General features: G+C 55.7%; 53 protein-coding genes and 3 tRNA genes (2 of these 56 only partly in view). 46 read left to right on the plus strand and 10 right to left on the minus strand.

What is annotated here, in order from left to right; genetic code table 11:
* Window positions 1-974, plus strand: the 3' portion of a protein-coding gene (gene leuA, locus Q0Y21_RS08315; RefSeq protein ID WP_297793693.1) for a 2-isopropylmalate synthase. Its footprint begins 724 nt before the window's first position; 974 of the gene's 1,698 nt are visible here — the last part of the coding sequence; the start codon falls outside the window, past its left edge; the stop codon is at window positions 972-974.
* Between the two features lie 98 nt (window positions 975-1,072).
* On the opposite strand, the gene Q0Y21_RS08320 is transcribed toward leuA, so the two are convergent.
* The 3 genes from Q0Y21_RS08320 to xseA form a co-directional block, all read right to left on the minus strand.
* A complete protein-coding gene (locus Q0Y21_RS08320) occupies window positions 1,073-1,282 on the minus strand; it encodes a cold-shock protein (protein ID WP_008169155.1) in 210 nt (69 codons plus the stop codon).
* 316 nt (window positions 1,283-1,598) lie between these two features.
* Window positions 1,599-3,521: an acetate--CoA ligase gene (locus Q0Y21_RS08325; protein WP_297793696.1), complete on the minus strand. Its 1,923-nt coding sequence runs from the start codon at window positions 3,519-3,521 to the stop codon at window positions 1,599-1,601.
* Between the two features lie 49 nt (window positions 3,522-3,570).
* Window positions 3,571-4,929: an exodeoxyribonuclease VII large subunit gene (xseA, locus tag Q0Y21_RS08330; protein WP_297793699.1), complete on the minus strand. Its 1,359-nt coding sequence runs from the start codon at window positions 4,927-4,929 to the stop codon at window positions 3,571-3,573.
* A gap of 214 nt (window positions 4,930-5,143) precedes the next feature.
* Here xseA and guaB point away from each other — a divergent pair, with 214 nt between their 5' ends.
* From guaB to Q0Y21_RS08365, 7 genes are all read left to right on the plus strand, one after another.
* Window positions 5,144-6,607: an IMP dehydrogenase gene (gene guaB / locus Q0Y21_RS08335; protein WP_297793701.1), complete on the plus strand. Its 1,464-nt coding sequence runs from the start codon at window positions 5,144-5,146 to the stop codon at window positions 6,605-6,607.
* 64 nt (window positions 6,608-6,671) lie between these two features.
* Window positions 6,672-8,249, plus strand: coding sequence for a glutamine-hydrolyzing GMP synthase (guaA, locus tag Q0Y21_RS08340; RefSeq protein ID WP_297793703.1), 1,578 nt, complete (start codon window positions 6,672-6,674; stop codon window positions 8,247-8,249).
* Window positions 8,250-8,267: 18 nt separating this feature from the next.
* Window positions 8,268-8,792: a tRNA adenosine(34) deaminase TadA gene (gene tadA / locus Q0Y21_RS08345; RefSeq protein ID WP_297793706.1), complete on the plus strand. Its 525-nt coding sequence runs from the start codon at window positions 8,268-8,270 to the stop codon at window positions 8,790-8,792.
* On the plus strand, window positions 8,789-9,784 hold the full coding sequence (gene galE, locus Q0Y21_RS08350) for a UDP-glucose 4-epimerase GalE (protein ID WP_297793708.1): 996 nt from the start codon (window positions 8,789-8,791) through the stop codon (window positions 9,782-9,784). The genes tadA and galE overlap by 4 nt, the downstream gene beginning before the upstream one ends.
* A 42-nt stretch (window positions 9,785-9,826) precedes the next feature.
* Entirely contained in the window at window positions 9,827-11,170 is a 1,344-nt protein-coding gene (locus tag Q0Y21_RS08355) for a UDP-glucose/GDP-mannose dehydrogenase family protein (RefSeq protein WP_297793711.1), read from the plus strand.
* A gap of 1 nt (window position 11,171) precedes the next feature.
* Complete coding sequence (locus Q0Y21_RS08360; RefSeq protein WP_297793714.1) at window positions 11,172-11,597, plus strand: HIT family protein; 426 nt, start codon at window positions 11,172-11,174, stop codon at window positions 11,595-11,597.
* A gap of 349 nt (window positions 11,598-11,946) precedes the next feature.
* The gene (locus Q0Y21_RS08365; protein ID WP_297793716.1) at window positions 11,947-12,309 is read left to right on the plus strand and encodes a hypothetical protein; all 363 of its coding nucleotides are present in this window, start codon (window positions 11,947-11,949) and stop codon (window positions 12,307-12,309) included.
* Between the two features lie 163 nt (window positions 12,310-12,472).
* Here Q0Y21_RS08365 and fabR read toward each other — a convergent pair whose 3' ends face one another.
* On the minus strand, window positions 12,473-13,096 hold the full coding sequence (gene fabR, locus Q0Y21_RS08370; RefSeq protein ID WP_297793719.1) for an HTH-type transcriptional repressor FabR: 624 nt from the start codon (window positions 13,094-13,096) through the stop codon (window positions 12,473-12,475).
* A 186-nt stretch (window positions 13,097-13,282) separates the two neighbouring features.
* On the opposite strand from fabR, the gene aspS reads away from it, so the two are divergent.
* From aspS to nadA, 15 genes are all read left to right on the plus strand, one after another.
* The gene (gene aspS / locus Q0Y21_RS08375; protein WP_297793722.1) at window positions 13,283-15,088 is read left to right on the plus strand and encodes an aspartate--tRNA ligase; all 1,806 of its coding nucleotides are present in this window, start codon (window positions 13,283-13,285) and stop codon (window positions 15,086-15,088) included.
* 64 nt (window positions 15,089-15,152) lie between these two features.
* The gene (locus Q0Y21_RS08380) at window positions 15,153-15,896 is read left to right on the plus strand and encodes a YebC/PmpR family DNA-binding transcriptional regulator (protein ID WP_297793724.1); all 744 of its coding nucleotides are present in this window, start codon (window positions 15,153-15,155) and stop codon (window positions 15,894-15,896) included.
* A 17-nt stretch (window positions 15,897-15,913) separates the two neighbouring features.
* On the plus strand, window positions 15,914-16,438 hold the full coding sequence (gene ruvC / locus Q0Y21_RS08385; protein ID WP_012137720.1) for a crossover junction endodeoxyribonuclease RuvC: 525 nt from the start codon (window positions 15,914-15,916) through the stop codon (window positions 16,436-16,438).
* Between the two features lie 30 nt (window positions 16,439-16,468).
* On the plus strand, window positions 16,469-17,101 hold the full coding sequence (gene ruvA, locus Q0Y21_RS08390) for a Holliday junction branch migration protein RuvA (protein ID WP_297793729.1): 633 nt from the start codon (window positions 16,469-16,471) through the stop codon (window positions 17,099-17,101).
* A gap of 133 nt (window positions 17,102-17,234) precedes the next feature.
* On the plus strand, window positions 17,235-18,263 hold the full coding sequence (gene ruvB / locus Q0Y21_RS08395; protein ID WP_297793733.1) for a Holliday junction branch migration DNA helicase RuvB: 1,029 nt from the start codon (window positions 17,235-17,237) through the stop codon (window positions 18,261-18,263).
* A complete protein-coding gene (ybgC, locus tag Q0Y21_RS08400) occupies window positions 18,256-18,690 on the plus strand; it encodes a tol-pal system-associated acyl-CoA thioesterase (RefSeq protein WP_297793736.1) in 435 nt (144 codons plus the stop codon). Before ruvB ends, ybgC begins: the two co-directional genes overlap by 8 nt.
* 23 nt (window positions 18,691-18,713) lie before the next feature.
* Window positions 18,714-19,406 carry a protein TolQ gene (gene tolQ, locus Q0Y21_RS08405; protein WP_297793739.1) on the plus strand — a complete coding sequence of 231 codons (693 nt, stop codon included), beginning with the start codon at window positions 18,714-18,716 and terminating at the stop codon, window positions 19,404-19,406.
* 28 nt (window positions 19,407-19,434) lie between these two features.
* Window positions 19,435-19,881: a protein TolR gene (gene tolR, locus Q0Y21_RS08410; protein WP_297793742.1), complete on the plus strand. Its 447-nt coding sequence runs from the start codon at window positions 19,435-19,437 to the stop codon at window positions 19,879-19,881.
* Window positions 19,882-19,902: 21 nt separating this feature from the next.
* Window positions 19,903-20,931, plus strand: coding sequence for a cell envelope integrity protein TolA (gene tolA / locus Q0Y21_RS08415; RefSeq protein WP_297793746.1), 1,029 nt, complete (start codon window positions 19,903-19,905; stop codon window positions 20,929-20,931).
* Window positions 20,932-20,949: 18 nt separating this feature from the next.
* Complete coding sequence (gene tolB / locus Q0Y21_RS08420; RefSeq protein WP_297793749.1) at window positions 20,950-22,272, plus strand: Tol-Pal system beta propeller repeat protein TolB; 1,323 nt, start codon at window positions 20,950-20,952, stop codon at window positions 22,270-22,272.
* A gap of 71 nt (window positions 22,273-22,343) precedes the next feature.
* A complete protein-coding gene (gene pal, locus Q0Y21_RS08425) occupies window positions 22,344-22,913 on the plus strand; it encodes a peptidoglycan-associated lipoprotein Pal (protein ID WP_297793752.1) in 570 nt (189 codons plus the stop codon).
* 25 nt (window positions 22,914-22,938) lie between these two features.
* Window positions 22,939-23,724: a tol-pal system protein YbgF gene (gene ybgF, locus Q0Y21_RS08430; RefSeq protein WP_297793754.1), complete on the plus strand. Its 786-nt coding sequence runs from the start codon at window positions 22,939-22,941 to the stop codon at window positions 23,722-23,724.
* A gap of 84 nt (window positions 23,725-23,808) precedes the next feature.
* A tRNA-Lys gene (locus tag Q0Y21_RS08435) sits at window positions 23,809-23,884 on the plus strand.
* A 94-nt stretch (window positions 23,885-23,978) separates the two neighbouring features.
* Window positions 23,979-24,054 (plus strand) — tRNA-Lys (locus tag Q0Y21_RS08440).
* 117 nt (window positions 24,055-24,171) lie between these two features.
* Window positions 24,172-25,233, plus strand: a complete 1,062-nt coding sequence (gene nadA / locus Q0Y21_RS08445) for a quinolinate synthase NadA (protein ID WP_297793757.1) — start codon at window positions 24,172-24,174, stop codon at window positions 25,231-25,233.
* Window positions 25,234-25,254: 21 nt separating this feature from the next.
* Here nadA and Q0Y21_RS08450 read toward each other — a convergent pair whose 3' ends face one another.
* Window positions 25,255-26,661: a M48 family metalloprotease gene (locus Q0Y21_RS08450; RefSeq protein ID WP_297795350.1), complete on the minus strand. Its 1,407-nt coding sequence runs from the start codon at window positions 26,659-26,661 to the stop codon at window positions 25,255-25,257.
* Window positions 26,662-26,882: 221 nt separating this feature from the next.
* On the opposite strand from Q0Y21_RS08450, the gene Q0Y21_RS08455 reads away from it, so the two are divergent.
* Both Q0Y21_RS08455 and Q0Y21_RS08460 read left to right on the plus strand, forming a co-directional pair.
* On the plus strand, window positions 26,883-27,110 hold the full coding sequence (locus tag Q0Y21_RS08455) for a sulfurtransferase TusA family protein (RefSeq protein WP_297793760.1): 228 nt from the start codon (window positions 26,883-26,885) through the stop codon (window positions 27,108-27,110).
* A 45-nt stretch (window positions 27,111-27,155) separates the two neighbouring features.
* Window positions 27,156-28,235: an AI-2E family transporter gene (locus Q0Y21_RS08460; RefSeq protein ID WP_297793763.1), complete on the plus strand. Its 1,080-nt coding sequence runs from the start codon at window positions 27,156-27,158 to the stop codon at window positions 28,233-28,235.
* On the opposite strand, the gene Q0Y21_RS08465 is transcribed toward Q0Y21_RS08460, so the two are convergent.
* A complete protein-coding gene (locus Q0Y21_RS08465) occupies window positions 28,232-28,699 on the minus strand; it encodes a peroxiredoxin (RefSeq protein ID WP_297793764.1) in 468 nt (155 codons plus the stop codon). The genes Q0Y21_RS08460 and Q0Y21_RS08465 overlap by 4 nt on opposite strands.
* A gap of 74 nt (window positions 28,700-28,773) precedes the next feature.
* Here Q0Y21_RS08465 and dapA point away from each other — a divergent pair, with 74 nt between their 5' ends.
* From dapA to Q0Y21_RS08490, 5 genes are read left to right on the plus strand one after another with little or no spacing between them, the layout of a single operon-like run.
* Window positions 28,774-29,652 (plus strand): 4-hydroxy-tetrahydrodipicolinate synthase, encoded by an 879-nt coding sequence (dapA, locus tag Q0Y21_RS08470; RefSeq protein ID WP_297793767.1) that lies wholly within the window; start codon window positions 28,774-28,776, stop codon window positions 29,650-29,652.
* 36 nt (window positions 29,653-29,688) lie between these two features.
* The gene (gene bamC, locus Q0Y21_RS08475; protein WP_297793769.1) at window positions 29,689-30,786 is read left to right on the plus strand and encodes an outer membrane protein assembly factor BamC; all 1,098 of its coding nucleotides are present in this window, start codon (window positions 29,689-29,691) and stop codon (window positions 30,784-30,786) included.
* Between the two features lie 43 nt (window positions 30,787-30,829).
* Window positions 30,830-31,543, plus strand: coding sequence for a phosphoribosylaminoimidazolesuccinocarboxamide synthase (gene purC, locus Q0Y21_RS08480; protein ID WP_297793772.1), 714 nt, complete (start codon window positions 30,830-30,832; stop codon window positions 31,541-31,543).
* A 35-nt stretch (window positions 31,544-31,578) separates the two neighbouring features.
* Entirely contained in the window at window positions 31,579-32,319 is a 741-nt protein-coding gene (locus Q0Y21_RS08485; RefSeq protein ID WP_297793775.1) for a TIGR04219 family outer membrane beta-barrel protein, read from the plus strand.
* 14 nt (window positions 32,320-32,333) lie between these two features.
* Window positions 32,334-33,341 carry an NAD-dependent epimerase gene (locus tag Q0Y21_RS08490; protein ID WP_297793778.1) on the plus strand — a complete coding sequence of 336 codons (1,008 nt, stop codon included), beginning with the start codon at window positions 32,334-32,336 and terminating at the stop codon, window positions 33,339-33,341.
* 45 nt (window positions 33,342-33,386) lie between these two features.
* Here the strand turns inward: Q0Y21_RS08490 and Q0Y21_RS08495 are convergent, their stop codons facing one another.
* A complete protein-coding gene (locus Q0Y21_RS08495; RefSeq protein WP_297793780.1) occupies window positions 33,387-34,211 on the minus strand; it encodes an RluA family pseudouridine synthase in 825 nt (274 codons plus the stop codon).
* 608 nt (window positions 34,212-34,819) lie between these two features.
* Here Q0Y21_RS08495 and Q0Y21_RS08500 point away from each other — a divergent pair.
* Window positions 34,820-36,799, plus strand: coding sequence for an acyltransferase family protein (locus tag Q0Y21_RS08500; RefSeq protein ID WP_297793783.1), 1,980 nt, complete (start codon window positions 34,820-34,822; stop codon window positions 36,797-36,799).
* A 388-nt stretch (window positions 36,800-37,187) separates the two neighbouring features.
* On the opposite strand, the gene Q0Y21_RS08505 is transcribed toward Q0Y21_RS08500, so the two are convergent.
* Both Q0Y21_RS08505 and Q0Y21_RS08510 read right to left on the minus strand, forming a co-directional pair.
* Window positions 37,188-37,264 (minus strand) — tRNA-Val (locus tag Q0Y21_RS08505).
* 54 nt (window positions 37,265-37,318) lie between these two features.
* Window positions 37,319-38,269, minus strand: coding sequence for a DMT family transporter (locus tag Q0Y21_RS08510; protein ID WP_297795353.1), 951 nt, complete (start codon window positions 38,267-38,269; stop codon window positions 37,319-37,321).
* Between the two features lie 210 nt (window positions 38,270-38,479).
* On the opposite strand from Q0Y21_RS08510, the gene Q0Y21_RS08515 reads away from it, so the two are divergent.
* A complete protein-coding gene (locus Q0Y21_RS08515) occupies window positions 38,480-38,896 on the plus strand; it encodes a helix-turn-helix transcriptional regulator (RefSeq protein ID WP_297793785.1) in 417 nt (138 codons plus the stop codon).
* A gap of 14 nt (window positions 38,897-38,910) precedes the next feature.
* Here Q0Y21_RS08515 and galU read toward each other — a convergent pair whose 3' ends face one another.
* Window positions 38,911-39,747 carry a UTP--glucose-1-phosphate uridylyltransferase GalU gene (gene galU, locus Q0Y21_RS08520; protein WP_297793787.1) on the minus strand — a complete coding sequence of 279 codons (837 nt, stop codon included), beginning with the start codon at window positions 39,745-39,747 and terminating at the stop codon, window positions 38,911-38,913.
* Between the two features lie 421 nt (window positions 39,748-40,168).
* Here galU and Q0Y21_RS08525 point away from each other — a divergent pair, with 421 nt between their 5' ends.
* The 14 genes from Q0Y21_RS08525 to Q0Y21_RS08590 form a co-directional block, all read left to right on the plus strand.
* Window positions 40,169-41,179 carry a ShlB/FhaC/HecB family hemolysin secretion/activation protein gene (locus Q0Y21_RS08525; RefSeq protein WP_297793790.1) on the plus strand — a complete coding sequence of 337 codons (1,011 nt, stop codon included), beginning with the start codon at window positions 40,169-40,171 and terminating at the stop codon, window positions 41,177-41,179.
* Between the two features lie 114 nt (window positions 41,180-41,293).
* Complete coding sequence (locus tag Q0Y21_RS08530) at window positions 41,294-41,974, plus strand: GntR family transcriptional regulator (protein ID WP_297793793.1); 681 nt, start codon at window positions 41,294-41,296, stop codon at window positions 41,972-41,974.
* Between the two features lie 81 nt (window positions 41,975-42,055).
* Window positions 42,056-42,943 carry a methylisocitrate lyase gene (gene prpB / locus Q0Y21_RS08535; RefSeq protein WP_297793796.1) on the plus strand — a complete coding sequence of 296 codons (888 nt, stop codon included), beginning with the start codon at window positions 42,056-42,058 and terminating at the stop codon, window positions 42,941-42,943.
* Window positions 42,944-43,051: 108 nt separating this feature from the next.
* Window positions 43,052-44,182 (plus strand): 2-methylcitrate synthase, encoded by a 1,131-nt coding sequence (gene prpC / locus Q0Y21_RS08540; protein ID WP_297793798.1) that lies wholly within the window; start codon window positions 43,052-43,054, stop codon window positions 44,180-44,182.
* A gap of 74 nt (window positions 44,183-44,256) precedes the next feature.
* Window positions 44,257-46,854: a Fe/S-dependent 2-methylisocitrate dehydratase AcnD gene (gene acnD / locus Q0Y21_RS08545; protein WP_297793800.1), complete on the plus strand. Its 2,598-nt coding sequence runs from the start codon at window positions 44,257-44,259 to the stop codon at window positions 46,852-46,854.
* Window positions 46,855-46,856: 2 nt separating this feature from the next.
* Complete coding sequence (prpF, locus tag Q0Y21_RS08550; protein ID WP_297793802.1) at window positions 46,857-48,035, plus strand: 2-methylaconitate cis-trans isomerase PrpF; 1,179 nt, start codon at window positions 46,857-46,859, stop codon at window positions 48,033-48,035.
* Window positions 48,036-48,114: 79 nt separating this feature from the next.
* A complete protein-coding gene (prpD, locus tag Q0Y21_RS08555; protein WP_297793805.1) occupies window positions 48,115-49,599 on the plus strand; it encodes a 2-methylcitrate dehydratase in 1,485 nt (494 codons plus the stop codon).
* A gap of 169 nt (window positions 49,600-49,768) precedes the next feature.
* Window positions 49,769-51,181, plus strand: a complete 1,413-nt coding sequence (locus Q0Y21_RS08560) for a TIGR03013 family XrtA/PEP-CTERM system glycosyltransferase (protein WP_297793808.1) — start codon at window positions 49,769-49,771, stop codon at window positions 51,179-51,181.
* Between the two features lie 61 nt (window positions 51,182-51,242).
* The gene (locus Q0Y21_RS08565) at window positions 51,243-51,887 is read left to right on the plus strand and encodes an XrtA/PEP-CTERM system exopolysaccharide export protein (protein ID WP_297793812.1); all 645 of its coding nucleotides are present in this window, start codon (window positions 51,243-51,245) and stop codon (window positions 51,885-51,887) included.
* A 38-nt stretch (window positions 51,888-51,925) separates the two neighbouring features.
* Window positions 51,926-53,452, plus strand: coding sequence for an XrtA system polysaccharide chain length determinant (locus Q0Y21_RS08570; protein ID WP_297793814.1), 1,527 nt, complete (start codon window positions 51,926-51,928; stop codon window positions 53,450-53,452).
* Complete coding sequence (locus tag Q0Y21_RS08575) at window positions 53,449-54,354, plus strand: polysaccharide biosynthesis protein (protein ID WP_297793817.1); 906 nt, start codon at window positions 53,449-53,451, stop codon at window positions 54,352-54,354. Before Q0Y21_RS08570 ends, Q0Y21_RS08575 begins: the two co-directional genes overlap by 4 nt.
* Window positions 54,355-54,499: 145 nt before the next feature.
* On the plus strand, window positions 54,500-55,633 hold the full coding sequence (locus Q0Y21_RS08580) for an outer membrane beta-barrel protein (protein ID WP_297793819.1): 1,134 nt from the start codon (window positions 54,500-54,502) through the stop codon (window positions 55,631-55,633).
* Between the two features lie 40 nt (window positions 55,634-55,673).
* Window positions 55,674-56,543, plus strand: coding sequence for an XrtA system polysaccharide deacetylase (locus tag Q0Y21_RS08585; protein WP_297793822.1), 870 nt, complete (start codon window positions 55,674-55,676; stop codon window positions 56,541-56,543).
* Window positions 56,441-57,671, plus strand: partial view of a FemAB family XrtA/PEP-CTERM system-associated protein gene (locus Q0Y21_RS08590; protein ID WP_297793825.1) — the 5' portion only. The gene runs 209 nt beyond the window's last position; 1,231 of the gene's 1,440 nt are visible here — the first part of the coding sequence; its start codon is at window positions 56,441-56,443; its stop codon lies off the right edge, out of view. The genes Q0Y21_RS08585 and Q0Y21_RS08590 overlap by 103 nt, the downstream gene beginning before the upstream one ends.

Below are 57,671 nucleotides of genomic sequence, written 5' to 3' on the forward strand. Positions count from 1 at the left end.
TTCACACCCACAATGACCGTGGCTGCGGGGTAGCGGCGGCCGAACTGGCGGTCATGGCCGGTGCTGACCGTGTGGAGGGCACCCTGATGGGGAACGGTGAGCGCACCGGGAATATGGATCTGGTCACCATGGCGATGAACCTGTACTCCCAGGGAATCGATCCGACACTGGATCTGTCCGGCATGGCGGAGATTACCGAGGTTGTAGAGGCCTGTACGGAGATATCGACCCACCCACGCCACCCCTATGCGGGTGAGTTGGTCTTTACGGCTTTCTCCGGCAGCCATCAGGATGCCATTCGCAAGTGTCTTTCCAGGCGCAATGATGGCGATGTCTGGAACGTGGCCTACCTGCCCATCGATCCCCGTGACCTCGGCCGCCGGTATGAAGAGGTGGTTCGTATCAACAGCCAGTCCGGTAAGGGTGGTGTGGCTTATGTATTGGAGCGTGACTACAAGATCACCCTGCCACGCTGGTTGCAGATTGAGTTCAGTAAAGTGGTACAGGGTGAAGCCGAGGTCAACGGTGGTGAGATTGACTCCATGACCATTCACCGCCTGTTTGAAGAGCGATACCTGAAGGTGCACGCAGCATGGGCGTTGACCTCCTACGATCTACACCGTGATGAAGACGGTGTGATGGCTGTCGTCAGCATGGGGCAAGAGCGCCCGGTTCGTCTGGAAGGGCGTGGCCTTGGTGCAGTGGAAGCGGTTTCCGCGGCACTGGAGGAACGGTACGGGGTGAAAATCGCCGTTGAGGCATACGATGAGTTTGCTTTGGGTGAGGGCACTAACGCCAATGCGCTGGCGTGTATCCGTCTGATTGCCAATAACGCTCACTGCAGTGCTGCGGCGCTGGCAGAAGACACTACTTCCGCCACCCTTCAGGCATTGCTTTCAGCGGTTGCGCAAGTAGTCGATGTGCCGGTGAATGCTGCATCCATTGCAGAACCCGCGGAGTCTGCCGGGGTCTGAATCGGTTCCAGATGCCAATAAAAAGCCGGCATGTGCCGGCTTTTTATACTGCCTGGTTATTGCCATTGCCCGTGAGGGGCAAAGGCGGTCGCGTAACCTCAGACCGGGGTTACGTTCTCCGCCTGGGGACCTTTCGGGCCCTGTGTTACGGTGAACTGTACCTGCTGACCTTCGGTCAGGGTACGGAAACCGCTGGCATTGATTGCACTATAGTGAACGAACACGTCACTGCCACCGTCCTGAGCGATGAAGCCAAAGCCCTTGGACTCGTTAAACCACTTAACGTGGCCGGTTTTTGTATCAGACATTGATCTTTCCTGTATTCCTGAAATTTTGCCCTCACGGGACCTTCGGTTTTTTGAAGTTAAACCGATGCTGAGAAATCCGAGCGTACTGAGGAAGGGGCAACGAAGAGCACTGCGGCAGGACGTTGGAACACTTTCACCAAATACCGCTGTATTTTCACAGCAATTTCAGTATAGACCGACTTTCGGGGTCGTCAACGCTTTTTGATGACTTTTCTTGAGGTTTTTAAAGTAGCAAAAACAACGGGTTGTCATAGAATCGTCACCAAATATCCCGGCCCTTGCCGAGCTGGGATATTTGGTTGTTACTGGCGCGGGGTCAGTTTCGGAAGTGCTGGTTGATTTCTTCCAGAATGGCCGGGTCGTCAATGGTGCTGGGCACTACGTAATCTTCTCCGTCCGCTATCTGGCGGATAACCCTTCGGAGTATTTTTCCAGAACGGGTTTTGGGCAGTCGCTCGACAACCATAGCCCGGCGAAAACAGGCAATGGCGCCGATCTTTTCCCTTACCATCTCTACTAATTCTTCCTCCAGCTCATCGTGATCAATGGTTGCACCATCCTTAATGAGCACGAGGCCGACGGGAACCTGCCCCTTCATTTCGTCCTGGGCGCCAACCACGCAGCACTCGGCGATCGCTGGATGAGAGGCAACCACTTCCTCCATTTCCCCGGTCGACAGGCGGTGGCCCGCGACGTTAATGACGTCATCGGTCCGTCCCATGACAAACACATAGCCGTCATCATCAATAAAACCGCCGTCCCCTGAGCTGTAAAAGCCTTCAATGGGTTCAAGGTAGGTCTTTCGGAAGCGCGCATCGTCGCCCCATACCGTCATCATGCAGCCCGGAGGCAAGGGAAGCTTGACCGCGATCTGTCCCTGTTCTTCGGTAGCCATCTGGTTGCCTTCCATGTCCACCACCTGGACATTGAACCCGGGGGAGGGAACCGTGGCGGAGCCGGGCTTGGTAGCCATCATTTCAATGCCGACGGGGTTGCAGCAAATGGCCCAGCCGGTTTCGGTCTGCCACCAGTGGTCCAGCACAGGCAGGCCGGTCTGTTCCCGCAGCCACTCGTACGTCGCGGGATCCAGGCGCTCGCCGGCCAGAAACAGCCGCTTCAGTGAACTGATATCGTATTGCGAGAGCTGGTCTGCTTCCGGGTCTTCCTTGCGCACTGCCCGAAAGGCGGTTGGCGCGGTGAAGAGCATATTAACCTTGTGATCCCGTACCACGCGCCAGAAGGCCCCGGCATCCGGTGTCTTGACCGGTTTGCCCTCATAAAGAATGGTTGTGCAGCCTGCAAACAGGGGGGCATATACGATGTAGCTGTGGCCGACGACCCAGCCCACGTCTGAGGCGGCCCAGTAAACATCGCCGGGTTTAGCATCGTAAACCAGTTTCATGCTGTAACGGAGTGCGACAGCGTGGCCGCCGTTGTCTCTCACCACGCCCTTGGGCTTGCCAGTGGTGCCTGAGGTATAAAGGATGTAAAGCGGATCGGTGGATTTGACCGGGACCGGGTCTACCGGACCGGCGTTGGCTGCCAGCTCTGACCAGTCATAATCCCGTCCCTCCTGCAGCTGTGCTGTGGCCTGAGGGCGCTGATACAGAATGCAGAATTCGGGTTTATGGCTGGCCTGGTTGATGGCTTTGTCCACCAGCGGTTTGTATTCAATGATTTTCGTTACTTCGATTCCGCAGGAAGCGGTAATGATGGCCTTTGGGCGGGCATCGTCGATTCGCACGGCCAGTTCATGGGCAGCAAACCCACCAAATACGACGGAATGTATGGCCCCGATCCGGGCGCAACCGAGCATCGCCACAACCGCTTCGGGTATCATCGGCATGTAGATGATTACGCGATCGCCCTTGGCGATTCCCCGGTCTTTCAACGCACCGGCGAACCTGGCGACATCAGCGGTCAGTTCGTTATAGGTGTAGGATTTCTGGGTATTGGTTACCGGGGAGTCGTAGATAAGGGCAGTCTGATCTCCGCGACCTGCTCGGATATTGGCGTCGAGCGCGACGTCGCAGGAATTGAGCTCGCCGTCGGGGAACCACACGCCGTGACCATTGTCGGTTGCCTGCCAGATGGTCTCAGGGGATTTGAACCAGTCAATGTTCGCAGCCTGCTCGCGCCAGAACTCGTCAGGCCTGTCTATGGAACGCCTGAATTCAGAGTTGTAGTCCATACCATCTACCTCATGAGCCCGTTGTTGTTCTACTGTTGTTAATGACAACTGTAGGCACTTTGAGGGGAAGGACTACTAGACCATAGGCTTAGTCGGGCTATTCCCTGGAAGAATGGACCTCTGTGACGGTGGCGGTGAGATCGCCTTTGGCAAGGCGTGTGTTGATGACGTCGCCGGTAGCAACGTCGTTGGCATCCCTGATAATGGCGCCGTCGCTTTCGCGTCGGGTAATGGCGTAGCCCCGTCCGAGTGTGGCCAGCGGGCTGACCACGTGCAGTGTCTGACTGGTATGGCTCAGCCTTTCCTGGTGGCGATCCAGGCGGTGCCGGATGGCTTTGTCCAGCTTGTCCTGCTGGCGCAGCAAATTGTCCCGGGCCTGGTCGAGCCGGCGCCCGGGGGATTGCATCAGCAGGCGCTGCTTCAAGTGCTCCGCACGCAGCGCGCGCTGCTCCAGGGCGGTGTTCATGGCTTTTCCCAGGCGCATGTCGAGCTCATCCATACGCTGGGCTTTGTCCATCAATTCCCGTCGGGGGTCCCTGAGCCGGGCTGCCAGATGCATCAACTGTGTTTCCTGGCGCTGCAGGGTGCGCCGCACGGCATTGGCAAGGCGGATTGCTTGCTCATCCACTTGCCTGATCCATTCCCGCTGGTCCGGGGAGATTTTCTCGGCTGCGGCGGACGGAGTCGGGGCCCTGAGATCGGCAACAAAATCAGCGATGGTCACGTCCACCTCGTGGCCCACTGCGCTAACCGTGGGGATACGGCAGTTTGCGATCGCCCTCGCGACGGCTTCTTCGTTGAAACACCAGAGATCCTCGAGGGAGCCACCACCGCGACCGATCACAAGCACGTCGGCCACGCCATGGGATTGAGCCTGGTCAATGGCACGGACTATGTCAGCGGTTGCCGCCTTGCCCTGCACAGCCGTGGGATAGAGGGTGACCGGTATGGCAGGGCATCGGCGAGCCAGAACAGTCAGGATGTCGTGAATGGCGGCGCCGGTTGGTGAGGTGACCACGCCAATGTGGTGCGGCACAGTGGGCAGTGTTTTCTTGCGGGCAACGTCGAACAACCCCTCGAGTTGCAGCTTTCTCTTCAGCTCCTCGTACGCCTGTTGAAGCGCGCCCAGACCAGCAGGCTCAAGGTGTTCGACGATAATCTGGAAGTCACCCCGGTTCTCGTACAATGTAACCTTGCCGCGAATTCTTATCTGGTCGCCTTCTTTGGGCAACTCACGGATGCGCTGATTGAAGCCCCTGAACATTGCGCACCGGACCTGGCACTTCCGGTCCTTCAGGGAAAAATACCAATGCCCGGAGGATGGGCGTGAGAAACCTGACAGTTCGCCTTCCACCCAAACCTGCATGAAGCTGGTTTCCAGCAGATGTTTGGCCTGATGATTCAGTTCGCTGACACTCAATGCCCGGGGACGGGAATCCTGAAAGGGGGTGTTCAATGTATGACTCCCTGCTTCTATATACGCAATAGCCGAAAAATGAAGGGCAAAAATAGCGGAATTTCAAAAAGATGCAATGGAAGGTTCAAACAGCGCTGGTTTACTGTCTATCCACGCCCATTTATAATAGTCCGATTAAGGTTTTCGCTTTGCTGCGCCATGCGGGGCGCAGCACGTGAATTCCCAACTTAGCATGTTCAAAAGGCGGATCCCAATGCTGCGAATTGCCGAAGAAGCCCTCACATTTGACGATGTTCTGCTGATCCCCGGATTTTCGGAAGTTCTTCCCCACGAGGTCAGCCTGAAGACCCAACTGACCAAAGGCATCACCCTTAACGTTCCACTGGTGTCGTCAGCAATGGATACGGTGACTGAGGCCGAGCTGGCCATCGCCATGGCGCAGGAAGGCGGTATCGGCATCATGCACAAAAACATGACCGTCGAGCAACAGGCGGCTGCCGTTCGCAAGGTCAAGAAGTTTGAAAGTGGTGTGGTGAAAGACCCCATCACCGTGACCCCGGCAACCACTGTTCGTGAGCTGGTGGACATCACCATGGCCAACAACATCTCCGGTTTGCCGGTGGTGGATGGCCGTGACCTGGTGGGTATTGTCACTGGCCGTGATATCCGTTTTGAGAGCCGCATGGATACGCCGGTGTCAGACATCATGACGCCGAAGGAGAAGCTGGTTACTGTCAAGGAAGGTGCCAGCCTTGATGACGTCAAGGAACTGCTGCACCGCAATCGCATTGAGAAAGTGCTTGTGGTGAATGATGACTTCGAACTCAAGGGTCTGATTACCGTCAAGGATATCCAGAAAGCGAAGGATTACCCGTTGGCCTGTAAGGACGAACAGGGGCGTTTACGGGTTGGTGCCGCTGTAAGTACTGGCGGTGATACCGAGGCGCGCATCACGGCGCTGGCGGAAGCCGGCGTGGATGTAATTGTTGTTGATACGGCCCACGGTCACTCCAAGGGTGTGATTGACCGAGTACGCTGGGTTAAGGATAACTTCCCGGAGGTCCAGGTGGTGGGTGGTAATATTGCCACTGCGGATGCCGCCATTGCGCTCGCTGACGCTGGCGCGGATGCGGTAAAAGTGGGTATTGGTCCTGGTTCCATCTGTACTACCCGCATTGTTGCAGGTATTGGCGTTCCACAGATTTCCGCTGTTTCCAACGTTGCAGCCGCATTGAAAGATCGCGGCGTGCCACTGATCGCCGATGGTGGTGTCCGTTTCTCCGGCGACATTGCCAAGGCCATTGCCGCCGGTGCGCACAGTGTTATGATCGGCAGCCTTCTCGCAGGTACCGATGAAGCTCCGGGTGAGGTTGAACTGTTCCAGGGGCGTAGCTACAAGGCCTATCGTGGCATGGGCTCCCTTGGCGCCATGGGGCAGGGCTCCAGTGACCGTTATTTCCAGGATGCCAGCAAAGGTATTGAGAAGCTGGTGCCGGAGGGCATCGAAGGCCGGGTTGCCTGCAAGGGCCCAATGCGCAACATTGTGCATCAGCTGATGGGTGGTTTGCGGGCCTCCATGGGTTACACCGGCAGTGCCACCATGGAAGACATGCGCACCAGACCGCAATTTGTTCGCATCACCAACGCGGGTATGCGTGAGAGTCACGTTCATGATGTGACCATCACCAAGGAAGCACCCAACTACCGTGTCGGCTAATCATGCCGTTTCGGGCGCGGCTCAGGGGCTGAGCCGCGCTTATTATTTCTGATCCGAGGACTCCATGGCCCAGAACATCCACGACCACCGCATTCTGATTCTCGATTTTGGTTCCCAGTACACCCAGCTGATCGCACGCCGCGTGCGGGAAATCGGGGTTTACTGTGAGATCAAGGCCTTTGATATCACCGACGAAGAACTCGAGTCGTTTAATCCCAAAGGCATCATTCTTGCCGGCGGTCCTGAATCTGTCACACAGCTTGGTGGTCCTCGTGCTCCGGATGGTCTGTTTGATCGTGGCATTCCTATTCTGGGCATTTGCTATGGTATGCAGACCATGGCGGAGCAGCTCGGAGGCCGTGTGGCCAGCTCCGAAAAGCGGGAGTTCGGCTATTCACAGGTCAAGGTAAGGGCAGCCGGGCCACTGTTGCAGGATATCACCGATCACCTGACGGCAACCGGTGAGTCCCTGCTGGATGTGTGGATGAGTCACGGTGACAAGGTGGTGGCCTTGCCTGATGGGTTTGAACTGCTGGCCTCTACCGAAAGTGCCCCGATTTCCGCCATGCAGGATGTCAGCCGTAATCTGTACGGCGTGCAGTTTCATCCGGAGGTGACCCATACCCTTCAGGGCAAGCGTATCCTTGAACATTTCGTGCTGAATATCTCCGGCTGCGAGGCGTTGTGGACGCCCGCCAAGATCGTTGACGATGCGGTACAGCAGATCCGTGATCAGGTGGGTACTGACAAGGTGTTGCTTGGTCTCTCGGGAGGCGTGGATTCGTCCGTGACAGCGGCGCTGCTGCATAAGGCCATCGGTGACCAGCTGACCTGTGTGTTTGTGGATAATGGCCTGTTGCGTTTGCACGAGGGCGATCAGGTCATGGACATGTTCGCCAGCAACATGGGCGTGAAAGTAATCCGTGTGGATGCAGAGGAGTTGTTCCTGTCCAAGCTCAAGGGCGAAGCGGACCCGGAGAAAAAGCGCAAGATTATCGGCAACACCTTCATTGATGTGTTTGATGAAGAAGCTGCCAGCATCCGCGACGTGAACTGGCTGGCTCAGGGCACTATCTACCCGGACGTGATTGAATCCGCAGCGTCCAAGACCGGTAAGGCGCACGTGATCAAGTCCCACCACAATGTGGGTGGCCTGCCGGAAACCATGAAAATGAAGCTGGTGGAGCCGCTGCGAGAGCTGTTCAAGGATGAAGTTCGCCGCATCGGGCTGGAGCTGGGGCTGCCATACGATATGGTGTATCGCCACCCGTTCCCTGGTCCGGGGTTAGGTGTTCGCATCCTGGGTGAAGTGAAGAAAGAATACGCGGATATTCTTCGCCGTGCCGATGCCATCTTCCTGGAGGAGCTGCATCGTGCCGACTTCTATCACAAAACCAGTCAGGCATTTGCCGTATTCCTGCCCGTGAAGTCCGTGGGTGTGGTCGGCGATGCCCGCCGCTATGAATACGTTATCGCTCTGCGTGCCGTAGAAACCATCGATTTCATGACCGCTCGCTGGGCTCACTTGCCCTATGAGCTTCTGGAAACGGTGTCCAACCGGATTATCAATGAGATTACCGGTGTGTCCCGCGTAACCTATGACGTGTCGTCCAAACCACCGGCAACCATTGAGTGGGAATAAACAGGTATCAAGTCGGGCATGAGCGTTGGCGCCGCTACGGATAAGCGTTGGATGGCGCGCGCCCTGGCGCTGGCTGAACAGGCCGCTGCACGGGGTGAGGTGCCGGTTGGTGCTGTCGTTGTTCTTGATGGGCGGGAGATCGGTGCCGGGTTCAACGCACCGATCAGTGATTGTGACCCCACGGCCCATGCCGAGATCCGAGCGCTGAGAGACGCAGCGAGACGGGTTGGCAACTACCGTTTATCCGGCGCTACGCTGTATGTCACGCTTGAGCCTTGTACCATGTGTGTGGGTGCCATTGTTCACAGTCGTATCAGCAGGCTCGTGTACGGTGCCACCGAACCCAAGGCGGGCGCGATTGAATCGGCACGTCACACGTTGGAGGAAGAGCACTTCAACTGGCGGGTTGAAGCTTCTGGTGGCGTGCTCGCCGAGCGTTGTGGCGAAGTGATCAGTCAGTTTTTCAGTCGTCGGCGCGCGGAGATGCGTCGCCAACGGCAGCAAAGAACACACGATTCAGGGAAGGGGCAGGGCAAACCATGAAAGTACTGGTGACCGGCGGAGCCGGCTATATTGGCAGTCATGTTGTAAGGCAGCTCGGTGAAGCCGGGCACGATGTTGTGGTGTTCGATAACCTCTCAACCGGTTACCGATGGGCAGTCACCTGTGGTGAGCTGGTGGTGGGAGACCTGGCGGATGAATCGGCTATCGCCGATCTATTCTCTCGGCATCGCTTCGATGCAGTTCTGCATTTCGCCGCCAATATCGTGGTGCCTGAATCTGTTGAAAACCCCCTCAAGTATTACAGCAATAACACCCGTAATACGCTGAACCTGTTGCGGGCTGTCGAGCAAAACCGTGTGCCCTACATGGTGTTTTCCTCCACCGCTGCCGTTTATGGCATGCCGGATCAAACCGTGTTGACCGAAGATTTGCCGTTGGTGCCGATCAATCCCTATGGTGCCTCCAAGATGATGAGTGAGCGTATGATCATGGATCTTGCGGCGGCCTCTTCACTGAACTATGTCATCCTGCGATATTTCAATGTGGCCGGCGCGAATCCGGATGGTTTGCTGGGGCAGGCGACCCCGGAAGCCACCCATCTGATCAAGGTCGCCAGTGAGTGCGTGACCGGAAAACGTGACGGCATGAGCGTATTTGGTACAGACTACGACACCCGTGACGGCACCTGTATCCGCGACTACATTCATGTGGAAGATTTGGCCAAGGCCCATGTGATGGCCCTGGGTTATATGGCAGATGGCGGTGAATCGCGGGTTCTGAATTGTGGGTATGGGCGTGGTTTCACCGTGCGAGAGGTGATTGACGTGGTCAAGCGGCAGTCCGGTGTGGAGTTTCCGGTGCAGGAAACGGGGCGCCGGGCAGGGGATCCGGCTGCACTGATGGCAGACAACGGGCGCATCAAACAGATACTGGGCTGGCAGCCGGATTACGATGACCTGGAAACCATCGTCGGTACCGCGTTGGCCTGGGAGAAAATCTGGCAGGATCGCCAGGCAGTTGAAAACGCCTGACCCGGCTTATTCTACAACTTTAAATCTATCGGGATTGATTGGATGAAGATTACCATTTTTGGCACCGGTTACGTTGGACTGGTGACAGGCGCCTGTCTGGCTGACGTAGGGCACGAAGTGCTGTGTATGGACGTTGATCGCGGCAAAATCGAAAAGTTGGAGAACGGCCAGATTCCCATCTATGAGCCGGGCCTGGAAAGTATCGTCAGGCACACCGTGGAAGCCGGACGTCTGTCTTTTACCACCGATACCGCAAAAGCCGTCAGCCACGGTGTTTTGCAGTTCATTGCCGTTGGGACGCCGCCGGATGAAGATGGTTCCGCTGATCTTCAGTACGTAACGGCCGTTGCCCGCTCGATCGGTGAGCATATGGACGACTATAAGGTGGTGGTTGATAAATCCACCGTACCTGTTGGCACTGGAGACAAGGTTAAGGCGGCCGTGCGGGCCGAGCTGGATCGTCGCGGCCTGGAGTTGGAGTTTGACGTGGTGTCCAACCCGGAATTTCTCAAGGAAGGGGCCGCGATCAATGACTTCATGAAGCCCGATCGTATTGTCGTTGGTACTGACAGTGACAAGGCGGCGGACATGCTGAGGGAAGTCTATTATCCGTTCAATCGTAGTCACGACCGGATGATCTTCATGGATATCCGCTCAGCTGAGCTGACGAAATACGCGGCTAACTCCATGCTGGCGACCAAAATCAGTTTCATGAACGAGATTGCTAACCTGGCTGAACGTCTTGGGGCGGATATTGAAGCGGTGCGTCGTGGGATTGGCTCTGATCCCCGCATTGGTTACCACTTTATATACCCCGGCTGCGGCTACGGTGGGTCCTGCTTCCCGAAGGATGTTCAGGCCCTGGCCCGGACAGCAAGGGATTGCGACTACGAAGCACGTCTGCTGAACGCCGTGGAATCGGTGAATTACGCCCAGAAGCACGTTCTGTTTGACAAGATCAGTCATTACTTTAATGGTGATCTCAAGGGCAGGGTGGTGGCCCTGTGGGGGCTGGCATTCAAGCCCAACACGGATGACATGCGCGAGGCATCGGCACGAACGCTGATGGAGGATCTCTGGAAAGCGGGCGCCAGCGTGCAAGCCTTCGATCCCGAAGCCATGGAGGAGACTCAGCGGCTTTATGGCGATCAATCCGGTCTTACGCTGTGTGGCACCAAGGAGCAGGCGCTGAAGGGTGCTGACGTTCTGGCCATCTGCACTGAATGGAAGGAATTCCGTTCCCCCGATTTCTCCGTCGTCGCTGCCGCCCTGAAGGAACCAGCGGTGTTCGATGGTCGCAACCTTTACGAGCCTGAGATGTTGAGCCGCAATGGTCTCATCTACTACGCTATTGGCCGTGGTCGTAACCAGTTCCAGTTTGATTGATATGCCTGCAGTCACTGATTTTCAGCTTCACGAGCGCCTTGCCGCTGACACCGTCAGCCTTGGCCGGACCCGATTGTGCGAAGCGCGGTTGATGAATGACTGTACCTGGCCCTGGGTGATCCTGGTGCCGGCAGTGCCCGGGATCCGCGAAATCTATGAGCTTGAAGTGACGGATCAACAGCGCTTGCTGGCAGAGTCGTCTGCTTTGAGTGAAGAGATGATGGCCCGGTTCGGTGGCGACAAAATGAACGTCGCAGCGCTGGGAAACATGGTGCCGCAGTTGCATTTACATCATATTGTCCGCTTTGAGGGTGACCCGGCCTGGCCGGGTCCCGTTTGGGGGAAGCAGTCTCCAGTGCCCTACGACGAGCCCGGATTGACGTCTGCACTTGATAAATTAAGCCTCATTATTGCGTCTTTAGCCTGAACGTCAGTGGCGAGCACTTCCTGGTGGTCGCCACCGGCGTTGTTATGGCCCTCTCTGACACATTTTCCCTTCTTCTTGGGCCAAACGGACCCCTTTCTGCCGGTCTGCCACAGACTTTCGTGAACCGGCGATGCTATTTGGGCGTGTAACATTTGGAAATGTGACGTAGATCCCAAAAAACCAAGTAAAAAAAGAGAGTGGAACTATGGAAAATACCTCCAGTGCTCAGGTGAGTTTGCCGCAGGCGTCCCACGATACTGATGTCGTTAATTATCGATATCTTGCACTTGGACTATTGTCCGCTAGGGTTTACACGGAAGGATCTTTAGAGCTCATAGAAGAGTGTGCTGTGTTGGATTTCGATCGGGATGGTGTAGCGCTGATCCTGTCCGGCGATCAGGTCATGCCAGACCAGAATGTGTGTATCTCTCTGGTGCGTAAGCGTGAGGTGAGGAATCCCCGGGAAGAGCCTGCCATCAGCTTCGTACCCGGTAATGTTCGCTACGTTAACAATATTGGAGGCGGTGTCCGGGCGGGCATTCGGCTGGAGTATTCCCGTAGCAGGGAGTTGGATAGGGCCTTTCGTCATCGTGCCATTGAGGTTGAGAGCTATCTGGAGCGGCACCACGCAGATGCAGCACGCATGGCGTCAACTGTCTATAAGGTGCCGGAAGGATATGAAATTGGGGGGCGGATGAAGTACGCCTTTTAAGGGCTGGAAATAAAAAAGCCCGCCAAGTGGCGGGCTCAAGTCGCCTCTTGGAGGCAACGACTCAACAATAGGATAGGCTCTATCCCAGTAAGCAGACGAGCGTTGAGTCACTAAGGTTCCACTAAATTCAGATAAATCAGAAAAAAATATCTGAAACTCGGGTTCAGGGCTTTCTTGAGTGATTGGCAAGACTTTGAGAGCCCAGAAGAATCATCCGCAATTCCGTTTTCAGTTTAACTTTCAGGTTTTCCTTTTCCTTCGACGTCGCATCCAGAGCTTCCGCCCCCTGATTGAATACCAGCGTGACCATGGCTTCCGCCACCAGCCGTGCATCGGACAACGGTTTGTTCTGTTCATCCGCAAAGCGTTTCAGGTCATCCGCCAGTTCCGTGACGAAGTGATCGATTTCAGCCCTGATGGCAGTTCGGAACGGTTTGGAAACCCCCGTGCGTTCCCGCAACATCAGCCTGAACAGGTTGGCGTTGTTGCCGAGATATTCCATGAAGGTTTCAACCGAGGTGCTGATGGCACTTCCGTCTCTGGCAATTCGCTTGCGTGCGTGGCGCATTAATTGACGTAGCGCGACGCCGCCTTCATCTACCAGTGCCAGGCCCAGTTCGTCCAGTTCAGCAAAATGGCGATAGAACGATGTCGGGGCAATGCCGGCTTCCCGGGCAACTTCCCGGAGACTCAGGCTGCCAAAGCCGCGATCCGCGCTGAGCTGGGCGAGAGCTGCGTCCATCAGGGCGCGACGTGTTTTGAGTTTTTGTTCGGCTCGGGACGACAATACAACGGCTCCGATTGCTGAATAGGGTGCTACATTCTATCGGTCTGTACAGGAGCCGTCACCCACCGTGATTGGAGCCTGATTTTCGCGCTCATTGTGTTTATAATGGGCGGCTTTTCCAGTAGTGTCCGCCGAATCCATATTTCGCACACATTTATGCACACATTTGAAACAACGGGAACCGGTATGCGCAGTCATTATTGCGGTGGTATCAACGAATCTCACATTGATCAGGAAGTAACACTCTGCGGTTGGGTTCACCGTCGCCGTGACCACGGTGGGGTGATTTTCCTCGACCTGCGGGACCGGGACGGTATATCCCAGGTCGTGGTTGATCCGGATACCCCCGAGAGCTTTGCCCTGGCGGAAAAGGTACGCAGTGAGTTTGTTATCAAGGTCACCGGGCGCGTTCGTCGTCGTCCGGCCGGCACCGAGAACAACAACATGCCGACCGGTCAGGTTGAGTTGCTGGGCAAGGAGGTAAGCATCCTGAACGCCGCCGCCACGCCGCCATTCCCGTTGGATGAGCACGTTGACGTTGGTGAGGATGTTCGCCTCAAGTACCGTTTTGTGGACCTGCGTCGTCCGGAAATGCTGAACAGACTGCGCTTTCGCTCCCGCGTGACCAGTTATATCCGCAACTACCTCGATGGCAACGGGTTCATGGATGTGGAAACCCCGATCCTGACCCGTGCAACGCCGGAAGGTGCGCGGGATTATCTGGTGCCAAGCCGGACACATGACGGTTCATTCTTTGCCTTGCCGCAGTCCCCACAGCTGTTCAAGCAGTTGCTCATGGTCTCCGGCGTTGACCGGTATTACCAGATTGCAAAATGTTTCCGTGATGAAGACCTGCGGGCCGACCGTCAGCCAGAGTTTACCCAGGTGGACGTAGAGGCCTCCTTTGTCGATGAAGAAAGCCTGATGTCCCTCAACGAGGATATGATTCGCTCCCTGTTCAAGGATGTCCTCAGTGTCGAACTGCCGGAATTCCCGCGTATGCCATACGCAGAGGCGATGCAGCGCTATGGCAGTGACAAGCCGGATCTGCGGATTCCGCTGGAGTTGCTGGACGTGGGTGATCTGGTCGAAGGTGTGGACTTCAAGGTCTTCGCCGGTCCTGCGAAGGATCCGAAAGGTCGTGTTGCCGCGCTGCGCGTACCCAAGGGTGGTGAGCTGACCCGTAAACAGATTGACGACTACACCAAGTTTGTGGGTATTTACGGAGCCAAGGGCCTTGCCTACATCAAGGTGAACGAGTTGGCCAAGGGTGTTGAAGGCCTGCAATCACCGATCATCAAGTTCCTTGGCGATGATGTGGCGATGGCAATCATCGAGCGTGTTGGCGCGGAAGATGGTGACATCGTTTTCTTTGGTGCGGATAAGGCGACCGTAGTGAATGAAGCCCTGGGCGCCCTGCGCATCAAGGTGGGCCATGACCTCGATATGCTGACCTCCGAGTGGGCACCGCTGTGGGTAGTGGATTTCCCGATGTTTGAGGAAACTCCCGACGGCAGCCTGACGGCTATTCACCACCCGTTCACAGCACCTTCCTGTTCTGCTGAGGAGCTGGCGGCGAACCCGGCAACGGCGCTGTCACGGGCCTATGACATGGTTCTTAACGGCACCGAGTTGGGTGGTGGTTCCATCCGTATTCACAACGAGGATATGCAGGAAGCGGTGTTCCGTATCCTGGGGATTGGCGAGCAGGAAGCCCGCGCCAAGTTTGGCTTCCTGTTGGACGCCCTGAAGTTCGGTTGTCCTCCCCACGGTGGTCTGGCCTTTGGTCTGGACCGGCTGGTGATGCTGATGACCGGCGCCTCGTCCATCCGTGACGTGATCGCCTTCCCGAAAACCCAGAGCGCTACCTGTCTGATGACCCAGGCGCCCGGTGTGGTGGATGAGAAGCAGTTGCGTGAACTTCACATCCGTCTGCGCAAGCCTGCCGCCAAGACCACCGAAGGCAACCCGGCGGAAAGTAATAACGAGTAAGCAATACCCTGGCTGGGCTCCCCGGTTGCGGACCGGGGAGCCCGGAAGATTGATGGAGTAGAGTATGGCTGGTCATAGTAAGTGGGCCAACATCAAGCACCGCAAAGCGGCTCAGGATGCCAAGCGGGGCAAGATCTTCACCAAAATCATCCGTGAGTTGACCGTCGCCGCCCGTCAGGGTGGCGGCAACCCGGACGATAACCCCCGCTTGCGGGCGGTGATCGACAAGGCACTCACTGCCAACATGAAGAAAGACACCATCGAGCGCGCGGTGGAACGTGGCGCCGGGGGTGGCGACGACAACAATTATGAAGAGCTGACCTACGAGGGCTACGGACCTGGTGGCGTTGCCATCTTCATCGAGGCGATGACCGACAACCGAAACCGCACGGTGGCTGAAATTCGCCATGCTTTCAATAAAATGGGCGGCAACCTCGGCACCGATGGTTCTGTGGCATACCTGTTCAGCAAACAGGGGATCATCAGTTACAGTCCCGAAGTGGAAGAGGACAAACTGATGGAGGCGGCTCTGGCAGCGGGTGCGGACGACCTCGCAGAGCAGGATGACGGTTCCTACGAAATCGTGACCACGCCGGAACAGTTTCTGGATGTAAAACAGTCCCTGGTAGAGGCCGGGCTCAAGCCGGACAATGCTGAAGTGACCATGGTGCCTTCAACCCGCGTTGAGCTCGATCGCGATGGTGCCGAAACCATCTTCAAGCTGATCGATATGCTGGAAGATCTGGACGATGTCCAGAACGTCTATTCCAACGCTGACGTGTCGGGCGAGGTGATGGATTCCCTGTAGCAACCAAGGAATTTGATGTGGCCATTATTCTGGGCGTAGATCCGGGGTCCCGCATTACCGGATACGGTATTATCCGGGCGCAGGGGCGCCACATTGAATATATTGACAGTGGTTGTATCCGCGTGGGCGAGAAGCCTATGGCGGAACGCTTGCAGACAATCTTCCACAGTCTTGCCACATTAATTGGGGAATACCGCCCGGAAGAATTTGCCATTGAGCAGGTGTTCATGGCCCGAAATCCGGATTCCGCACTTAAATTGGGGCAGGCTCGTGGTGCCGCCATCGTCAGTGCTGCGAACAGTGGACTCCCGGTTCATGAATACTCGGCCCGCCAGGTCAAGCAGGCCGTGGTAGGCAAGGGCGGTGCTGACAAGTCCCAGGTCCAGCACATGGTCCAGGTGCTTTTATCCCTTTCCCGTACCCCCCAGGCGGATGCCGCCGATGCCCTTGCGATTGCTCTGTGCCACGCCCATATGAACCAGAGCGTTACGCGGTTGGCGGCCGGTGGCAAGGTTCGGAGCGGACGGGTAAGACAACAATAAGCGGCGCGTTTGCGCCTGAGGAGACTCTCGTTGATAGGCCGAATTCGAGGCACGCTGATAGAAAAGTCTCCCGGCCAGGCACTGGTTGAGTGTTCTGGTCTGGGATATGAAGTCGATATTCCCTACACCACCTTCTTTCATCTCCCCGATGCGGGAACGGAAGTGACCCTCCATACCCATTTTGCTGTCCGTGAAGACGCCCAGAGCCTGTTCGGTTTTGCCTCCCGCTTGGATCGCGATCTGTTCCGGTTGCTGATCAAGGTCAATGGCGTGGGGCCCCGGCTGGCGGTGGGGATCCTGTCGGGACTGGATGCACAGCAGTTTATCCGTTGCGTGGAGGCGCGTGATGCAAACGCGTTGGTTAAACTGCCGGGTGTCGGTAAGAAAACTGCCGAGCGGCTGCTTATTGAAATGACGGATCGGATAGGGCAACTTGAGGGACAGTTCGTACCTATGTCGTCCGAGACGACAGGCAGTGGCGCGGGCGCTGACGAGGCACCCGTGGCTGCTCACGATCCCAGGGATGAAGCCGAAGCCGCGCTGATCGCCCTGGGCTATAAGCCACAGGAAGCGACAAAGGCAATCAACAAGGTAGCGGAGAAGGGCATGGCGAGTGAAGAGCTGATCCGCCTGGCGCTCCGCAATATGATCCCCGCGGGATGAAACTGCCGTAATTCGCGACCTGTCTGGCGCCTAATCTGTATAGAGCGTAACGTGACAGCCACTGAGTCGTTTGTACAATTGGGACACCTTGATGCGCAGGCATGATGTATCGTCCCCCTGTTCTGGTAACGCCATGATTGAATCTGATCGTCTGATTTCTGCCCAGGCCGGGCAGTACGAAGAAGTACAGGACCGGGCAATCCGGCCCACCTTGCTCGCCGAGTATGTTGGACAGCCGGCGGTACGGGAGCAGATGGATATCTTCGTATCGGCTGCTCGTGCCCGAGAGGAAGCGTTGGATCATGTCCTGATCTTCGGGCCGCCGGGGCTGGGCAAGACGACACTGGCGAACATTATTGCCAACGAAATGGGTGTGGCCATCAAAACCACATCGGGTCCGGTGCTGGAGAAGGCCGGTGACCTGGCGGCCATGCTGACAAATCTGGAGGAGGGCGACGTCCTCTTTATTGACGAGATTCATCGGCTCAGTGCGGCAGTGGAAGAGGTGCTTTATCCGGCGATGGAAGATTACCAGCTGGATATCATGATCGGTGAAGGGCCTGCGGCGCGATCGATCAAACTGGATCTGCCACCGTTTACCCTGGTGGGCGCCACCACCCGAGCTGGCCTGCTGACATCGCCACTGCGTGATCGTTTCGGGATTGTTCAGCGCCTGGAGTTTTACAACACCCGGGACCTGACCAGCATAATTTTGCGGTCCGCCCGCCTGTCGTCGGTTTCTATTGATGAAGGCGGTGCCTATGAGATTGCGCGGCGTTCCCGGGGTACCCCGCGGATCGCCAACCGGCTGTTGCGCCGGGTTCGCGACTATGCCGAGGTCAAGGCGGACGGTCGTATCAGCGACACCATTGCAGACCAGGCATTGAACATGCTGAAGGTGGATGATCAGGGCTTTGACCATATGGACCGCCGTCTGTTGTTGGCGATGATCGAAAAGTTTGATGGTGGCCCCGTTGGCGTAGAAAGTCTGGCTGCCGCCATCAGCGAGGAGCGGGGCACCATTGAGGATGTTCTTGAGCCGTTCCTGATCCAGCAGGGGTTCATGGTACGCACGCCCAGAGGGCGCATGGTGACGTCCACTGCCTATCAGCACTTCGGTGTGGCACCGGCACGGTCAGGAAAGGAGGATCTCTTTGACTGAAGTGAGTCAGGTTGTCCGGTTCCGTTTGCCGATCAGGGTCTATATTGAGGATACGGATGCCGGTGGCATCGTATTCCATGCCAAGTACCTGCACTATATGGAGCGTGCCCGCACGGAATGGGTACGAACCTGTGGCGTCGGTCTTCGGGCAGGGCTGTCGGATAACATCAGTTATGTGGTCCAGCGGCTGAACATCCACTATGCGGTGCCGGCGAAGCTTGACGATCAATTGCTGGTAACGGCGGAGCCTATCGGTTTTGGTCGGGTGTGGATGGATTTTAGGCAGCGGGTGTTAAGGGCAGAGGATGACGCCCTGCTCGCCTCCGCCGATGTACGGGTTGCCTGTGTGGCACTGGATAGCGGGCGACCGAGAAGGTTGCCGGACAATATGCGTGAACTGTTGGAAAGTGTTCACGAAAACCAATAACCGGAACAAGCCAGGAGTAGAAGGTGGAGTCAGAAGTTTCTGTTTGGTATCTCATCGCCAACGCGGGGGTGCTGGTTCAACTGGTCATGCTGTTGCTGGCCCTGGCTTCCGTGGTGTCATGGGCGCTTATCTTCCAGCGTTATCAGGTTTTCCGTAAGGCACGGCGGGCCCAGCTTGAGTTCGAGGAGCGTTTCTGGTCAGGCATGGATCTGGGACAGCTGTATCGCGAAGTGAACAGCGATCCCACGCCTTTCTCCGGGATGGAATCCCTGTTCCGTTCTGGCTTCAAGGAATTCTCCAGGCTGCGCCAGCAGAGTCGTGATGCCGATGCTGTTATGGAAGGTACCCAGCGCGCCATGCGTGTTGCGTTCTCCCGCGAACAGGAGAGACTGGAAGCATCCTTGCCGTTTCTTGCGAGCGTAGGTTCGACGAGTCCCTACATCGGCCTCTTCGGTACCGTCTGGGGCATCATGAATTCGTTTCGTGGTCTGGCACAGGTTCAGCAGGCCACCCTGGCCACGGTTGCCCCGGGGATTTCCGAGGCACTGATCGCGACGGCCATGGGCCTGTTTGCCGCGATTCCGGCGGTTATTGCCTACAACCGTTTTTCCTCCATGTCCGATGCCTTGTTGAAAAACTACGAAACGTTTGCGGATGAGTTCTCGAGTATTCTCCACCGTCGCGTGCATAGCAGCGAACGGTCGTCAGCAGCGTGATGTTTAAGCCAGTCAGGAGCATGCAGCCATGAAAGGCATGGGGATGATGCCGGCGCACCGCCGGAAACCAATGTCCGAAATCAATGTGGTCCCGTACATCGACGTTATGTTGGTGCTGTTGGTGATCTTTATGGTGACCGCACCAATGCTGACTCAGGGAGTTAAGGTGGATCTGCCGGAAACATCCTCCGATCCGATTCAGTCTGCCAAGGATGTGGAGTCGATTATTGTGTCGGTGGACTCGAATGGCGCTTATTTCATGGAAATCGGTGACGAGGACAGTGACCCGATGACGCTGGGCGAGGTTCGGACGCAGGTGTCCAAAATACTCTCAGAGCGTAGTGCCCGTGAAATTCTGGTACGCGGGGACGAGCACGTGGAGTACGGCACTGTAGTCCGCCTGATGGCGGAACTGCAGGGCGCCGGCGCCACCAGTGTGGGGCTGATTACCGAAGCACCATCCACTGAAAACTGAGCATAGAGCGGGCGGGTTTTTGTGACAGGTCAGGAACGTGATGTAACCAATGTCGGGGAGCAACCATGGAGGTCCCCCGTTGCCTTGTCACTGCTGCTGCACGGGCTGATTGTGGTGGTGGCATTGGCTGGCTGGTCCTGGACTTCTCCAGAGAGCGAACCGGAGCCCCGAAGCATTGCCGCGCGTCTGGTGACGCAGCAGGAGCCAGAGCCCAGCACGGTTGTCGAAGAAGTAGACGAACCGGACCGGGATGAGGAGCGCAGAAAAGAGCAGGAAGAGCAGAAACAACGCGAAGAGGCAGAGCGTAAGGCAGCGGAGGAAGAAAAGGCTCGGGAAGAAGCCCGACGTATCGCGCAGGAAAAAGAGCGGAAAGAGCAGGAAGCTGCCGCGGCTCGTGAACGCGCCGAGCAGAAGGCCCGGGAGGAAGAGGCTGCCAGACAGAAGGCGGAAGCCGAAGCGAAAGAACGTGAACGGCGCAAGGCGGAAGAGGAAAAGCGCCGCCAGGAAGAGGCCAAACGGCGGGCGGAAGAAGAGCGCCGTAAAGCGGAAGAGGAACGACGCAAGCGTGAGGAGGCCGAGAAGCGTAAGCGCGAAGAGCAGGCCCGACGAGAAGCGGAACAGAAACGAAAGGAAGCGGAGCGCCGCCTGAAGGAGCAGCAGTTGGAAGCGTTGGCTGAGGAAGCCAGCCGGGAGCGTGCGGCAGAGGCAAGGCGTCAGCAGGAAGCCGCGGCGGCGAAGGCCAGAGAGGCTCGCATGATGACGGAGAGCGAAAAATACCAGCAGTTAATTCGTGAGCGTTTGAGTCAGGCCTGGTATCCGCCATCGTCGGCAACGGAAGAAATGACCGCAAGGTTGCAGATCTCCTTGTTACCGACAGGCGAACTCCAGTCAGTGAGGCTGGTCAACAGCAGCGGTAATAAGGCGTTCGACAACTCGGCCCTGAGTGCGGTGAAATCGCTTAATCGCTATCCGATTCCGGAGGACCGGGACACTTTTGAGCGCTATTTTCGCCAGTTCACGATCGAATTCAATCCAACGCGGTTGAAATAAGGATAGATGGAAAAGCTGATGACACATCGGACAAAAAATACCCACACCCATAGGGTGCTTGCCCTGGTTGGTTCACTTCTGATCTGGGCACTTGGTGCAGGTTCCGCCTCGGCCGAGTTGACTATCCGAATCACCGAGGGCGCGGATTCCGCTATTCCTGTGGCCATTGTTCCATTCGCGGAGAATGGCGGAATTCCGGCAGGGGACAAGATCAGCAATATCGTTCAGGACGACCTGGCTATGAGCGGGGAGTTCCGGACGTTGCCACCCGAGAAGATGCTCAGTTTGCCGTCCCAGCGGTCGGAGGTGTATTTCCGGGACTGGCGCCTGCTGGGGCAGCGATACGTGCTGGTTGGCCAGATGACTCGTAATGGGGACCGCGTTGAGGCCCGTTATGAGTTGCTGGACGTCAACCGGGAGGAACGTATTCTCGGTGAGTCCGCGAGTGCCAGCGTCAGTAACATGCGTACTCTGGCCCATCACATCAGCGATAAGGTCTATGAGGCGATAACCGGAGTTCCGGGGGCATTCTCAACCAAGCTTGCCTACGTCACTCTGGATTCTGCCAATGGTGAACCCCGTTATCGGCTTCAGGTAAGTGATGTGGATGGCAAGCGTGCGAGTGTGCGCCTGGAAAGCGGGGAGCCAATTCTGTCACCAGCCTGGTCGCCGGATGGCAGGAAGCTGGCGTATGTTTCCTTCGAAACTGGCAAGCCTGCGGTATATATCCACGAACTGGACTCTGGAAATCGTACAAAAATTGCTGATTTTCGTGGGCTGAATTCAGCGCCTGCCTGGTCCAGGGATGGCCGCTCGCTGTTGATGACCCTCTCCAAGGATGGCAATGCCGAAATCTATCGTATGGATATCCAAAGCCGAAATCTGAAACGTCTGACCAACCACTGGTCCATCGATACTGAAGGCGTCTGGGATCACACCGGTGAGGGTATTTTCTTCACCTCTGACCGCTCGGGCGGGCCACAAATCTATCACAAGTCCAGCGAGGCAGCGGAGCCCCGGCGCATTACTTTCGGTAGCCGGTACAATGCCCGTCCACGACCGGACAGTCGGGGAGATTACGTATACTACGTCCATCAGCGAAATGGTGGATTTCATATCGCACGTACGGACCTGAGTAACGGAGAAGAAACGGTTCTGACCCGAACCGCGTCTGACGAGTCTCCATCTCTTGCTCCCAATGGAAGAATGCTGATTTATGCCACTAAACACAGTGGTACCAGCGTACTGACGGTAATTTCAGCGGATGGCGGGGCTGCCTATAGTCTGCCGGCATCCGAAGGTGACGTCAGGGAGCCGGCCTGGTCGCCGGTTATCCGTTAATCGGGAATCGCCTCAATGGCGGCTCTTAATCAAAACATCAAGTAACAGCCAATCAACAGGAAGGAAAGATTATGAAATTGTCAGTTCACCAGAAAGCATTCGCAATGGTTCTGTCCCTGGGGCTGGTGGCCGGTTGTAGTTCCACTGGCGACACCATGGGTGAAGATCAATACGGCTCCGACGTCTCGGCCGTAGACCAGGATGGTGGCAGCACCGTGTACGGTGGCAGTGAAGACGGCGGTGTGTCTGCTTCCGACCTGACCGACGAGGAGTTGCGCGCGCGTGAAGAGCGGGCCGAGATGGAAGCCATGCGTAACATTACGACCTTCTACTTCGACTTCGACACGGCTGAGATCAAAGCCGAAGCGCGTGAAGTGCTGGTAGCCCACGCCCGTTTCCTTGAAAACAACCCCGGCCAGCAGGTACGACTGGAAGGTCATGCCGATGAGCGTGGCACCAAGGAATACAACCTGGCATTGGGTGAGCGTCGTGCCAATGCTGTTGAGCGGTTTCTGATCGTGAATGGCGCTTCCCGTGGTCAGTTGGAAACCGTAAGCTATGGTGAGGAGAAACCGGCGGTCATGGGTTCCAACGAAAGTGCCTGGGCCCAGAACCGTCGCGTAGAACTCGTTTTTGAGTAACCGTTAGACAGCTATAGGATCTCCCATGAGATATTTGCTCATGGCGACGGCCGCTCTCTCGTTGGCCCTAGGGCCGGCGGGAGGCGCGCTGGCGCAATCTGCGACACCGGTGTTTCAGGACAACGCGTCTGCGGCCCGTACGAAGGCGAGCGGCAGTCAGGCAAACGCTGAGTTGTTTTATATGATTCAGCAGCTTCAGGGTGAGGTGCGTCGGCTTCAGGGCGAAGTTGAGGAGCAGCGACACCTGATTGACCGGCTGACCCGCCAATCCCGGGATCGTTACATCGATCTCGACCAGCGGATTCTTGATTTGTCCGAGAAGGTGTCTTCCAGCGGGGCTGCAGCCAGTGATAGCCAGACTGGTACTGCCGGCGCAGCCGATTCGACGACGGCTGAGCAGCCCGTTGCCAAGGTGTATCGTCAGCCGGAAGCCGACGAGCGCAAGGCTTACGAGCAGATTCAGGACTTGATCCACAAGGAAAAGAAATACGACGAGGCGATAAACCGGATATACGATTTTGTCGACAAATATCCGGAAGGTGATTTGACCGTTAATGCTTATTACTGGCTGGGAGAAGTGTATCTGGTCAAGCCTCAGTTGGAGCAGGCAAAGCAGGCATTCACCATAGTGGCTACCCGGTATGCGGATCACCGAAAGGCACCGGACGCAGTATACAAGCTGGGGGTAACGCTGGATCGTCTGAATGAAAAGTCCGAGGCGAAAAGCCGGATGGAATCGGTGGTGCGTAACTATCCGGGGACCAATGCGGCCAATCTGGCGCAAAAGTACCTGGATTCTTTGGGTAGTTAATAACCAGCTCGGAAAGAATGTTGAGAAACCTGAGAAAAAGGGGTTGATCAGCGGCAAAAAATCATTACTATATGCGCCTCGTTTGGGTCGTTAGCTCAGTTGGTAGAGCAGTTGGCTTTTAACCAATTGGTCGAAGGTTCGAATCCTTCACGACCCACCAAATTCGGAACATGGCAGTTGGCTGAGTGGCTGCGGTGTTCGATCCTGACACAGATGCAAAGTTTTGCAGACGTGAAGAGTGGATCAACAGTCAAGGGTCGTTAGCTCAGTTGGTAGAGCAGTTGGCTTTTAACCAATTGGTCGAAGGTTCGAATCCTTCACGACCCACCAATAAGATGAGAAGCCTCGAGCTTGTTGTCTGAAAAAAAGAGCCTTCGGGCTCTTTTTTTTTGCGTGAACGCTCCCAATGGTATAATCCACACGCCAACGAAACACAGAGACGCAGTAATGACACGATCTGAAGACCGGATTCTGGTTCAGGAGCATCTGGCGCACCAGGCTGAACCCAAACCATTGAGTGAGGACGAAAAAGCCGGGCTGGAGGCGCGTATCCGGCAAGCGTTGAAGGACCAGGATGCGGTACTGGTCGCCCATTATTACACTGACCCCGATATTCAGCGTCTGGCTGAGGAAACCGGCGGTTGTGTCGCCGACTCTCTGGAAATGGCGCGGTTTGGAAATCAGCACCCAGCCTCCACGGTCGTTGTTGCCGGGGTTCGTTTCATGGGTGAAACGGCCAAGATCCTGAATCCCGAAAAGCGCGTGCTGATGCCCACCCTTGAGGCGACATGCTCTCTGGACGTGGGGTGTCCTGCGGACGAGTTTGCGGAGTTCTGTGACCAGCACCCCGACCGTACCGTGGTTGTCTACGCGAACACGTCGGCCGCCGTTAAGGCGAGGGCGGACTGGGTCGTTACGTCCAGCTGTGCCCAATCGATTGTGGAATCCCTGGATGCTCGCGGAGAAAAGATCCTGTGGGCTCCGGATAAACATCTGGGGCATTATGTCCAGAAAACCACTGGCGCAGATATGCTGCTGTGGGACGGCTCCTGCATTGTCCATGAGGAGTTCAAGTTCCGTGGTCTGGAAGATCTGAAAGCCATATATCCGGACGCAGCGGTGTTGGTGCATCCGGAGTCACCGGATGCGGTGGTTGAGATGGCGGATGTTGTCGGCTCGACGTCGCAATTGATCCACGCCGTACAGACATTGCCTAATGAGCAGTTCATTGTGGCAACAGATAACGGCATTTTTTACAAGATGCAGCAACTGGCGCCGAACAAAACCCTGATCGAGGCTCCCACGGCGGGCAATGGTGCGACCTGCCGCAGCTGTGCCCATTGCCCCTGGATGGCGATGAACGGCCTGGAGAATCTGCTCCATGTACTGGAAAACGGAACTCAGGAAGTCGTGGTAGGCGATGACCTGCGCGAACAGGCCCTGAGGCCGCTTCAGCGTATGCTGGATTTTACCGCGGGCATGAACCTGAAGGCGGCTGGTAACGCCTGATGGTGGTTCTGCAGCGGGGCATCAGCTCCGCTGCGCATTCAGTCTCTCAGTGATTTCGGCCAGACGTTCAGTGACTACCTGTCGCATAGGGGAGCCTGCCGGAAGCTTTTCCTGTGCCTGTCGGAGCTGTCTTTGGGCCGCTTCAAGATCCCCCATCAGGGCTTCGTACTCCGCCCTGGCCCGGTGGACGCCAACAATGTTTCGCGCCAGCCCTTCCGCTTCTGCCAGCCGGTTCCAGAGATGTTCCTGGCGAGGCATGCGCCTTGTCAGGTCTCGAAGGTATTCGGCCGCCGCTTCACTGTTGCCGTTCGCTGTCTCCAGCCTGGCGAGAGTGAAGATTATAGGGTAGTTGCCGGGATTGCGGGAAAGGCCCTCCCTGAGTACGCTTCCCGCCCGTTCCAGTCGTTGCTGATCGATCAGTGCTTCGGCAAGGGTGACGATATAGGTGATGCGGCCCGGGTTGCCTTTCAGCAGTTCCTCAAGAACTTCAACGGCGCTTCCCGGATCGCTGTTGCGGAGATGAGCCACCGCCAGGCCGTAACGGATGGCGTCGGTCTTTTCGGTATCGGGGCGGTCCAGGTAATCCTGGAAGGTGTCTACCGCCACCTTGGCGGAGCGGGCGTAGTGGACCTGCAGTCGTGAACGGATCAAGTGGTATTCCTGCGTGTCCTGTATGTCGCGCGCCGGATACTGCTCCGCCCGGTTGCGGGTGTCTGATACCCGGCTCTGGGTCAGGGGGTGTGTCGACAGGTATTCCGGCACGCGGCTACCCTGCAGACGGTTCTGTTTCATCATGGTTTCGAACATTTCCGGCATTCCGCGCGGATCCATGCCGGCGTCTGCGAGAATCTCCATGCCTACACGGTCTGCCTCTTGCTCATGGGCGCGGCTATAGGCGAGCATATTCTGTACAGACAGCGCCTGAGTGCCGGCTATGGCCGCAATGCCGATGTCTGATTGGGTGACAGCGGACAGGACGATGCCGGCGAGCATTCCGGCGATCGTCAGCGGGGCGCTGGTTTCCTGTTGTTCCATGCGACGGGCAAAATGCCGTTGGCTCAAGTGTGCAAGTTCGTGCGCCAGTACCGAGGCAAACTGTTGTTCGCTGCTGGCATTGAGCACCAGCCCACCATTGATTCCGACAATGCTGCCGGGTACCGCAAAGGCGTTGATGTCAGGGCTGTCTATGATCGCGAGGGTCAGGTCCCGGTTCTTCAGCGGGGCGGATGGCACCAGGCGATAGATAATATCGTTCAGATAGCTGTATACCAGTGGGTCGGTAATCTGCGGCGCTGAGCGTCGTATGGACACCATGACCTGGCGCCCGATCTCCGACTCCTGTTGTTCCGAAATCAGGCCGCCCCCCGCGCCGCCAATGGAGGGGAGGGGGCTTTCCTGGGCATGGGCGGCACACGGCAGCAGGATCATAAGTGCTACCAGGTAATGGTTCAGCCGCAAACGTGCACGTTTGGGTGATGGAAAAAGCATGCTCATCAATATGGACTACCGTTGTTAAATCGCTTGATATGACTGCATTTTGCCATTAAAAGTTCTGGTACATTTCATTAATTACGTTTGAGGTGCATTCAACCGGGTGTGTCGGCATAATGCCGCCTCATGATTGTAGTTCTGCAAGGTTAACTGTTCCCATGACTGAGCGAATTCTTGATGCATCCGGGCTGCGCTGCCCAATGCCATTGTTAAAAACCAAGCTCGAACTAAGCAGTATGTCACCGGGTGAAGAGTTGGAGGTGATAGCAACTGATGCCGGCTCGGCGCGTGATATTCCGGCCTTCCTGAAGCTCTCGAAACACCAGCTCGTGAGCTCAACAGAAGCGGATGGCTGTTTTCGGTTTGTGATAAAGTGCGGCGGTTGATGGTTCGGCACTAATGCCCCCTGCCGTGATCCCACGGAGATGTACATGGTCAGAATTTTACGCGGTCTTGCCCATAAATACTTTTCAGATGAAGAAGCTGTCATCCTTTTTCTGATTCTTGTTACGGGCACGGTATTCGTTATTTTGTTTGGCGCGATGCTCGCGCCGGCAATCGCCTCAGTCATTATTGCCTTCATCCTGCAGGGGTTGGTGACAAAACTGACACGGATGGGGGTGCCGGAAATAATTTCCATTCTTGGGGTCTTCATCATCTTTCTCGGCATTCTGGTTGGTTTTATCTTCGGCCTGCTGCCGCTGATCTGGACCCAGGTTACATCTCTCGCTGGGGAAGCGCCCCGGATCATCCGTGAAATGCAGTCCTATCTGGAGTTGCTGCCCCAGGAATATCCCACACTGATTTCCATGGAGGCGGTAAACACGATTTATCGGCAGATAAGTACTGAGGCCGGGCACCTGACTCAATGGCTGGTTTCTTTTTCTTTGTCCAGTATTCCCGATCTGGTGGCATTGCTCATTTATATGGTGCTGGTGCCGATCCTGGTGTTCTTTTTTCTCAAGGACCGCAACCTGTTGCTGACATCGATTTCCCACCTTTTGCCTCCGCAGCGTCCAATGATGCTGCGTATCTGGCGTGAGGTGAATCTGCAATGTGCCAACTACGTCAGGGGTAAGGCGGTTGAGATTCTCATCGTAGGCGGAGTCACCTATGTGTCATTCAAGCTTCTGGGTATGCCCTATGCAGCATTGCTGGCATTGCTGGTGGGGCTGAGCGTGGTCATTCCTTACATTGGTGCGGCGGTAGTCACCATTCCTGTGGCGATGATTGCGCTGTTCGCATTCGGGTGGGGGTCCCAGTTTATCTGGGTCATGGTGGCCTATGGCATTATTCAGGGGCTGGACGGGAACGTGCTGGTACCGGTGTTGTTTTCAGAAGTGAATAACCTGCACCCGGTTGCCATCATCGTGGCGGTGCTGTTCTTCGGCGGGATCTGGGGCTTATGGGGCGTGTTCTTTGCCATCCCACTGGCGACCATGCTCAAGGCCGTGTTTTCCGCTTGGCCGGTCAAGGACAGTCCGCCAGTGGAGGATGTTGAGAGGTCTTAAAGATCTCTGACCGCCTCGAGCACCTCATCGGCGTGGCCTTTGACTTTAACGCCTCGCCATTCCTGACGTAGGGTGCCTTCCCTGTCGATCAGGAAGGTGCTCCGGTCAATGCCCATGTACTCTTTGCCGTAGAGCTTTTTGAGCTTGATCACATCGAAATGCTGGCAAACCTTTTCTTCCTTGTCTGAAATGAGGTGGAACGGGAACTGATGTTTGGCGCGGAAGTTCTCGTGGGCTTTCAGTCCATCTCGGGAAACGCCCAGGATGACGGTATCCATCGCCTCGAAGGCCTCCATGCGATCACGAAAGTCCTGGCCCTCGGTGGTGCAACCCGGTGTATTATCCTTGGGATAGAAGTAGATCACGACGTTTTTGCCCCTGAGATCCGATAATCGGATCGTCTGGTCACCGGTTGCCGGTGCTTCAAAATCGTCAACGGGTTGGTTTAGTGCAACTGCTGGCATGACATCTCCTTTAATTCCCTTGTGTCAGTTCGCACCCAACATTACCATATCGGTTTTATTCGGACGGAGCTTTTATGATTACGGGTAGCCTTGTCGCACTGGTCACGCCCATGCATCCCAACGGTGATATCCATTGGGAGGATTTGGACAAGCTGGTGGACTTTCATATTGAAAACGGCACGGATGGTATCGTCGCCGTGGGTACCACTGGCGAATCCGCAACGCTGGACCCGGACGAGCATTGTCGGGTCATCGGCCACATCATAAAACGGGTCAATGGTCGAATCCCCGTAATCGCCGGGACCGGAGGCAACAGCACGCGTGAAGCCATCGAGCTGACCAGTGAAGCCCACAAGCTCGGTGCGGATGCATGCCTTCTGGTGGTGCCGTACTACAACAAGCCCACCCAGGAAGGTCTCTACCAGCATTTCAAGACCATCGCCGAAGCTGTGCCGGGGATGAATCAGATGCTCTACAACGTTCCCGGGCGTACGGCGTGCGACATGCTGAATGAAACCGTTGAGCGCCTGGCGGATATTCCCAATATTATTGGCATCAAGGACGCTACCGGTAATATCCCCCGGGGATCTGAGCTGATCGAAGCCGTCAAGGGCCGTCTTGCCGTCTACTCCGGAGATGATGCAACGGCCGCTGAGCTGATGCTGGCCGGGGCCAAGGGTAACGTTTCGGTCACTGCTAACGTCGCACCCAGGGGGATGTCCGACTTGTGCGCGGCCGCTATTGCTGGTGACCGCGAAGAGACCGAACGCCTCAACGAACTGTTGATGCCCCTGAATCGCAAGCTTTTTCTGGAAGCCAATCCGATTCCCGTGAAGTGGGCGCTGTGTCGCATGGGTATGATTGGAGAGGGGATCCGCCTGCCATTGACGCCACTTAGCGAGAAATTCCACAGTGAAGTGGAAGATGCCCTGAAGGCCTCGGGCGTACTCTGAGTTTTCCGTACCACCAAAAGAACCTGGAGTAGCCTGATGGCGTTCCTTTTCAGGACAGAAGTAAAACGTGTACTGGGCTTGGTTGCACCTGCAACCGGGCTCGCATTTGTATTGGCTGCCAGTGGCTGCAGCTTTCTGGAAGATCGGTCAGAACGCTACGTCAACGCCAAAGAAGGGGATGAGCTCCGTCTCCCCGAGCGCGCGGACGAAAGTCGTTTTGGTCAGGTCATGCCGGTGCGCGATGTGACCACTGCGGATTCCGGTCGTATGTATCGTTCGTCTATCCCAAAGCCACCGGATATGACGTCCGAAATCCTCGATGAGAACTATGTAGTCGAGGAGCTCGATGGTCAGATGTGGCTGCTGATCAACGATGTGCCTGGGCGCGTCTGGCCGTCTGTTTCCTCCTATATGAATGAGCGCGGTTTGGGTGTGGCCTACGACAGTCCGCAGCTTGGCCTCCTGCAGAGTGAGCTGGTGAACTTCAGCAAGCGTGCCAGAGCCTTGCTGGAACTGCAGAATGACCCGGGTCCCGCTGAAGATATGCTGATCGTTCAGGCTCGTGTGGCACCGGGGGTTCGTCGCAAGACAACCGAAGTACAACTGCGGGTTCATGAAGTCGATGGTAACCCTGATGAGCTGCTGGCCTGGCAGGCCGGTGCCAAGCCTACGGAAGAAGGATTGGCCACCAGCAAGAGGCTGCTTAACGACATGCGGGAGTTCCTCCGTGGGCGCGATGAGAGCAAGTCATACTCGCGAGCTGCTCTGGGTATGACAGCCGCGCCACTGGTACGCCTGATATCCGAGAATGAGAACCCGGTCGCTATTGAAATGGATCTGGACTACGGTCGCGCCTGGTCTGAAGTCAGTCGGGCTCTTGATGACGCCGGGGTTCCGGTTCTGGATCTGAACCGCAGTGAAGGCTGGTTTAATGTGGATTTCCGTAGCGAATCGGAGCGGGAGTCTGGCTGGTTCGGCTGGTTCGGTGATGATGAGAAACCGAAGCATACCTTTGACTTGCGTCTTCAGGAAGAAGAGGGCGCCCTGGTGGTGACTGCCTCCCGCGCATCGGGATACAACGGCGATGACCGCTCTCCCGAGCTGCTTTCGGAACTGTTTGAATACCTTTATTAATCATGAGGTGCCGGCACGTGGTCGGCATTTCCGGAGACCTGAAATGGAAAAGCGCGAAGAACTCTACGCGGGTAAAGCCAAATCCGTCTATCGCACCGATGATCCCGAGCGATTTGTCCTTGTATTCCGTGATGACACCTCAGCCTTCGATGGCGAGAAGAAAGAGCAACTGAATCGCAAGGGTATGGTGAACAATCGCTTCAATGCGTTCGTCATGGAAAAGCTTGAAGCGGCAGGCGTACCCACCCATTTTGAGGGGTTGCTTTCACCCACCGAATCCCTGGTCAAGAAACTGGATATGATCCCGGTGGAGTGTGTCGTGCGTAATGTTTCTGCGGGGAGCCTGTGCCGTCGGCTGGGCGTGGAGGAAGGTCAGAACCTGAATCCGCCGACCTTCGAGTTGTTCCTCAAGGATGACGAGCTGCACGATCCTATGGTGAACGAATCCCTGGCGGTCAGCTTTGGCTGGGCAACTGCGGATGAGCTGGCCAGGATGAAAGACCTTACTTACAAAGTGAACGATGTACTCAAGAGTCTCTTTGATGACGCCGGTATGCTGCTGGTGGACTACAAGCTTGAGTTCGGTCGTTCCGGCGGGCAGATCGTACTGGGTGACGAATTCAGCCCGGACGGCTGCCGTATCTGGGACAAGGAAACTCGCAAGAAGATGGACAAGGACCGTTTCCGCCAGGGACTGGGCGATGTAATAGAAACTTATGAAGAGGTGGGTCGTCGGCTGGGCATCCAGTTCGACTGACTGACAAGAACCATACAACAAACAACAGGTGTTTTATGCGTAAACTGATTCTGGCTATGAGCGGCGCAGCGGTTCTGGCAGCGCCACTGGCTCACGCCGACGTGGTTGGCCTGGGAGCGAACGTAAGTTATTGGGATTCTGACCTGTCCGGTAAGGCTGCCTCGAATGGCGATGTGGTAGACGTGGAGAACGACCTGAATCTGGACAGTGATTCCAATGCCAACCTGAGCGCTTACGTTGAGCACCCAGTTCCACTGCTGCCGAATGTTCGCCTGAATTACACCTCGATTGAACAAAGCGGTCGTGGCGAACTCGGTGCCAACTTTGACAATATCATTGTCTTGAGTGGCGTCACTGAAGTCCAATCTGATCTGGACCTGGATCAGTTGGACCTGACCCTTTATTACGAAGTTCTGGATAACTGGGTCAATGTGGATCTGGGCCTGACCGTTCGTGATCTGGACGGCGAGCTGAGGGTTCAGGAAGTGAATGGCACCGCAGTCAGCGAATCCGAAATTGATGCCGTTGTGCCCATGGGTTACCTGGCGGCTCGGTTCGATCTTCCATTCACAGGTGTGTCCGTCGGTGGTGAAGCCAATCTGATCAGCTTTGACGGTGATTCAGTCTACGACTATAACGCCTATGGCCAGTACGAGATTGCCATGCTGCAGCTGCGGGCTGGTTACCGTGAAATCTCCATCGACTACGAAGACGACGATGACAAGCTGGACGTCGACCTGGGTGGCCCCTTCCTGAGTGCTGGCGTTCGCTTCTGACAAGGAGAAAAAGCTTGAAAATCCTGGTTACGGGAACCGCCGGTTTCATCGGCTCTCATCTCGCTCACCGCTTGCTCGACCGCGGTGACGAGGTGATTGGCGTGGATAACGTCAATGACTATTACGACGTTAGCCTGAAAGAAGCCCGCCTGGCGAGGCTGACAGACAAGCCGGGTTTCACCGAGGTGCGCAAGGACGTTGCTGACCGGGCGGCCATGGAAGCGCTGTTGCGTGACCACAAACCGGAGCGTGTAGTTCATCTGGCGGCGCAGGCCGGCGTTCGCTACTCGCTGGAAAATCCGCACGCCTACGTGGATGCCAATCTCGTTGGCTTCATGAACATTCTGGAGGGGTGCCGTCACAATGACGTGAAGCACCTGGTGTACGCTTCCAGCAGCTCCGTATACGGCGCTAACGAGGCCATGCCGTTTTCAGTCCATGATAACGTGGATCATCCCCTCAGCCTGTATGCGGCCTCCAAGAAGGCCAATGAGCTGATGGCCCACACCTACAGCCATCTCTATAATCTGCCGACCACGGGACTCCGTTTCTTCACGGTCTACGGTCCGTGGGGGCGGCCGGACATGGCGTTGTTTATTTTCACCCGGAAGATCCTCGCGGGTGAGCCGATCGACGTCTTCAACCACGGCCATCATAAGCGGGACTTCACCTACATTGATGACATCGTGGAAGGCGTGATCCGCACCCTGGACCATGTGGCCGAGCCCAACGACGACTGGAGTGGCGAGAGGCCGGATCCCGGCACCAGCAAAGGGCCGTATCGTCTCTACAATATTGGCAGTAACAACCCTGTGGAGTTGTCCCGGTTTATCGAGATCATTGAAGAGCGCGTGGGCAAAAAAGCAGAGAAGAATCTGCTGCCACTTCAGCCGGGCGATGTACCGGCTACCTACGCCAACGTGGACGACCTGATCGATGATGTGGGCTACAAGCCCTCAACCACGGTGGAAGAGGGTATAGCCAACTTTGTGGACTGGTACCGGGATTTCTACAAGGTGTAACGGTAAACGGTGTTATGGAAGGGCCAGCTTATGCTGGCCTTTCTGCTATTGGGTGTTTGGTAAAACGCCATTAAGGGTTGGTGGCAGGCGAAGCAGCCGCTTTTTTCGGGTTAAAGGGCAAGTGAAATCCAGCTCAACCGCTATCAGTTGCAGCGGCAGCGTATCCGCCCTGCCGTATAGCCGGTCACCAACAATAGGATGTCCCAGCCCGGCAAGGTGTTGTCGGATCTGGTGTTTTCGTCCGGTTTCAATGATGACTTCGACAACGGTGCTGATTTCAGATGCGTCATTCGCGATCGTAGTAACGTGACTGATGGCTGGCTTGCCATCCACTGGTGTATCAATGGTCTGAGCCTGGGCCTCCAGCTTGCCGCATACCCGGGCATTATAAACCTTCCGCAAAGCTCGCCCCGCAAAGCATTCTGACAGCGCTGCGGCTGCTTTGCCGTCATGGGCAATGAGCATCAGTCCTGCTGCATCCGCATCCAGCCTGTGCACCAGAAAGCAGGGCTTACCCGTTTCTACTTCCGCAACACGCAGAAGGCTGCAGTGATCGCCCCACTGGGAGCCTTGTGCCAGCAGCCCATGCGGTTTGAACCACACGCTGTAGTGGCCAAAATCAGTGAGCAGTTCTGCCGGTTCCGCTTTGCGGGCCAGCACAATGTCATCGTAGAACAGCTGCAGCCGGGTACCCGCCTTCACTTCCCGCTTTGCCTTGCGCAACCGCACCTGCTTGCCTTTGTATGTCCAGCGGCAGGCGCCTTTGGCCATGGCGTCCTTGATGCGCTGCTTGGACAGGCCGGTTGCATCGCTGAGGGCGTCGACAGCGATCTGGGGCTTTTTGAGGGTAAGATCAACAATAGTGCGCATGAGGCTACGTGTTCCGGGTGAGGTAAGGCAGATTGGCTGGGGAGGATTATAGCACTCAGCGGCCGGGCGCGGGGCTGGGGGTTGGGCACAAAAAAAGCCAGTTCTCACGAAGCACGCAAGTAACTGACTTTCTTCGCAGAGTTGGTAGGACCACCCAGATTCGAACTGGGGACCTCTACCATGTCAAATAAGCTTCCTTTGTTCATTAAGTAGCAGTCAGCATTGAGAAGCTGCTGTCAGAGCGTTTGTACACTTCACACGGATCGCGCACTCTGTGAATCAGTGCTTTATGCCAACTCATACGCGGCGAAATTTTTCAGTGGATCCTCCGGATCTGCTCTAGGGGCCGGCCCCTCCGCGAGTTAGCCTGGTAAGTTTTGGTATAGTTGGTTTCTGCTAATTCGCCCCAACCGGCCGTTAGTAGTTTTTTAAGATGCTGGGGCTGCTCCCCTAGCCAACCAGGTCAGCCTCCTGAAGATAATTGAAAAAAGTAGCGATACATGTCAATGTCGCGCGCTGCGAATTCTATCTGACGTATGCCGGTCACGGATAATCGTTATTTTGGTTCCGCACGTTATAGATTGAATATTTGTACAGAGAGGAAAAACGTGTCTAATGATATCAGCCCTACAGGCGCCCCAAAATCAAAATTGAGATTGGACATTCAGGCGCTGCGCGGCTTTGCCGTCTTGCTGGTCTTGTTCTATCACGCGAAGCTACCTGGGTTGGACTATGCAGGGTTTCTTGGCGTAGACCTCTTCTTCGTTATCTCGGGATTCTTGATAACTGGTATTATTCGAGACGGAGTTGAAGCTGGGAGCTTCAGTTTCTTGAATTTTTACTTCCGGCGTGCGAAACGTTTGCTACCTGCCGCATTTGTAGTTCTCGCGTTCGTCGTGGCCTGCGCACCATTTGTGCTCACAGAAATTGCGCTAGATGACCTTAAAGAGCAGATCATTGGGTCATTGTTATTTGTCGCTAACTTCGTTATATGGGGCCAAACCGGCTACTTCGCCGCAGCAGCGGATACTAAGCCACTCCTTCATTTCTGGTCTCTCGCCGTCGAAGAGCAATATTACTTTGTGATGCCGCTCTTATTGTTCTTTGTACCGCGAAAGTCATGGTTTGTTGTTGTGGCGGCAATTTCGGTTGCCAGCTTCGCATTGAGCGTTTACCTTGCACCACGATATCCAGATGCAGCCTTCTATCTCCCGCTCACTCGTATGTGGGAACTTGGGCTAGGTTCAATGGCTGCGATCGCCCATTTGCAGCTCAGCGGTAGCCGGTGGTTGTCCGTTGCTCGTATTCCCGCGATTGCTTTGCTCATCGTTGTTCCTTTTTTTCCAACCGGCTTGCCTCATCCCGGTCTAGACGCATTGCTCGTCTGCGGAGCGACGCTATTGATTATTCTTGGCCACAACGCGTCAGCATGGGAAAGCAGCCTTCCCGTAAGGGTGATTGCCCGCGTCGGCGACATATCGTATTCGCTGTATCTGGTTCATTGGCCGATACTGGTTTTCACGCGAGCGGCTTATCTGGACGAACCGCCACAGACTGCAATTTGGATCGCGGTAGCTTTGTCGATTGTGCTCAGCATTGTTCTTTTCCGCTTCGTTGAGGAACCGTTCCGAAAGTCAAATCCGTCGAAACGACAAAAGTTCGCTGCAGGGCTGGTGGCGTGCTCAGCGGCCATTGCTGTTTCTCCTTCAGTGATAGCGGCGGCTACAGCCTCGGACATAGATTATCAGCACGTCCGACGGACCAACTACGGTCTTGCGTTTGAGTGCTCGCTAAAGGCCGACGAACTATTCAGCATCAAGGACAGTTGTAAAACTACCGATCACCCACGTGTGCTGGTATGGGGGGACTCATACGCAATGGCGTGGACTTCGGCTCTCATGGGGCCGCTCAGGGAGCATGGCATGCAACAGATCACGATGGGAGGGTGTGACCCGCTTTATCGTGTTTCCCGCTTCGCGAAGGCCACAAACAGTAGCTATAACCTCGACTATGCGAAAGCCTGTATGAGTTTTAACTCGAATGTCCTCGCTTACGCGAAGACAAGCGAAGATATAGAGACCGTTGTTATCGCTGGTCGAATGCAAACTCCTTTGAGCAAATCTAATCGACTTCTGACGCAAACAGCGGAGGGAGAATATGAAGTTCGAGAAGTCTCCACCGATATCGTGACGAATGCGCTTGCATCACTTGCCATGGAATTGCACAAGTCCGGCAAGAAGGTTGTATTTATCGCACCGCCGCCCGCTGATGGCTCGAACATTGGCGCCTGTTTAGAGCGTCGAGCGCGGGGGAAAATTAGCCTCGGCCCGCAATCTGACTGCACGATAACAATAGATGCCAATCGCAGATACAGGGGCGATACTCTCGATATGATGGACGATGCTGCCAAGTTAGCGGAAATCGAGCTGCTAGATGTATTCGGATTCCTTTGCGACGACGGCATTTGCAAAACTCAGTTGGACGGGACAATCCTTTATCGTGACTATAGTCACCTGACATATGATGGCGGTGCTTTGCTCGGTGCGCAATCATCTCTCGCGGATGACGTGCTTGAAAAAGCCCGCTGATAGTGCGCTCAACATTAGCAACGGTGCTGAATAGCGGTTTGAAGCTTTTCAACCCATCTGCTTGTTCCGACGCTGCTCATGCCCCAGCTGATAATGCTCGGTCGGTTTATAATCAGCGTGATCCTGATTTCTGAGCTAACTCGACCAGCGCGCGCCTAAGTGATTAGGCTCAGATATAGACCGAAATGGGTGCTTGGGCTAAGTCTTCAGTCAGCGTGTGAGGATGGAGTGAGAGGTGCTCGGTGGTCATCGATGATTGTGGCTGGAGCAGGGGAAATAAAGCTTACTTTAAGGGCAGATCGCTGTGACAGAATATTGTTAATTTACTGCAGGCACAAAAAAGCCAGTTCTCATGAAGCACGCAAGTAACTGACTTTCTTCGCAGAGTTGGTAGGACCACCCAGATTCGAACTGGGGACCTCTACCATGTCAAGGTAGCGCTCTAACCAACTGAGCTATGGTCCTGTCTCTGCAACGGGGAGGAAATATACTGATTCCGGCGGTGCGGGTCAACCACTTTTATACAGTTTCCCGGTGCCGGAGCCAGCCTTTTAATGCCTTGCTGATAACGCCCCACCGATTGACCAATAAAGCAGCAAAAATCAGCCCGCAGCCGGCCAGTTGTGAGGCACTCATGGTTTCGGAGAACCAGCCGGCGGCAAACAGCGCCACCCAAACGGGTTCGAGTACCAGAATCACCACACCGTGGCTGTTGGCAGACAGGCTTTGGGCATAGGTTTGTAGCAGGAAGCGACCGGCGGTGCCAATCACCGCGCTGGCGAAGATCCACCAGGCGAGTATCGCGGAAAAATCTTCGATTACGGGCTGCCATTGCTCAATCACCAGCGACTCTATGAGGGTGAGAGTGCCGACCGTAAGCAGGGCGATGGCGGTTAATGGTAGAGCCGGTACGCGATGCTTCTGTACGGACTCTCCCTGTCGGTTAATAACGGTCCGCTGGTTCGCGGCGCGGGTGTTCAGGGTGAAATACAGGGCGAAAATGAAGGCCGCCGATACGAAGAATAGCTGCCCCAACTCCGGCCGGAAGCCGTTCTTCAGGGACAGCAGGGCAAGGCCGGCTACGGCAATAGGGATGGCAATCCAGGTACTGGCGGGCTGGGGTTCCTTGAAAACGACGCGAGCGATGACCGGAACGATTACCACGCCAAGGCTGGTCAGGAAAGCGCCTTCGCCCACGTGGGTACCGTGAAACAGGCCCATGATCCAGCAACTCATTGCGGTGCCGAACACGAGCCCGACACCCACGCTGCGCCGAACCTGATCCGCGCTGAGCCGTCTGAGGGAGCGGCTTGCCACCAGTGCTAGCAGGGAGCCGGCAAGCAAAAACCGGATCGCCATGAACAATAGTGGCGGCATCAGCAGCACGGCTTCCTTGGAGAACATCCAGCTGATGGCTGCCAGCAGGGTAACAACAATAAGGAAAAGATCGGATTTGTGGGCGTCGGACATCAGCATTGCACTTCATCAGGGGGTTGGAGAGCGAAACAATGTATAGCTTGCGAACTAGAAAATAAAGTGGGGGTTTCACGGAGCCGATTGTGTGTACCGCTATATGTACGATACATTCCCAGATTGATTTATTGATGCGACTTTATCTCAGGATCGGAGTTCCGGACCAGCCGGGGCGTAAGTGGCCTGTCCAGGCAGAGGGATCAAGCTATGCGGTACCTGCAAACCTTTAATCGTCGCCTGCGACAGATCCGGGAAGCCGGGCATCTATCGCGTGAGGATGTGGCGCGGATGTGCGGTGTTGACGAAGCCCGGGTCTCCAGTTGGGAAGCGTCGGACACCAGACGGCGCAGCTACCCCGGTGTGGCGGAGCTGCTGGACGTATGCATTCACACCGAAACCCCGCTCGAAAGTCTGGTGGATCTGGAGGACAGCGCCGACAACGGGCAACTGGAGCTGCCCGGTCTGGCGTTCAGTAACAGTGATGACCTGGGGGTGGCGCTAGCGGAGCTCGAAAAGGAACTGAGCCGCGTACAGCTCTCGGAGGAGGAGTTGGAGCTATTGCGCCGGTTTCGTAAGACTTCCGGAGAAAACCGGCGCATGATTCTGCAGATCCTGGGCCGTTAGTCCGGCCCGATACCTTACTTGCCTTGCTTGTAGATGTTCTCGTAGACGTAATTGGTTGCTTCCACGAAGCCATCAATGCTGCCGCAGTCAAACCGCCGCCCTTTGAATTTATAGGCCAGTACACAACCGTTCTTCGCCTGTTCGAGCAGCGCATCGGTGATCTGTACTTCACCGTTCTTGCCCGGAGGCGTGCGCTCAATGATGTCAAAAATGTCAGGCGTCAGGATGTAACGACCAATGATCGCGAGATTGCTGGGAGCGTCTTCCGGTGCCGGCTTTTCAACCATATCGGTGATGCGGTACAGGCCGTCTTTCATGGACTCACCGGCAATCACGCCGTATTTTTGAGTTTCGTCAGCCGGCACTTCCTCGATAGCCACGATGGAGCAGCGGAACTGATTGTACAGCTTCACCATCTGGGTGAGCACACCTTCGCCACTACCATCTTCCACGCAGAAATCATCTGCAAGAACCACCGCAAAGGGGTTGTCACCCATCAGGTTGCGGCCAGTCAGAATGGCGTGGCCAAGACCTTTCATCTCGTTTTGCCGGGTAAATGCAAAGGTATTGTTATCGATCAGGTCGCGAATGGAGGTTAACAGACCCTCTTTTCCGGAGCCGGCAATCTGATGTTCCAGCTCGTAGCTGATATCGAAATGGTCTTCGAGGGCGCGCTTGCCCCGGCCAGTGACAAAGCCAAATTCATGGATGCCAGCTTCCGCGGCTTCTTCCACGCCATATTGCACCAGTGGTTTGTTAACAATGGGCAGAATCTCTTTGGGCATGGCCTTGGTCGCCGGGAGGAAGCGGGTGCCGTACCCGGCAACGGGGAAGAGGCACTTTTTGATCATAATATTCGTCCTTATTTCGGTTTCGGGCGCTGCCTGTCGCAAAGGCTGAGTCACAAAGTGTGCCAAGTGTAACCAAGATACCGGCTTAAATGGAGGCCAATGTTCAGTTATGTAGTGATTGGTAATTTTGCCAATCAGTCCGAGGTTTGGGTGCGTTATTGATTTTTCTAGAAAAAACATTTGGTGTGCATTTTAAGTTACTGTTTTAAAGAGCTATTAAGTTTGTAAAGTTTAGAAGTCAAGGGTGGATTTGTTTCCGCTACTGCCATACATTTCTCCGCAATGAACTCAAATTAATGTTTGGCCGGGCGAGGCAGCGATTTTGATCCGTTTGTTTCTGTTTGCACTGCTTGGGTGCGTTTTCAGCCACAGTCTTTATGGAAAAGTCTCTGAGCGCGCCCCTGGGAACGGTTGGCAGTCAATGCTGACGTTCTCCGGGCAATCTACCCTCAACAGGGATGGCCTTGACGGTCGATTGGGCGTGGCGGTGGATGATCTGGTTGGCGACCGGCAAGAACTCGGGCTGGATTTCCATGATGCAAAGTCCAACCGGGAGGGCAGGCAATCCCGGGCCTTAAAGCTGGGATACAGTTTTCCGGTTGGTGCCAGTGCACTGAGCCTGACGGCCCGTGATTATCAGTCTGAGCATGCCGTACATGGCGACGGCCAACGATACAATGCCCGGAGTGAATCCAGCGTAATCTCCGTAACCGGGTCCCGATACCTGTTCTCCGGTTATGGCGTTGCTTTCGATGGTGTTGCTCGCCATACGGGACGCGAAAGCCGGGAGTTTGAGCAAGGGAGCCTGGTATCTGACGGGGTCTATCAACTGTCCTCATTAGGTATCAAGGGCAGTTGGAATAATGAGCTTTGGGCCGGTTTGCGGGCCAGTACGAATATGACTGCCCTTGGCGGAAGGGAATTCGCGGCGTCGGATTATCCGGCACAGCCGGATTCCGTTAGCGAGGATCGCTTCTACAAACTGTCTGTCAACGCTTCCCTTGAAAGAGAGATTTTCCGTTGGGGATGGGAATTGCAGGGGCGCTATCAGTTTGCCGATGAGGATCTCCCCGGTTCCGAACGGGTCATGGTGGCGGGGTCATCGTTGCTGACAGGCTTTAACGGCCAGTCCGTCTATACCCATGAAGGTGGGTGGTTACGGATGCGTACAATGAGTCCTTCATGGCAGGTTCCCCTTATGGATCATCTTTGGTCAAACGTCGGGTTTTCGTTGCTACATGGCTGGGCCCCATACTCAGATCCGGACAACCTCCAGGCTGGTAAAGCCGCTGGTGGAGAGGTGTCGATCAAACTGACTGGTCGATCGTTTACTGCCAACGTCAGTGTGGGGCGTGCGTTTAAGGCGTCCAGCCTAGCGATGTCGGTGCCGGACCATCCTGATGTAAGTGTTTCTCTCTCCGTGGGGTTGTGAGTTTGTTAGGCGAAGCCTGTCTACAATACCCCAGTTCTGAAATCATGGATTGTTGACAATAATGTGTATGGGGCGTAAATTTCGCTCTATTAGAGTCACTATTGTTGACAAAATATGCCGGAAGTTATCTCTCAACCCTACACACGCGCCGACGAAGCCTTCGATTGTCTGCAAACAGCTATCGTAAAGGGAGATCTCTCCCCGGGCGAAAAAATCGGCGAAGTCGAGCTGTGTGCCCGCTTCAACCTCACCCGTGGCCCTCTGCGTGAAGCACTGGGGCGTCTTGAATCCCGTGGTCTTCTTGTACGCCGCCCCCATGCCGGGGTGAAGGTGGTGTCCGTCAGCACCGAGGAGCTGATGGAGCTCTATCGTATCCGCGAAGTTATGGAAGGGCTGGCCGCCCGCCAGGCGGCCGAGCGCATGACAGACACAGAAATCGCAGATCTCTACGCCACCCTCGACAGCCACGAAACCATGATTGAGCAGGCTCAGGGGCAGGCCTATTATCAGGCAGAAGGGGATTACGATTTCCACCACCGGATCGCCACCGGCAGCCGCAATACCAAACTCGCACAAATGCTGTTGGGTGATCTTTACTACATGGTCCGGATGTACCGTTATCGACTGAGCACTGCCTCCGGTCGGCCGCATATGGCCCTCGGCGAGCATCGCCGGATTGTGGAGGCGATTGCTCAGAGAGATGGAGAGCTGGCGGAATTTCTGATGAAACGTCACATCAACGCGGCCCGCCAGAATATCGAGAAAAAGATTAAAGAAGGTGGTTTAACCATCTAGAGAAAAATACAGGAAATGTAAGTTGGGTTAGCCGAAGGCGAAATCCGACAAAAAGAATCCACCAGAGAAGAGGCCAACACCATGTCCAAAAAACTCAGCCCCGGCGCCCGCTTTCGCAAGGCCCTGAAAGAAAACACCCCGCTGCAGATTGTCGGAACCATTAACGCCTACTCCGCCATGATGGCCGAGCGGGTAGGGCACCAGGCGATCTACCTGTCCGGCGGCGGCGTGGCAAACGCCTCCTACGGCCTGCCGGATCTTGGCATGACCTCCATGAACGATGTTGTTGAAGACGTTCGCCGTATCACCGCCGCGACTGACGTGCCACTGCTGGTAGACATCGATACCGGCTGGGGCGGCGCTTTTAACATCGGCCGCACCATTCGTGAAATGGAACGTGCCGGCGCTGCGGCGGTTCACATTGAAGATCAGGTCGCCCAGAAGCGTTGTGGTCACCGCCCGAACAAGGAAATCGTTTCCCAGGAAGAAATGGTGGATCGGATCAAGGCTGCCGTGGATGCCCGTGAAGACGACGACTTTTTCATCATGGCCCGTACGGATGCTTTCCAGAAAGAAGGCCTGGAAGCGGCTATTGAGCGAGCCAAGGCCTGCATCGAAGCCGGTGCCGATGGCATTTTCGCCGAAGCGGTGACCGAGCTCGAGCACTACAGGGCATTCTCCGAGGCTCTGGATGTACCGATTCTGGCTAACATCACCGAATTTGGTGCTACGCCTCTATACAACCGTAAGGAGCTCGCCGATGCCGGTGCCGATATGGTGCTGTACCCGCTGAGTGCCTTCCGCGCCATGAACAAGGCAGCACTGATGGTCTACGAGAACATCCTGGAGAAAGGCGACCAGAAAGATGTGGTCGACCTGATGCAGACTCGCATGGAGCTGTATGATTTCCTGAACTATCACGACTTCGAGCAGAAGCTGGACCAGTTGTTCCAGCAGAAGAAAGGTTAACGTCACTTTTATCCCCTCTCCCGCCAGGGGAGAGGGGAGTAAGAATACTCAGGTCGGATTAGGCGAAGCCGTAATCCGACAACCCAAACAAGATGAGGGGGAACAACAATGGCTGAAGCAAAACAACTGAGTGGCGCGGGTCTTCGCGGCCAGGTAGCTGGTGAAACCGCACTGTGTACCGTCGGCAAAAGCGGCGCCGGCCTGACCTACCGTGGTTATGATATCGCCGATCTGGCGGAAAAGGCCCAGTTCGAGGAAATCGCTTACCTGCTGCTTCGCGGCAAACTGCCCAACCAGCAGGAACTGGATGCCTATAAGCAAAAGCTCCAGAGCCTGCGTGGCCTGCCAGCTGCGCTGAAAACCGTTCTGGAGCAGATCCCCAAGGATGCGCACCCGATGGACGTGATGCGCACCGGCTGCTCTATGCTGGGTAACCTGGAAACCGAGCAGGATTTCAGCGAGCAGGACGACAAGATCGACCGCATGCTGGCGGTGTTCCCGTCGATCATTACCTACTGGTACCGCTTCGCCCACGAAGGTGTGCGCATCGAAACCGACAGCGATGTGGACTCCATCGGCGGTCACTTCCTGGAGCTGTTGCACGGCAAGAAGCCCAGTGAACTTCATGAAAAAGTGATGAACGTCTCCCTGATTCTTTACGCGGAGCACGAGTTTAACGCCTCTACCTTCACCGCCCGTGTGTGTGCCTCCACGCTTTCGGATATCCACAGCTGCGTAACCGGTGCCATTGGTTCTCTGCGTGGCCCGCTGCACGGTGGCGCCAACGAGGCTGCCATGGCACTGATCCAGAAGTTCCAGACGCCGGATGAAGCTGAGGAAGGCCTGCTGGGCATGCTGGCACGGAAGGAGAAGATCATGGGCTTCGGCCACGCGGTCTACAAGGATTCCGATCCGCGCAACGCCATCATCAAGCAGTGGTCTAAGAAGCTGGCGGAAGAAGTGGGTGACACCGTGCTGTACCCGGTATCCGAGCGTTGTGAAGCCGTCATGTGGCGCGAGAAGAAGCTGTTCTGTAACGCCGACTTCTTCCACGCGTCCGCGTATCACTTCATGGGAATCCCGACCGAGCTGTTCACCCCGATCTTCGTGATGTCGCGGGTATCCGGCTGGACCGCGCACGTTAAAGAGCAGCGCGAGAACAACCGCATTATCCGCCCGAGCGCCGATTACACCGGCCCGGCGGACGCGAAGTGGGTGCCGATCGACCAACGGCCGTAAGCCTAAATAAAGTTCCCTCTCCCGGTAGCGGGAAGGGAACTACTGTGCGTAAAGCTTTGAGAGAGCCCTCTATAATGAATACCGAATACCGCAAATCACTTCCGGGCACTGACCTGGACTATTTCGACACCCGTCAGGCCGTGGAAGACATCCAGGCCGGGGCGTACGACAAACTCCCGTACACTTCCAAAATCCTGGCGGAACAGTTGGTTCGCCGCTGCGAGCCGGAGATGCTGACGGACTCCCTGAAGCAGCTGATCGAGCGCAAGCGCGACCTGGACTTTCCCTGGTATCCGGCCCGCGTGGTCTGCCACGACATTCTCGGCCAAACCGCGCTGGTGGATCTGGCTGGTCTGCGTGATGCTATCAAGGAGAAGGGTGGGGACCCGGCCAAGGTTAACCCGGTCGTTCCTACCCAGCTGATCGTGGACCACTCCCTGGCCGTGGAAGCACCGGGGTTCGACCCCGATGCATTCGAGAAGAACCGTGCCATCGAAGATCGCCGTAACGATGATCGATTCCACTTCATCAACTGGACCAAGACGGCGTTCAAGAACGTGGACGTGATTCCTCCGGGCAACGGCATCATGCACCAGATCAACCTGGAGAAGATGTCTCCGGTGGTTCAGAATCGCGAGGGCGTTGCCTACCCGGACACATGCGTGGGGACTGACAGCCACACCCCGATGGTGGATGCCCTGGGTGTTATCTCCGTCGGTGTAGGTGGCCTGGAAGCGGAAAGCGTCATGCTGGGTCGCGCTTCCATGATGCGCCTGCCGGATATCGTCGGCGTGGAGCTGACAGGCAAACTGCAACCGGGCATCACCGGTACCGATATGGTTCTGGCGATCACCGAATTCCTGCGTAAGGAGCGAGTGGTGGGTGCCTATCTGGAATTCTACGGCGAAGGCGCCGACAGCCTGACCGTGGGTGACCGCGCCACTATTTCCAACATGACACCGGAATACGGCGCTACCGCCGCCATGTTCTACATCGACGGCCAGACCATCGATTACCTCAAGCTGACCGGTCGTGAAGACGATCAGGTAGCCCTGGTAGAGACGTTTGCGAAAGAAACCGGTCTATGGGCCGACAGCATGAAGAGCGCTGAATACGAGCGTGTGCTGAAGTTTGACCTGTCCACCGTAACCCGGACACTGGCCGGCCCTTCCAACCCGCACGCGCACCTGCCGACCTCCGAGCTGGCCAAGCGTGGCATTGCCGGACAGTGGGAAGAGGAAGAGGGCAAGATGCCGGACGGCGCGTGCATCATCGCCGCCATCACCAGCTGTACCAACACCAGTAACCCTCGCAACATGGTGGCTGCTGGCCTGATTGCCCGTAACGCTAACAAGCTGGGCCTGACTCGCAAGCCTTGGGTAAAAACCTCGCTGGCTCCGGGTTCCAAGACGGTAAAAATGTACCTGGAAGAAGCCGAGTTGATGCCGGAGCTGGAAAAGCTCGGGTTCGGTGTAGTGGCCTTTGCCTGCACCACCTGTAACGGCATGAGCGGCGCCCTGGATCCGAAAATCCAGCAGGAAATCATCGACCGTGACCTATACTCCACGGCGGTACTGTCCGGTAACCGGAACTTCGATGGCCGTATTCACCCGTACGCCAAGCAGGCATTCCTGGCGTCTCCGCCGCTGGTAGTGGCCTATGCGATTGCCGGAACCATCCGCTTCGACATCGAGAAGGATGCCCTGGGCTACGACAAGGACGGCAACCCCGTCACCCTGAAGGACATCTGGCCGGACGATGCGGAAATCGATGCCATCGTGAAATCCAGCGTTAAGCCGGAGCAGTTCCGCAGTACCTACATTCCGATGTTCGATATAACCCGGGATGCCCAGGCCAACACGAACCCGAACTATGACTGGCGTCCGCAGAGTACCTATATCCGTCGCCCGCCATACTGGGAAGGCGGCATGGTTGGTGAGAAAACCCTCAAGGGCATGCGTCCACTGGCGGTGCTGCCGGACAACATCACCACGGATCACCTGTCACCGTCCAACGCTATTTTGATGGACAGCGCCGCCGGGGAATATCTCCACAAGATGGGTGTGCCGGAGGAAGACTTTAACTCCTACGCGACTCATCGGGGCGACCACCTGACCGCGCAGCGTGCCACCTTCGCCAACCCGAAACTGTTCAACGAAATGGTGCGGGATGAAAACGGCGACGTGAAGCAGGGCTCGCTGGCGCGGATCGAGCCGGAAGGCAAGGTTACCCGTATGTGGGAAGCCATCGAAACCTACATGGAACGCAAGCAGCCGTTGATCATCATTGCCGGCGCCGACTACGGACAGGGTTCTTCCCGGGACTGGGCTGCCAAAGGTGTGGCACTGGCCGGTGTTGAAGCCATCGTCGCAGAAGGTTTTGAGCGTATCCACCGTACCAACCTGGTTGGAATGGGCGTGATGCCTTTGCAGTTTGAGGAAGGCACTACCCGCAAGACCCTGGGTATTGATGGAACGGAAACCTTCGACGTGGAGGGCACGCCAGAGCCCCGTGCAATTCTTACACTGATTATCCATCGCAAGAATGGCGACTCCGAACGGGTGCCGGTGATCTGCCGTCTGGATACGGCTGAGGAAGTGTCGATCTACAAAGCCGGTGGCGTGTTGCAGCGCTTTGCCCAGGATTTCCTTGAATCTGAAGGGGCTGCCTAACGATGCCTCATAAACCGCAAATCAAAGTGCCTGCCACGTACATGCGTGGCGGCACCAGCAAAGGCGTATTTTTCCGCCTGCAGGATCTACCGGAGCCATGCCAGGTTCCGGGCGAAGCCCGTGACAAATTACTGCTGCGGGTTATCGGCAGCCCCGATCCCTACCAGAAGCAGATTGACGGCATGGGCGGCGCGACGTCCAGCACCAGCAAAACTGTGATCCTGGCGGAACCCACCCAGCCGGATCACGATGTGGACTACCTGTTTGGCCAGGTATCCATCGACAAGCCGTTTGTAGACTGGAGCGGCAACTGTGGCAACCTGACTGCGGCGGTGGGTGCATTCGCTATCAACGGCGGCTTCGTCGCCAAAGACCGCATCCCGGAAAACGGTACCTGTACTGTCCGCATCTGGCAGGCCAACATCCGTAAAACCATCGTGGCTCATGTGCCGATCACCAATGGTGAAGTCCAGGAAACCGGCGATTTCGAGCTGGACGGAGTGACGTTCCCGGCTGCCGAAGTGCAGGTGGAATTCATGGACCCGGCCGATGGCGAGGGTTCGATGTTTCCCACCGGTAACCTGGTGGACGATCTGGACGTGCCCGGTGTGGGCACCCTGAAAGCCACCATGATCAACGCCGGTATCCCGACCATCTTCGTTAACGCGGAGGACATCGGATACAAGGGGGCTGAGCTGCAGGACGACATCAACGGCGACCCCAAAGCGCTGGCCATGTTCGAGACCATTCGTGCCCATGGCGCGGTGAAAATGGGGCTGATCCAGAATATCGAGGAAGCCGCTAACCGTCAGCACACTCCCAAAGTGGCGTTTGTCGCCAAGCCGGTGGATTACGTGTCCTCCAGTGGCAAGAGCATTGGAGCAGGGGATGTGGATGTACTGGTACGCGCCTTGTCCATGGGTAAGCTTCACCATGCCATGATGGGAACCGCCGCGGTAGCAATTGCCACGGCGTCCGCTGTTCCGGGAACCCTGGTGAACCTGGCCGCTGGTGGCGGTGACCGCACCCACGTGACCTTTGGACATCCGTCCGGCACGCTGCGGGTCGGCGCCGAGGCAAAGGAAGTGGACGGTCAGTGGACCGCGACCAAAGCCATTATGAGCCGCAGTGCGCGGATTCTGATGGAAGGTTGTGTTCGGGTGCCGCAAACCGCTCAGTAATGACCTAGACTTACCTTCATCGGGTAAGTCAGCCGTCATACATGGCCGTCCCTCATCCGCACGGAAAAGGAGAGCGCCAATGAGCAGCAACGTAGACCAGAACGTTCGACCGGATTACGACGAGGTTCTGCAGAAGATCGCGGACTACGTCCTGAGCTACAACGTCGACAGTACAGAAGCCTGGGACACCGCCCGCAACTGCCTGATAGATACTCTGGGATGCGGGTTGCTGGCGTTGCGCTTTCCAGAGTGTACCAAACACCTGGGGCCAATTGTGGAGGGGACTGTTGTTCCCCACGGCGCCAGGGTACCCGGCACATCGTTTCGTCTGGATCCGGTAAAGGCCGCCTGGGATATTGGCTGCATTGTGCGCTGGCTGGATTACAACGACACCTGGCTGGCGGCGGAGTGGGGGCATCCATCGGATAACCTGGGCGGTATCCTTGCGGTCGCGGATCATCTCTCCCAGAAGCGTGTGGCCGGGGGCAAGGACGCTCTCACCATGCGGACCGTGCTGGAAGCCATGATCATGGCCCATGAAATCCAGGGCGTGTTGGCGCTGGAGAATTCCTTTAACCGCGTGGGGTTGGACCACGTCGTTCTGGTCAAGGTGGCGTCAACGGCCGTCACCGCCAGACTCATGGGCGCCAGCCGGGAGCAGTTGTTGTCTGCGCTGTCCCACGCCTGGGTGGATGGGCAGTCCCTCCGCACCTATCGCCATGCGCCCAATGCCGGCTCCCGCAAATCCTGGGCGGCAGGCGATGCCACTTCCAGAGCGGTGCGCCTGGCAGATATCGCCATGCGTGGCGAGATGGGTATTCCCGGCGTACTGACCGCTCCTCAGTGGGGCTTCTACGATGTGCTGTTCGCCAAGACCAACAAGGACCAGAAACTGAAACCAAAGGACCAGCAACGATTTTCTCTGCCTCAGGATTTCGGGTCCTACGTAATGGAAAATATCCTGTTCAAAATTTCCTTCCCGGCGGAGTTCCATGCCCAGACCGCTGCCGAGGCAGCCGTTACCCTACACCCACATGTGAAAGACCGGCTCGACGACATCGATCGGATCGTTATTACCACCCATGAATCTGCCATTCGCATCATTTCCAAGGAAGGCAAGCTCGCCAACGCCGCGGACAGGGATCACTGCCTGCAATATATGGCAACCGTTCCACTGATTTTCGGCAACCTGACGGCCGAGCACTACGAAGATGGTTTTCACGAAGCCAATCCCATCATCGACAAGATCCGCTCGAAAATCGACATTGTGGAAGATGAGAAATACACCCGCGAGTATCTGGAGGAAGACAAACGCTCCATTGCCAACGCCATCCAGGTGTTCTTCAAGGACGGAACCAGCACCGACAAGGTGGCAGTAGAGTATCCCATTGGACACCGGCGCCGCAGGAAGGAAGGGATTCCGTTGCTGGAGGAAAAGTTTCGGAACAACCTGGCGACCCGGTTTCCGGCTGAACGCTGCGGTCAGATTTTTGAGTTGTGCAAAGATCAGAAGGTTCTTGAGGGCACCCCGGTACACGAGTTTGTACAGCTTTTTGTGATCTGACATCCTGTGAGATGCACGTCTCGTAAGTTTACACGGCGTTATGAGCAGGGTGCGCAGTCGTTCCAGTGGTTAATTGCAGTATCATTAAAATGAAGTAAACTTTATCCCTGTCAGTTTTGCAGCATTGGATGCGCAGGCGCTTTTATAAAGAGCAACAAAAGGAGTTGGCGTGGCCCACGTCAGATTGTTCAAACACTACATTCACGTCCCTTTCGTTATTCTGGGCCTTATCGACCTTGTCGTTCTGGCCGTAAGTTTTCTGATCGCTGTCTTTTTTCGCTACTTTGGTGAACTCTCTCTTTTCCTGGACAACATAGAGTTCCTGCTTCCGTCTGCAGTCGCCTTCGGCCTTGTCAATCTTATCGTAATGGTCGCGCTGGGCGTTCACCAGTCGCGCCTCGAAGAAGGCATGTCCGGCATGATGCTGCGGACAATCTTCTCGCTCATTATCGGGGTGCCCGCTTCCGGATTATTCTACATCTTTGGAAATGAATGGCTTTGGTATCTGGGTTTCTCCGACATACTCACATCCGCCTCTGTCTTTGGATTGTTCCTCCTGGGTATCTTTCGCCTGATCTTTTTTGCGATTGCGGGGAAGGAGGCATTCAGAAGGAAAGTCCTGGTTCTGGGCGCGGGATATAGGGCCCGGCAATTGCTTATGGACCTGAAAACTCCGTTTAACCGTCAGGGGTTTGTTTTTACAGGTTTTGTCCCGCTACCGGATGAAACGGTTGAAATTGGTGAAGAACACCTGATTCGATTGCCGGTAACTTTGTTTCAGCACATCCGTAAACATCCGGTGAGCGAAATCGTGGTCGCGGTCGACGACCGCAGGAAAGGCTTGCCAATGGAAGATCTTCTGGAATGCAAGATGCACGGGGTCCGGATTGTGGATGGCGCAACCTTTTACGAGCGGGAGTCCAGAAAAGTCGCCTTGGAAATGGTTACCCGGGGCTGGCTGGTGTTTTCTGACGGGTTCAAAGTGTCGTCGGTGTTTAGCGTTGGCAAGCGTTCGCTGGATATTCTGGCGGCAACCACCTTGTCATTGGTGGGGCTTCCGCTGATGATTCTCACCGTCCTTGCCATCAAAATCGAAGACGGGTTAAAGGCGCCTGTTCTCTATAGCCAGGAGCGGGTAGGACTGAACGGACGTATCTTCAGAGTTTACAAGTTTCGTTCTATGGTCACTGACGCGGAGAAAGGCGGGGCCGTTTGGGCCAGTCAGAACGATAGTCGGGTGACAAGGGTGGGGGAGTTCATCCGTAAGTTGCGTATTGATGAACTGCCACAGATTTTCAATGTGTTGACCGGTTCCATGGCATTCGTTGGCCCGCGGCCGGAGCGCCCGGTATTCGTAAAACAGCTGTCGGAAAAGATTCCATTTTATAGCGAGAGACACAGAGTGAAACCAGGCCTGACGGGCTGGGCTCAGCTATGCTTTGCCTACGCGGACAACGAAGAGGATACCAGGGAAAAACTTCGTTACGATCTTTACTATATTAAGAACCAGAGCTTGTTACTGGATTTGTTGATTATAATTCAGACAGTAGAAGTGGTATTGTTCAAAAAAGGATCAAGGTAGTTTCGGGGTGTGCTGTTCCCGAAACATGGAATGAAGCAAGGACTCGAAGAGAGGAATAAATATGTCACGGAAGTACTCCCTCGCAGGAATTTCCCTGCTACTGGCTGCGGTAGCGTTGGCTACTGGCTGCGCAGGCCCATCTGCCTCCTCACACGATAAAATTCAGCGTGCCTTGCGTCTTGATACCTCTACCGGCGTAGACGAGTACGTGCTCGGTCCTACTGACGTGGTGCAGGTATCAGTCTGGCGAAATGAAGACCTGAGCATTTCCGTTCCGGTGCGCCCTGACGGCATGATTTCCGTCCCTCTTGTTGGCGACGTTCGTGCCAGCGGTCGCACGCCCGCTAATCTTGCCGAGGTAATCGAGAGAGACCTCGCTCAGTACATCCGGGAACCACAAGTCAGCATCGTTGTGACGTCAATGGGCAGTCACGAGTTCAGCGATCGCGTGCGCGTCACCGGGGCTGTGCAGAAACCGGTGTCTGTTCCTCATCGAGCGGGCATGACGGTGCTCGACGTTGTTCTCGGAGCAGGTGGTGCTACCCCGTTCGCCGCACTGAATAAATCCATGTTGTACCGGAAGATGAACGGTGAAGTGGTCGCAATTCCGATTCGGCTTGAGGATATTCTCAACGACGGTGATGTCAAAACCAACTATGCGATACGCCCCGGGGATATTATCAGTGTTCCGGAGCGGAGTTTCTAAGTTTCAGTTATACCAAACCCTATTGTGAGTTTTTCGCTATGGCGTTACCTCTATCACAGCTACCAGTTGAAGTCTTGAGGGAGGTGCGGGCGAGAAAATGGCTCGCTCTCCTGCTTTTCACGGTGGTCAGTTTTGGTGTGCTGGCTGCCGGTTTTCTCTGGCCCTACAAATATCAGTCAGAGACCATAATCTTCATAGACGACCAGAACATAATTCGACCGTTGATGGAAGGCAGTGCGGTCACAACGGAAATTAATGACCGAGCGTCTGCTGCTCAGGAATTGCTCTGGAGTCGAAGCGTGATGGAAAAGATCGCTCGAGATCAATCCATTTTTGGTGAAAAAGCGGCCAGTATGGAACGAGAGCAACTCGAAGAGCGAATTGGCGCATTACGCAGCAATCTCTCTGTACGACCCAGAGGGGATAATTACTTCGCCATTTCCTACCAGTCGGAATCACCAATGAAGGCCTTTCAGGTTGCCCAGCGGATGGGGCAATTGTTTATTGAGGAAACCAATCAGCGCAAACGTGCGGAAAGCCGTGACGCCTATGAGTTCATCGATAGGCAGGTCAAAAGCTATGAAGATCAGCTGGCACAGGTTGAAGAGCAGCTTAAAGAGTTCTTGTCGGAGAATGTAGACGGGACTGAAAGTGAAGCAAACAACCGGATGGCCAACCTGAGAAACCAATTGGAACTGGCGGAACTGGAACGTGCAGAGCTGAGAACCCGGGCCCGCTCCCTGGAAAATGAGCTTAACCGTGTGAATCCGACCTTTCGTGAAGGGGGGGTGGATGCTTTTCAAGGCAGGATCAATGCCCTTGAGGAAAAACTGGATAACCTGCGTTTGCAGTATCACGACAGTTATCCCGACATTGTTATTCTTAAGGAACAATTGAGGGAATTGCGCAGCCAGCGTGCCAGGGCGATGGCCAATCAGGATGATGGTGCACTTTCGATGTCCGGAGAGAGCGTGTCCAATCCCGTGTATCAGGAAATCCAGTCTGAACTTTCCAGAACCAGGGCAGACATCCAGACCGTTAACACGCGGATACGTTCGTTCGAACAATTACTTGCCGAACAGTCAACAAGGATGGAAAGAATCCAGGAGAACAAAGCCCAGTACTCCGAGCTCACCCGTGATATGGAAGTGAACAAGGAGATTTATGATGACCTGCTGAAACGCCGGGAACGGGCACGGGTTTCCATGCACCTGGATGTAGAGGGTCAGGGCCTGAACTACAAAATAAACGAGACAGCACAGTTCCCACTGGGAGCGTCGGGCCCGAAATTCTCGACATTTGCAGCGGCGGGGCTGTTCGTTGGACTGCTTGCGCCGTTTGGTCTTGCGGCCGGACTATTGCAGATTGATCCCAGGGTGCGCGCGAGATATCAGCTTCAAGATGAGCTCGATTTACCGGTCCTGGCTGAGCTCCCGCACGTTAGCACGCCGTTTGAGCAGCGTCGTGATCGCAGAGTGACGGTACTGGTGGGTGCTTTGGCGATCATCGCTGTTGTTGCTTATATTGCTATTGTCGTGGCATCAATGATGGGAGTATTCGGATGACCGAGCAAAACAACAATATAGACGATCCTCCGGAAGGAACGGACTCTTCGCCAACTGCCACCAGCAAGAACAATGGACAAGCTGAGGGTGATGAGAGCTATTGGCTGAAAAGAAAGAATGAGCTGAGCGGAGATGGTGTCCCATACTCCGAGTGGGATGACTCGAGGATGCTGGTCCCCAGTTCGCTGGAGCTGGGGCCGGGCGCTGTTGACAGATATGTCATCAGTAAGCAGATCGCGCGGATGCAGGAACCGCGAATGCTTACCCGCGATGATATGGACGAGCGTCGCATCATTTACCCGGGATCCAAAAACCGGCGCCTGGTAAACCGGTTTCGGGATTTGCGCACCCGATTGCTGGAAACATCCGGGGGGAACAATTTCACAATGGTGGTTACTGGCGCGTCATCCGGTGCTGGTTCCTCATTTGTAGCGCTAAACCTGGCCGCTGCTTTTGCTTTTGATCAATCCAAAACGGCGCTGGTCATAGACTGTAATCTCAGAGATCCTTCACTGCACACGACCCTGGATATCATGCCGGAGTCCGGATTGACGGATTTTCTTGATGACTCGGACTATGACATTGCGCGTATTCTGTACCCGACGGGGATCCCCAGGCTGCGTCTGATACCTGCGGGTAGCCAACGGGAAATTCCTGCGGAGTTTTTTACCTCTTTCCGGATGAAGCAGTTCCTCCAGGCCGTGAGACGACGTTACCCGGATCGTTTCATAATTCTGGACACTGCTTCCATCACCGAGTCTCCTGACGCCCGTATTCTGGCGGAATTGTGCGATTACGCTATGTTGGTGGTACCCCATGGTCGGGTTACCCCGGATCTGGCTGAGCAGGCTGCGACGGCCTTCAATTCCGAAAAGTTTGTGGGAGCAGTTATTAATGGCTAACCGGCAAGGTGCAAGAGTGGTCTGCCCGTTGAACAGGCTAATGATCGGAATTCTGGTAGTAACCCCATCTTCACTCTGGGCTGCGCCCGTTCAGGTTTCTGGGGAACTGAACTCCAGGTATACCGATAACGCTCGGCAATCCAGCGTGAACGAAGAGTCTGATATTGAGTCCCGGGTTTACCTCGGTGTCCGGCATACAGCGGACCCCGGACAGTGTAATTCTGACCTGGCTGCGAGACTTGGTTACGGCTATTGGCTGGATGATACCTTTGATCCTGAGCCCTATGCCAATCTGGATTTTGCCGGCGACTGCCGCATTGTTGACGGTCTTGTATGGCAAGTGACCGATAATTTGAGGAATATTGCCCAGGACAGTCGTTCCAATAACAACCCGAATAACCTAACGCGAAAGAATGTTTTCCGAACCGGGCCTGTGTGGACCTTGAGACTCGGCCCGGTTGATCAGATTTCATTTGCTGCCGAGTACGAAAATACAGAGTTCAGCGAACCTGAGGAAACGGATGGTGAGCGTTATATTGGTACTGTTGCGTTCAAACACTTTTTCAGCTCATCTTTCAGCGGGGGGGTGATGGCTTCTCGGGATGAGGCTGAGCTCGATACCGAGGAAGAAATCGACCGGGAGACACTGAGCCTGACCTTTGGCAAGGAATGGGCAGCGACCAGTCTGAATGGCTCTGCAGGTGTCAGTGAGATTGAAACCACCCTGAATGACACTAGCCGCAGTACCGACGGTTTCGTGGGAAATCTGGAAGTTACCCGTCAGGTGAATCCGACCACTGAGATCGCCCTTGAAGCCAGCCGGGAACTGACAGACGCAACCTCGGACTTTGACATCCGTTTTGGGGAGTTTGTGTTCAGCCAGGAGCAAACCGGTGCAGTAGAGGTGTCAGCAGTGCGTTTGCGCACGGCAACTGAGTTCAGTGCTGGCTCCAGCCTTGGGTTGACTGCGTTCGCCAGCAGATCAGACTACATCGACTTTGGCACGGAAGAGGAAAGTGTTGGCTATAACGTGAGCTACCGCCGGCCTATCACTGCCCAGGTGACCGCGACGCTTGGGGGGGGATATAACTACCTGACCTACAGTGATGATAATACTGCGGACGTGCTATACCGCCTAAATGCGGGACTGGATTTTCAGCTCAGTCGCAAGCTGACTTTGGTGAGCACAATTGGGCACGGTCAGCGTGACAGCGAAATTTCAACGCGGGAATTCGTCGAAAACTGGGTCTTACTCGGCCTGAACTATCAGTTCCTATAGAGCGGGAAAGCTCAGGATTCGACAGGCAGGGATAAACGCCATGAAACCATCGATCACGAATGCGCTCACAATTGATGTTGAGGACTATTTCCAGGTAGCGGCGCTGGCGGAAGCGGTCAGTCGCGATGATTGGGCTTCCATGGAGTATCGTGTCGATAATAACACCGATCGCCTGTTGGCACTTTTTGACGACCGTAATATCCGGGCAACTTTCTTCACACTGGGTTGGGTTGCAGAACGTTCTCCGGCATTGATCCGAAGAATAAGGGACGCCGGCCACGAAATAGGCAGTCACGGGTACAGCCACCAGCTCATCTACAATCAGACACCGGAGGTCTTCCGGGAAGAGACCCGAAAGTCCAAACAGATTCTGGAAGACATCATCGGCGAACCCGTCACAGGTTATCGAGCGGCAAGCTACTCCATTACGGCCCGATCCCGTTGGGCGCTGGATATCCTGTGTGAAGAGGGGTTCACCTGGGACTCCTCCATTTTTCCGGTTCACCATGATCGCTATGGCATGCCCGGTACGCCACACGGGCCATACCTGCTCAAGGCCCCCAAGGGCGGAACGCTCACAGAGTTTCCACTATCTACCTGTCCGATCGGGCAATACCGGTTGCCCATTGCAGGTGGTGGCTATTTCCGTCTGTACCCTTATTGGTTGAGTCGCTGGGGGCTTGGGCGAATCAACAGGGCAGGGCAGCCGTTTATTTTCTACCTGCACCCATGGGAAATTGATACGGAACAACCGCGGCTGAAAGTCAAAGCCTTGTCGCGTTTCCGGCACTATAACAACCTTGATAAGTGCATGAGTCGGCTAGAGGGGTTACTTGCGGATTTCCGCTTCGGTTCTGTCTCCGATGCCCTTTCGGGCGTCAATATATCCCCCAAAGCTGTGGCCGTTTAAGCATTGGTTTTAAGGAAAGTGGAATGGGAATGGAAGCACCTACCGCCAGCCTGGAAAGCGCCAAGGTGCGGCTTGACCAGCTTAAAAGTATAAAAGGCCAGCTCAGTCGCCAGGTCGGAGAAGCTCGAAAATGCGGAGAGAGCCCTGACGGTCTGATAGCTGATTTGCAACATGTGTCGGCAGAAATCAAACGACTCAGCAAGCAGCTCAAAAAACAGCTCAATGAAACACCGGCCAAAGAGAAGTGGACTCCTCCACCCATCGAAATGCCCCTCGCCATTACTGACATGCAGGTAAGTGGTCCCGTCAGGGTAGAAGAATGCACCGACGCTTTGAAATCAGCTGCCGGTGCTTATGTTGATCAGCACCCCGGCGCCTCAATATGGCACAGGCCTGTTATCTCTAATTTCATTGAAAGTACCTATGGCCACAGAACCCGTTACCTGTGTGCTTTGGATCGCAATGGCAGAATGGTTGGCGTGTTGCCGGTTGTTCGGCTCCAAAGTCGTCTTTTTGGTAACTTCCTCGTCTCCATGCCTTACTTTAACTACGGCGGGGTGTTGGCAGACAATAAAGAAGTTGCCAGCATTCTGATAGCCGCAGCCGACCTATGGCGGAAAACCCTTGATAGCGGACATCTGGAGCTGAGATCCGGTCGGGATTACGGCCTGGATTTACCCCAAAAAACGGACAAAGTCACCTTCTGGCTACCTTTGCCTGATAACAGCGACGAATTGTGGGCCAGCTTCCAGCCAAAACTTCGCTCCCAGATTCGCCGCGGGCAACGGGAATTGGCAGGGTTCACTATCGGAGGCCCGGAACTGCTGGATGAGTTTTACCGGGTGTTCTCGGAGAACATGCGTGACCTAGGAACGCCTGTGTACGGCCGGATTTTCTTCCAGAACCTGTTAAGCAGCCTGAAGGGGCACGTCTGGCTGGTGATTGCGAGAATCGATGAGCAGGCTGCCGGGTGTGCCTTCCTGACCAGCTACCGGGGCAGGATGGAAGTTCCCTGGGCATCCACGCTACGCCGCTATAACCACGCCTCCATAAATATGATCATGTATTGGAGGATGCTGGAGTTTGCTATCCAGCAAGGATGCGAGGTGTTTGATTTCGGCCGCTGTA

This window comes from uncultured Marinobacter sp., assembly GCF_947259545.1.
In the GTDB taxonomy this organism is placed as follows: Bacteria; Pseudomonadota; Gammaproteobacteria; order Pseudomonadales; family Oleiphilaceae; genus Marinobacter.

Coding starts and splice junctions, on each gene's coding strand:
- Q0Y21_RS08320 (WP_008169155.1), bottom strand. CDS start 1,282: ATGTCTGATACAAAAACCGGCCACGTTAAGTGGTTTAACGAGTCCAAG.
- guaB (WP_297793701.1), top strand. CDS start 5,144: ATGCTGCGAATTGCCGAAGAAGCCCTCACATTTGACGATGTTCTGCTG.
- guaA (WP_297793703.1), top strand. CDS start 6,672: ATGGCCCAGAACATCCACGACCACCGCATTCTGATTCTCGATTTTGGT.
- tadA (WP_297793706.1), top strand. CDS start 8,268: ATGAGCGTTGGCGCCGCTACGGATAAGCGTTGGATGGCGCGCGCCCTG.
- galE (WP_297793708.1), top strand. CDS start 8,789: ATGAAAGTACTGGTGACCGGCGGAGCCGGCTATATTGGCAGTCATGTT.
- Q0Y21_RS08355 (WP_297793711.1), top strand. CDS start 9,827: ATGAAGATTACCATTTTTGGCACCGGTTACGTTGGACTGGTGACAGGC.
- Q0Y21_RS08360 (WP_297793714.1), top strand. CDS start 11,172: ATGCCTGCAGTCACTGATTTTCAGCTTCACGAGCGCCTTGCCGCTGAC.
- aspS (WP_297793722.1), top strand. CDS start 13,283: ATGCGCAGTCATTATTGCGGTGGTATCAACGAATCTCACATTGATCAG.
- Q0Y21_RS08380 (WP_297793724.1), top strand. CDS start 15,153: ATGGCTGGTCATAGTAAGTGGGCCAACATCAAGCACCGCAAAGCGGCT.
- ruvB (WP_297793733.1), top strand. CDS start 17,235: ATGATTGAATCTGATCGTCTGATTTCTGCCCAGGCCGGGCAGTACGAA.
- tolR (WP_297793742.1), top strand. CDS start 19,435: ATGAAAGGCATGGGGATGATGCCGGCGCACCGCCGGAAACCAATGTCC.
- tolB (WP_297793749.1), top strand. CDS start 20,950: ATGACACATCGGACAAAAAATACCCACACCCATAGGGTGCTTGCCCTG.
- pal (WP_297793752.1), top strand. CDS start 22,344: ATGAAATTGTCAGTTCACCAGAAAGCATTCGCAATGGTTCTGTCCCTG.
- ybgF (WP_297793754.1), top strand. CDS start 22,939: ATGAGATATTTGCTCATGGCGACGGCCGCTCTCTCGTTGGCCCTAGGG.
- nadA (WP_297793757.1), top strand. CDS start 24,172: ATGACACGATCTGAAGACCGGATTCTGGTTCAGGAGCATCTGGCGCAC.
- Q0Y21_RS08450 (WP_297795350.1), bottom strand. CDS start 26,661: ATGATCCTGCTGCCGTGTGCCGCCCATGCCCAGGAAAGCCCCCTCCCC.
- Q0Y21_RS08455 (WP_297793760.1), top strand. CDS start 26,883: ATGACTGAGCGAATTCTTGATGCATCCGGGCTGCGCTGCCCAATGCCA.
- Q0Y21_RS08460 (WP_297793763.1), top strand. CDS start 27,156: ATGGTCAGAATTTTACGCGGTCTTGCCCATAAATACTTTTCAGATGAA.
- Q0Y21_RS08465 (WP_297793764.1), bottom strand. CDS start 28,699: ATGCCAGCAGTTGCACTAAACCAACCCGTTGACGATTTTGAAGCACCG.
- dapA (WP_297793767.1), top strand. CDS start 28,774: ATGATTACGGGTAGCCTTGTCGCACTGGTCACGCCCATGCATCCCAAC.
- bamC (WP_297793769.1), top strand. CDS start 29,689: ATGGCGTTCCTTTTCAGGACAGAAGTAAAACGTGTACTGGGCTTGGTT.
- purC (WP_297793772.1), top strand. CDS start 30,830: ATGGAAAAGCGCGAAGAACTCTACGCGGGTAAAGCCAAATCCGTCTAT.
- Q0Y21_RS08485 (WP_297793775.1), top strand. CDS start 31,579: ATGCGTAAACTGATTCTGGCTATGAGCGGCGCAGCGGTTCTGGCAGCG.
- Q0Y21_RS08495 (WP_297793780.1), bottom strand. CDS start 34,211: ATGCGCACTATTGTTGATCTTACCCTCAAAAAGCCCCAGATCGCTGTC.
- Q0Y21_RS08510 (WP_297795353.1), bottom strand. CDS start 38,269: ATGTCCGACGCCCACAAATCCGATCTTTTCCTTATTGTTGTTACCCTG.
- Q0Y21_RS08515 (WP_297793785.1), top strand. CDS start 38,480: ATGCGGTACCTGCAAACCTTTAATCGTCGCCTGCGACAGATCCGGGAA.
- galU (WP_297793787.1), bottom strand. CDS start 39,747: ATGATCAAAAAGTGCCTCTTCCCCGTTGCCGGGTACGGCACCCGCTTC.
- Q0Y21_RS08525 (WP_297793790.1), top strand. CDS start 40,169: ATGCTGACGTTCTCCGGGCAATCTACCCTCAACAGGGATGGCCTTGAC.
- Q0Y21_RS08530 (WP_297793793.1), top strand. CDS start 41,294: ATGCCGGAAGTTATCTCTCAACCCTACACACGCGCCGACGAAGCCTTC.
- prpB (WP_297793796.1), top strand. CDS start 42,056: ATGTCCAAAAAACTCAGCCCCGGCGCCCGCTTTCGCAAGGCCCTGAAA.
- prpC (WP_297793798.1), top strand. CDS start 43,052: ATGGCTGAAGCAAAACAACTGAGTGGCGCGGGTCTTCGCGGCCAGGTA.
- acnD (WP_297793800.1), top strand. CDS start 44,257: ATGAATACCGAATACCGCAAATCACTTCCGGGCACTGACCTGGACTAT.
- prpF (WP_297793802.1), top strand. CDS start 46,857: ATGCCTCATAAACCGCAAATCAAAGTGCCTGCCACGTACATGCGTGGC.
- prpD (WP_297793805.1), top strand. CDS start 48,115: ATGAGCAGCAACGTAGACCAGAACGTTCGACCGGATTACGACGAGGTT.
- Q0Y21_RS08565 (WP_297793812.1), top strand. CDS start 51,243: ATGTCACGGAAGTACTCCCTCGCAGGAATTTCCCTGCTACTGGCTGCG.
- Q0Y21_RS08570 (WP_297793814.1), top strand. CDS start 51,926: ATGGCGTTACCTCTATCACAGCTACCAGTTGAAGTCTTGAGGGAGGTG.
- Q0Y21_RS08575 (WP_297793817.1), top strand. CDS start 53,449: ATGACCGAGCAAAACAACAATATAGACGATCCTCCGGAAGGAACGGAC.
- Q0Y21_RS08585 (WP_297793822.1), top strand. CDS start 55,674: ATGAAACCATCGATCACGAATGCGCTCACAATTGATGTTGAGGACTAT.